We start from the raw sequence: 47,907 nt of genomic DNA on the forward strand, positions 1-47,907 counted from the left end.
TCGGCGTTTTGGGTGAAGGGGTGGGGCGAAGTCTCCCACGGTCTGTACTGGCTAGAGTCAGATGCTGGCTTTTAGTCCCACCACCCCTACAAGTCTAACCATACAAGCGGGCTTGCTCGCGATGCAGGCACCTCGGACCATCAGGTGCACCGGGTTGATACCATCGCGAGCAAGCCCGCTCCCACAGAAAAGCCCAGTCAGGCCTGCCGTTTGGGCAGTTCGACCAACACCTTCAAGCCACCCAGCTCACTCTCCTGCAACTGCAACACCCCACCCCACACCTCGACGATGTCGCGCACGATCCCGAGCCCCAAGCCATGGCCGTCAATCTGTTCATCCAAACGCGTGCCACGGCTGAACACTTGGTCGCGCTGGATGTGCGGAATCCCCGGCCCATCATCTTCGACCACCAACACGTAGCTGTGCGCCGTGTCACGAATGCTCAAGCGTATCTCGGCGTCCGCCCATTTGCAGGCGTTGTCCAGCAGATTACCCAGCAACTCCAGCAGGTCCTCGCGATCCCAAGGCAATTGCAACCCAGGCGTGACGTGGTAACTCAAGTCCAGGTGTTCACCGTGGATCATGCTCAGCGTGGCCAACAAGCCCGGCAGTTCTTTTTCACAGTCAAACAACGCACCCGGCAGCGTTTCACCCGCAAGGCGCGCACGGTTGAGTTCGCGATTCAACCGCTGCTGCACGTGATCAAGCTGTTCACGCAACAACCTGGCCAATTCCGGATGGGCCTTCAACTGTTCGTTGGAGGCCACGCTCAACAGCACGGCCAATGGCGTTTTCAAGGCGTGGCCCAAGTTGCCCAACGCGTTGCGCGAACGCTTGAGGCTGTCTTCGGTGTGGGCCAACAGATGGTTGATCTGCGCCACCAGCGGTTCCAGCTCCAGCGGCACTTGGGTGTCGAGTTGCGAGCGCTGGCCCTGTTGCAGTTGGGCGATCTGCTCGCGCGCGGTTTCGAGTGGGCGCAAGGCGCGGCGCACGGTGACCCGCTGCAAAATCAGCACCAGCAGCAACGCCGCAAGGCCCAGCACCAGACCAATCTGGCGCATCAGGCGAAAGCTTTCCCGCACCGGCGTGTAGTCCTGAGCCACGCTGATGGAAATCAATTGGCCGAAGCGCTTGTAGTCCGAACGAAGGACCAGCAGTTGCTGGCCTTCCGGCCCCAACTGCAAGTTGCCCTTTAGCCCGGCCTCGGGCAAGCGCGGCAGTTCCTGGTCCCATAACGAACGGGAGCGCCAATGCGTGTCGCTAAAGTCGATACGAAAATAGTGCCCCGAAAACGGCCGCTGGTAGGCCGGCGACAAACGATGTTCGTCCAGCTGCACGCCGTTCGGCCCGCGCACCAGCGCCACCAGCAGGTTCTCGCTGTCGTTGCGCAACCCGGCTTCCAGGTAGCGCTGCAAACCGGCCTCGAACAACCACAGACTGGTTTGCGCCAACACCACGCCGACGATCACCATCACGCTGATCAAACCGAGGCTCAAGCGCCGCTGAATGGACCTCATGCAGGGCTGGCGCCAAACCGGTAACCCTGGCCGCGCCGGGTTTCAATCACACTGCGGCCCAACTTGCGGCGCAGGTGGTTGACGTGAACTTCCAGCACATTGGAGTCGCGCTCGGTCTCGCCGTCATACAGATGCTCGGCCAAGTGGCTTTTCGAAAGGATTTGCTCCGGGTGCAACATGAAATAGCGCAGCAGGCGGAATTCGGCGGCGGTCAACTGAATCTCGTCGCCATCGCGCAACACGCACTGGCGCCCTTCATCCAGGTGCAGGCCGGCGGCTTGCAGGGTGGGCTGGTTGGCGTGGCCGTGGGAGCGGCGCAACAGGGCCTGGATGCGCAGGTGCAGTTCTTCGGGGTGGAACGGTTTGCTCAGGTAGTCATCCGCACCGGCCTTGAGCCCTTCGATACGCTCGGCCCACGAGTCGCGCGCCGTGAGTACCAGCACCGGCGTAGCCAGGCCCGCGGCGCGCCATTGCGCCAGCACCTCAAGCCCGGGCAAACCGGGCAGGCCAAGGTCAAGGATGATCAGGTCATAGGGTTCGCTGCGGCCCTGATACACGGCATCACGCCCATCGGCCAGCCAGTCGACGGCATAGCCTTGACGCTGCAGGCCAGCCAGCACTTCATCGGCCAGCGGAACGTTGTCTTCCACCAAGAGCAGGCGCATCAGTCATCTTCCTTATCTTTGAGCAACGCACCGGTGGTTGCATCCAGCTTGATCTCGCGCACCACGCCTGCAGGGGTCACCAGCTCTACTTCATAAGCGTAGTGGCCGTGTTTTTTTTCAAGCTCGGCTTCCAGCAACCGCGAGCCAGGATGCCGCGCCATGGCTTGCTGCAACAATTCCTCCAGCGGCAGGATCAGCCCCTGCTGGCGTAGCGCCAAAGCTTCATCCTGATTAAGGTCGCGGGCGGCCAGGCTTGAGCAAAAAGCCAGGAGCGCCAGCACCATCAAACCGCCGGCGCGTCGAAATACCTTCATTACGTATCCTGATGATTCTTGAGAACGTGCCCGGACAGCGCGTCCAATTCGACGTCCCACTCGATGCCATGCGCGTCTTCGAGTTCGACTTGATAGACGTACTTGCCATAGGCCTCGTCCAAGTCGGTGTCGAGCAGGGTTGAACCTGGATGCAGCGCCAGGGCTGTAGCTTCCAGCTGATCGAAGGCGACAATTGTAACAGTGCCAGGCAATTTCAGTGGTGTGTCGGGGTCCACTGCTTGGGCCAGTGCCGCCGTGGACGCGATGATACAGGCGGCGACCAGCGCTGTGAGGCGCTTCATGGTAAGTCTCCGTTTCAGGATGTTTTTCCTACGCAGGCCACCGTACTCGCTGCAACTTAACTGAAACTGAATTGCCACCATGGCAATTTCATAGAGCCATCTTTACCTATGCGTGTGCGAGTTTTCCTATAATGCCCCGCTCGCTTCAAAAGAGACCGGTATGACAGCCATTCACATCAAGTTTCCCGCCCTGACCCTCAAGGCCGGCAAACGCGCCTTTGCACGTATTCGCGAACAGGGCCTGGCGCCTGCGGATGTCGGTACCTTGCCCGGCGCGGCCGGTGGCCCCAAGGCGCTGGGCATCCAGGGTCTGGACCTCGCGCTGTTCGGCGACTGGCTGCCGCGCGCGCCACGCGAACGCGCGCTGATCGGCGCTTCCATCGGCTCCTGGCGGTTCGCCAGTGCCTGCTTGCCCGACCCGGTGCAAGGCCTGCTCGACCTCGGCCGCCTGTACAACGAACAGCGTTTCGCCAAGGGCGTGAGCATGGCTGAGGTCAGCCGCAGTTGTCAGCGCATGCTCGATGACCTGTTGGCCGGTCGCGATGCGCGGGTGTTGGACAACCCCGACTATCGCTTGAACATCCTGGTGGTCAAAAGCCACGGCCTGCTCGCCGATGACCATCGCGGGCGCCTCGGCTTGGGCTTGTCGTCAGTGATCGCCGATAACCTGCGCGGCCGCGCACGCCTGTCGCGGCACTTTGAACGGCTGATCATCCACGACCCACGCCAAGCGCCGCCGGTGCATCCGCTGACGGATTTCCCGTCGCGCTTTCTGAACCTGGAGCTCGGTAACCTGCGCCAGGCGCTGTTGGCGTCCGGCTCGATCCCGTTGGTGATGCAAGGTGTGCGCGACCTGCCCGGCGCCGGCCAAGGCACCTACCGCGACGGCGGCCTGCTGGACTATCACCTCGACCTGCCCTACCACGGCGACGACATTGTGCTGTACCCGCACTTCACTGACCGGGTTATCCCCGGCTGGTTCGACAAGGGCTTGCCGTGGCGCCGCAGCCATCCACAGGGCTTGCAGGATGTGTTATTGCTCGCACCGTCGAGGGACTACCTCGCGCGCCTGCCGCATGGCAAATTGCCGGACCGCAGCGACTTCAAGCGCTTCCTGGGTGACGATGTGAGCCGCAACAAGTACTGGCAAACCGCGATGAGCGAGAGCCAGCGGCTGGGCGATGAATTCCTGCAACTGGCCGATAACGGCGCGTTGGGCGAGCGCTTGCAAGCGCTTTAACCCAGCGGTATGCGCGGTGACGGATCAAGCTGTTAAACTTGCCGACTGCCAGACACCTGACCGAGCTGAAAACACTGTGGAAATCTTCAAAGAGTTTACCTTCGAATCCGCCCACCGCCTGCCCCACGTGCCGGAAGGCCATAAGTGCGGGCGCCTGCATGGGCATTCGTTCAAGGTGGCGATTCACCTGAGCGGCGACGTGGACCCGCATACCGGCTGGATTCGCGACTTCTCGGAGATCAAGGCGATTTTCAAGCCGCTCTATGAACGCCTCGACCACAACTACCTGAATGACATTCCTGGCCTGGAAAACCCGACCAGCGAAGTGCTGGCCAAGTGGATCTGGAATGAGCTGAAACCGCTGCTGCCGGAACTCAGCGCGATTCGCATCCATGAGACCTGCACCAGCGGCTGCATCTATCGCGGCGAATAGCCCACCTCGCTCCGATAACAACGGGGCTAAACCGGCGCCCTGAAAGCCGACCCACTCTGCCAAACCGAACGCGGTCAAAAATGTGAGAGCGGGCTTGCTCGCGATTCTGATCTGTCAGTTGAAAAATACTTATCTGACTCACCGCAATCGCGAGCAAGCCCGCTCCCACAAAAAGCGCCCTTGATCTGCTTCAACCACTCAGGTCGGCTTTCAGGCCGCCGTGCTGTTGCTTTTGATCTGAGAAGCGCCCCGTTAAGCTCCCGGCCCTTTCAAAAGTGACTCGCTGTAACAGCGAAACCGATACAAGCCATCACCCAAATACCGGATATATACCCAACCTGAAGAACACCCCAAGCCCGTTTGCTGCGCGACAGCGCTACACCAAACATGCAGTGGCGCCTCCCACAGACTGATCCAATGTGTCTCACCGCTGCACCGCTTTCGTGCCCGACCGGGCACACAGCACACCCATCACTGCGAATCTCCCCTGTTTGGCCATCCGTACGCTGCACATTGCGCCGTGCGACTGATGTGGCACGCGCGGTGCAACAGGCCTGCGTCAGTCATTCAGGGAGCAAGGCACATGACGCAGCAAGAACCGGGCAACGATTACCCCCTCAGCGAGGTGCCGATGCATGCGCGCAAGGGCCTGGCGTCCACCGCCATGGTGCTGTTGGGGTTTACGTTTTTCACCGCGACCATGTTTGCCGGCGGCAAGCTGGGGGTGGCCTTCAGTTTCACCGAGATGCTGGGCGTCGTGGCCTTGGGTAACCTGTTGCTGGGCCTGTACGCCGCAGGCTTGGGTTACATCGCCTTCAAAAGCGGCTTGAACTCGGTGTTGATGGGGCGTTTCTGCTTCGGCGAAGTCGGCAGCAAACTCAGCGACCTGATCCTCGGTTTCACCCAAATCGGCTGGTACGCCTGGGGCACCGCCACCGCAGCCGTGGTGCTGGGCAAGTATTTCGAGTTGAGCCAAAGCAGCGTGCTCGGCTTGATGGTGCTGTTCGGCATGGTGTTCTGCGCCACGGCCTACGTCGGCTATCGCGGGCTCGAAATACTCTCTTATATAGCGGTGCCGGCGATGGGTATTCTGCTGTTTCTGTCGATGTGGGTCGCCACGGTAAAATTCGGCGTTCTGGATGGCCTGCTGGCCGTGGTCCCTACCGGCGAGTTGGACTTATCCACCGCTATCACCCTGGTATTCGGCACCTTTGTCAGCGGCGCGACCCAAGCCACCAACTGGACGCGGTTTTCGCGCTCGGCCAAGGTCGCAGTCCTCGCCAGCTTGATCGGTTTTTTTATCGGCAACGGTTTGATGGTAATGATCGGCGCCTATGGCGCCATCGTCTATCAACAGCCGGATGTGGTTGAGGTGTTGCTGCTGCAGGGCTTCGCCATGGCGGCGATGGCCATGCTGCTGCTGAATATCTGGAGCACTCAGGACAACACCATTTACAACTTCGCCGTCGCGGGTTGCAATTTGCTGCGCACCCGGCGCCGCAAAACCGTAACCCTCGCCGGTGCGCTCATCGGCACGGGGTTGGCGCTGCTCGGCATGTACGACATGCTTGTGCCTTACCTGATTCTGCTGGGCACGGTGATCCCGCCGATTGGCGGGGTCATCATGGCGGACTTCTTCTACCGCTATCGCGGCCAATATCCGCGCCTTGCCGATACACGCCTGCCTGCCTTCAATTGGCCCGGGCTGAGTGCCTATGCGGTGGGTACGGTGTTGGCATTCCACTCGCCGTGGGTGGCGCCCCTGGTGGGGATTGTTGCCGCAGCGCTGAGCTACATCGCGCTGACCTCGGTATTGCGCGTGCGCTCACCGCTGGCTGACGCCTCGGCGTGAAGGGTATTGAGCGACGAACCAGGCGAGTTCAAGCCATCGCGCGAACTCGATGCAGAATCTGAAAGGCCGGTTTCACCAGAATGCTAACCTTGTGGCCGCCGCCCAGAGCCTGGCCCTGCACCGCAACAGCCCTGATCATCTGGCGACTGACTGCCTGATTGTTTTTAGCCAAGAGGAACTTGCCCATGCATATCATCAACGCCCGCCTGCGCAACCGTGAAGGCCTGCATGATTTGCACCTGGAACACGGCCGGATAGCCAGCATTACGCCACACACGGCCGCGCGCACGTTGACGCCAGACGACCTGGACGCCGCCGGCAACCTGGTGATACCGCCCTTCGTCGAGCCGCATATTCACCTCGACGCCACGCTGACCGCTGGCGAACCGCGCTGGAACATGAGCGGCACGCTGTTCGAAGGCATCGAGTGCTGGGGCGAGCGCAAAGCCACCATCACCCAGCAAGACACCAAAACGCGAGCCAAAAAAACCATCCAGGCCTTGGCCGCGCATGGCATCCAGCATGTGCGCACCCACGTCGACGTCACCGACCCCGACCTGACGGCATTAAAAGCCATGCTCGAAGTGCGTGAGGAAAGTACGCACCTGATCGATCTGCAAATCGTTGCGTTCCCGCAAGAGGGCATCGAGTCCTACCGCAATGGCCGTGAGTTGATGGAAGAAGCCATTCGCCTGGGCGCCGACGTGGTCGGCGGTATCCCGCACTTTGAATACACGCGCGACCAAGGCGTGAGTTCGGTGAAGTTCCTCATGGACCTGGCCGAGCGCAGCGGTTGCCTGGTGGACGTGCACTGCGACGAAACCGATGACCCGCACTCGCGCTTTCTCGAAGTGCTCGCCGAAGAAGCGCGCAGCCGCGACATGGGCGCACGCGTTACCGCCAGCCACACCACGGCCATGGGCTCTTACGACAATGCCTATTGCGCCAAGCTGTTTCGACTGCTGGGGCACTCGGGCATCAGCTTCGTCTCCTGCCCCACCGAAAGCATCCACTTGCAAGGCCGCTTCGACAACTTCCCGAAACGCCGAGGTGTGACCCGCGTCAACGAACTGCTCGAAGCCGGCATGAACGTGTGCTTCGGCCAGGACTCGATCGTTGACCCGTGGTACCCGTTGGGCAACGGCAACATCCTGCGGGTGCTGGAGGCCGGTTTGCACATCTGCCATATGCTCGGCTACCGCAACCTGCAAAACGCCCTGGACCTGGTCACCGACAACAGCGCCAAGGCCATGGCGCTGGGTGACCGTTACGGCCTGGAGCCCGGTCGCCCCGCCAACCTGTTGATCCTGTCGGCAAACAGCGACTACGAAGTGATCCGCAGCCAGGGCTCGGCGCTGTACTCGATCCGCCATGGCGAGGTGCTGATGAAGCGGCAACCGGCGCAAGTGGAGTTTGTGTAGGCCGTTGGGTTAAACCAGCGAATCGCCGTCCAGCGGTTGCACGCGCATAAAAATAAGGCGTGTGACCTGCGCTGGGCGCATCAACCCTGGGCAACCCCACTCGCTCGGCACGGCCTGATATGCAAGGATGTCGCCCCGGACATCGTTCTTAGAACGCAAAACCAAGGATTTTTCATGACTGCCATCCCCACTCCAGCGCCCGTGGTTCCCGGGCGGCTGGAACAAATGTCGACGCGTATCGCGTTTTTTATCGCAGGCTTCGGCATCGCCGCCTGGGCGCCGCTGGTGCCTTACGCCAAAGCGCGTGCGCAACTCAATGAGGGCACGCTGGGCCTGTTGCTGCTGTGCCTGGGCGTGGGTTCGATCATTGCGATGCCGGTGGCAGGCGCACTGGCATCCCGCTACGGCTGCCGTCGTGTATTGACGGCCGGCACGATCATGATTTGCCTGGCGCTGCCGATGCTCGCCACGGTCAGTTCGATTCCATTGCTGATCGCCGGGCTGTTTCTGTTTGGCGCGGGCTTGGGCACCGTGGATTCAACCGTCAACCTGCAAGCGGTGATTGTGGAGCGCGCCAGTGGCAAAACCATGATGTCGGGCTTCCATGGTTTATTCAGCCTGGGCGGTATTGTCGGCGCGGCCGGGGTTGCCGGGTTGCTGGGGCTGGGCCTGTCGCCGTTGCAGGCGACGCTGGTAGTCATCGTGATCATGGTGGTGGCGCTGCTCAAAGCTGGCCCTCACCTGCTGCCCTACGGCAGTGAAAGCTCAGGCCCCGCGTTTGCCGTTCCGCACGGTGTGGTCCTGTTTATCGGCTGCCTGTGTTTCATTGTATTTTTGGCGGAAGGTGCCGTGCTGGATTGGAGCGCGGTGTTCCTCAGCGCCGAGCGCGGTCTGGACGAGGCTTACGCCGGCCTTGGCTACGCCGCGTTTGCCTTGACCATGACCGCCGGGCGCCTGACCGGTGACACGATTGTCCGCCGCCTTGGCGCCACCCGCGTGATCGTGATCGGCGGCACGCTGGCCACCGCCGGCATGTTGCTCGCAACGCTGGTGCCAGCCTGGGAAACTGCGCTGCTGGGCTACGCCTTGGTGGGCGCGGGTTGCTCAAATATCGTGCCGGTGCTGTACAGCGCCGTCGGCAAGCAAACGGTCATGCCGGAACATATCGCGGTGCCGGCCATCACCACCTTGGGTTATGCCGGTATTCTCGCCGGCCCTGCGGTCATCGGCTTCATCGCGCATGGCAGCAGTTTGAGCATCGCCTTTGTGCTGGTCGCGGTCATGTTGGCCGGTGTGGCCATCAGCGGCAAAATTCTCAAGGTGTAGCACCACTGCCGTACAAGGCCGGGACGTTACCTGGCCTTGTGCGCCGCGTGCTGCTCCAGCCAGCGCGCCAGGCTTCGGTTGCACAGCCACCCGCCGTGCTTGGGGCGACCAAATAAACGCAGGGTGTTGGCACGCTCCAGGGAGCGCAATAAACCCGGGCGCTCGATGATGTTTCTTGCGGTGTAAACGCAGTGTTCGCTGTACTTCTTCCTGGGCAGCCCAGTGGTGGGCTCCAGCACCGGCCCCCCTGAAGAGTCAATGTCATCGGGGTCATTCATCACGGCTTTGAGCAGTGCGATGTCGACGTATTCAAGCGCTTCAAAAAAAACTGTGCGGTCCTTGGGTTTATCCCTCAATTGCTTGAAATAGCCTTGCAGTGCCTGCACCACCTCGGCGTTGCCCTGACCATGAAAAGGATCCTGACTGAAGGCTGCGGGGGAGCTGTTGCCCCGCAAAGCCAAGGCCGCAATATTCAGGCTGTCGCGGGTAATATAGCCGTCGGCGTCGATGATCGCGTCGTTCAGCAACGGGCGACTGAGAATTTCCCTGACCACCAAAATCATACGGTCGCGCACATTATTCCCCCCGCAGCGCTTGCGCTGCGATTTGCCGCAAAGACGATTGCGTCACGCGGCCCTCCTTGATAAACGCGTGTAGCTCGCCAAAGTTTTTCTCCAGCTCGCTCGCCAATTGGCTATCGGTAGAGTTCGGTCCTGGCGGGGTTGTGTTCGCGCGAGCAACCGGCGCGTTCTGTAAGGTCTGGTAGCGCAGCGACGACAAGGTTGCGCGCATTGCAGCGGACGCGCGCGGCGGCACTTCCCGCGGGGCAAATTGCTCAACGCAGGGCGGCTGAAAAACCGGCGGCGCTGAGGCCCGGCGAACCTCTGGCGCGCTTATGATCATTGGCTGCCCACGCGGTATTGCACCCTCAATTTTCATGCGTCATCTCCCACTTTTTCAGATCTGCGTTTGCCTGAAAGCCACCGAGGCACCCCAAATCGTCGGTCGATTCCAGAGCGGCAAGCCACCGATGTGTGGTTAGCGGGACGCAATAGTTCCGGGTAACCGCTGAAGACCAATGACAGCATGTAAAAAAAACCGAGGCGCAGCTTAGAAACAGCCTTTAGCCACGACGCAAGGCGGTCAAGCCACTCATCAGCGCTGCCCACACGCCGTTGGGGTGACGCAACGACGTTGTGTCGACGTTGCCAGCAGGCCTTTGGGCAAGCATGCCGCGGGCAAAATCATCGGCGACCGGTGCCTGGAATCTGCGCTGGCCGGCAAATGCTTTCATTCGTCGGGCTTCAGCAGCATGCGCATCCGACGCAGCCGGGGAATTGTGCAAGGCTGCGTCGCCTCGCGCCGAAGCGTCGGCTTCACGAGCAACGTTGAAACGTTCGGGACCGCCGGGGTTGGATTGAAACGAGGTTGAATTCATTTATTAGCCTCACTCGGAGTCTGAAAGCGACCGGCCTCAGCCAACCGTCGCGTATGACGTAGTGGTTCAATCGGCTTAAACAGTTCCTGACACAAAACAATCAGGTGCCGCGAACCGGCCGCAGCACCTGAGCATCATTCAGCGAGAAAGCCTGTAAAGCGCTTCCAGGCTGATGCGACCGTCATCTTTGCGACTCGCGAGATCGTCCATCTGGTCAAGCAGGTCGCTGCGAGTGAGGACCTCGCGGGACAGATGAGTCAGATGATCCTTGTCGGCGTCACCCGTCAGCGGTTGGGCTGCGAGCCTTTGCAGGCTTTTGAATCTAAGTTCGCGGCCAAACTGCCCTTTTAATGCGTCGAAATGCTCAAGCATTTCGTCGGCCAGTTGCTTGTCACTGGTGTATTTGAAGGCGTTATCGCCCTCAAGAATAATGCTCAGTTTTTGCTTGTCGATCAGGCCATCCAGCGCACCTGTCGTGGGGTCCCGGTCGATGGCATCAACCAGGTCAGGGCGCCGCAACAGCTCTTTCGCCAGGCGAATGTTCTGATTCATCACGGCATCACCGGACGGCCTTTTACTGGCCATCGCGTGAATACTGTCAACGCTGACATAGCGCGGGTTCTTGGGGTCTCTGAAGGCGTTGAAGTTCTGGAGCAACTGCTTCGCCAACTCTTCATTATTCTTCGTCGCGTACTCCAGGTCAGGCCGGCCAGGCAACGCCGAGCCTGGTTTACTGGGGTTGGGCCTTGCCGGCGGGCCACTCGAACCTGGGTGATGCGGTGGCGGGTGCCCGCCGAACCATTGCCCCAACAAGTCCTTGAGTTGCTGTAAAAACCCTTGATGCAACGCCAGGTTCGGCAATGCAGACGGGGGTTTATGCGCGCCATGGTGATGCGCCTGATGCTGGTGGTCGCCGAACACGGGCCTGGAATGAGTATGTGCCGAGTGGAAATTAACGTTCACGGTACTCTGGCTGGTGTAGGACGGCGCGGCATGCGCCGTATGACTGGCCTTGGCGTTGGCTTTGGTGTTTATTGGCGTAGCATCAGGGGTGGGTGGGGCGGATACAGGTGTATCGAGAGCCGATACCGACATAGGTGTCTCCAGTGCAAGGGTACTTGATGGTCAACCTGTCGCTCCAGCATAAAGTCGAAGTCAATCAGGTTTCCCCTTGTGTGGCACAGCCGTCGGAATAGGTTCCTGATCAGGCATCAAACAGGCATGAACGTATGTAGGAAGCCCACAAAAAACCCCGAACCTGGCGCTGCGATTTTTCTTATAAAAGCCCGGTCAGCCCAACATTTTCAGGCATGGCGCCCGCAGCAATCGCTTGGTTCCTGGCGTTATCCGGCGGTTTAAGGGTGAACTTGTGCCCTGCCCCACCAGTCAGCTAACTGAACTTGCAGATAAAAGGTGGGCAGGCAATGCATCTTTCGCTGGAGCAACAAGTAGCCATCGTCACTGGCGCCAGTTCGGGCATCGGCGCAGGTGCCGCCAAGGCACTGGCCGAAGCCGGTGCGGCAGTGGTGCTTAATTACAACTCGCAGGCGGCGCCGGCCGAAGCCCTCGCCGCGCAGATCAATGCCAACGGCGGCCGGGCGATTGCCATCGGTGGCGATGTGTCGAAAGAAGCTGACGTTGAGCGCCTGTTCGCGCAAACCCTCGACGCCTTCGGCCACCTGGACATTCTGGTAGCCAATTCCGGCATGCAGAAAGACGCCAACCTGGTCGACATGAGCCTCGACGACTGGAACACCGTGATCGGCGTCAACCTCACCGGCCAATTCCTGTGTGCTCGCGCCGCCGTGCGTATTTTCAACCGCCAGGGCGTGCGCGATGGCGTGTCACGCGCCGCCGGCAAAATCATCCACATGAGTTCGGTGCATCAACTGATTCCTTGGGCCGGGCATGCGAATTACGCGGCCTCCAAGGGCGGCGTCGAGATGTTGATGCGCACCCTCGCGCAAGAAGTCAGCGAACAGCGCATCCGCATCAACGGGATTGCGCCGGGGGCCATTCGTACGGCGATCAACCGTGCGGCCACCGAAGGCGCGGCCGAACAAGAGCTGCTCAAGTTGATCCCTTACGGCCGCGTCGGCGACGTTGAAGACGTGGCCAACGCGGTGGTCTGGCTGGCCAGCGACGCGTCTGATTACGTGGTGGGCAGCACCCTGTTTATTGATGGCGGCATGAGCCTTTATCCGGAGTTTCGTGGCAATGGTTGATTTCAACAACGAACCGCAAAGCGCCATCGATGCCCACGGCATTATTGGCGATATGCGCAGCGCGGCACTGATCAACGACAAAGGCAGCATCGACTTTTTCTGCTGGCCGGAATTCGACAGCCCGTCGGTATTTTGCTCGCTGCTGGACACACCCGAAGCCGGCGTGTTCCAACTCACGCCCGACCTGCCCAACGCCCGTCGCGAGCAAATTTACCTGCCCGACACCAATGTGCTGCAGACCCGTTGGCTGAGCGATGAAGCCGTGGTCGAAATCACCGACCTGCTGGTGATCAGCGAAGAGGTCGACGACTTACCCTTGCTGATCCGCAGGGTCCGCGTGGTCAGCGGCAAGGCGACCATTCACCTGCGCTGCGCGGTACGCCACGACTATGCGCGCGCGCCAACCCGCGCCGCCGCCGACAAAGCCGATGTGTGTTTTACCGCAGACGGGCAACCCGGCATTCGTTTGGCCGGCAGCCACCCGCTGCAAATCGAAGACAATGCCGCCGTAACCCACTTCACCCTGAACCAGGAAGAAGGCGCCGAATTTGTCCTCGGCGGCCAGGACGACCCGCGTGTCGACGGTGGCTGCACCGACCTGGCGCTGGCGCACACGTTGAAGTTCTGGCGTGGCTGGATCGCCCAATCAAATTACCGCGGGCGCTGGCGCGAAATGGTCAACCGCTCGGCCCTGGCGCTGAAGCTTTTAACCTCGCGCAAACACGGCGCGATCATCGCCGCCGCCACCTTCGGCCTGCCGGAAACACCGGGCGGCGAGCGCAACTGGGACTACCGCTACACGTGGATCCGCGATGCGTCCTTCACCGTCTACGCCTTTATGCGACTGGGCTTCACCGAAGAGGCCAATGCTTACATGCGCTGGCTCAAGGGCCGTGTGAGCGACTGCTGCGGCCAACCGACCAAAATCAACATTCTGTATGGCGTCGACGGCCGCCAGGAACTGCCGGAAACCGAGCTGGATCACTTCAGCGGCCATGGTGGTGCAAAGCCGGTACGCATCGGCAATGAAGCGTTCGACCAGATCCAGTTGGACATCTACGGCGAACTGATGGATGCGGTTTACCTGGTCAATAAATACGGTGAAGCGATCTCCCACGAGGGCTGGCAACACACGGTGGAAGTCACCGACCAAGTGTGCGAGATCTGGAATCAAAAAGATGTCGGCATTTGGGAAATGCGCGGTGAACAGCACCACTTTCTGCATTCTCGGCTGATGTGCTGGGTAGCGCTGGACCGTGCGATCCGTCTGGCTTACAAGCGCTCGCTGCCGGCGCCGTTTGCGCGCTGGGACCAGACGCGGCAGGCGATTTACGCTGACATCTGGAGCAACTTCTGGAACGAAGAACGCGGGCATTTTGTGCAGTATATCGGCAGCACTGCACTGGATGGTTCGATGCTGCTGATGCCACTGGTGCGCTTCGTCGCGGCCACCGATCCGCGCTGGCTGTCGACACTCGAAGCGATCCAGAAAAGCCTGGTGCGCGACGGCATGGTCTATCGCTACCGCAACGACGACAGCCAGATCGACGGCCTGCAAGGCACCGAAGGCGCATTTGCGGCGTGCTCGTTCTGGTACGTCGAATGCCTAGCGCGGGCGGGCCAAGTCGAAAAAGCCCACCTGGAGTTCGAACAACTGCTGCGCTACGCCAACCCGCTGGGGCTGTACGCTGAGGAGTTCGACAGCCAGGCCCGGCATTTGGGCAACACGCCACAGGCGTTGAGCCATTTGGCGCTGATCAGCGCGGCGACCTTTCTGGATCGCAAACTCAGTGGGGAGAAGACCACCTGGCAACCTTGAGATGGTGCGTGCGCACAGCCCAGGACCATAGCCCAGGCGCATAGCTGCCTACATACACTTCCAAGGCAAACAAAAAACCGGTGGCGAGCGGGCTTGCTCGCCACACAAGCCCGCTGATGCTGATGCCACAGGAATCCATCATGACCACCGCTGCCGCCCTGCTTCACGTGCGCACCTCCATGCTCGACATTGCCTGTGAAGCCCATGGCCCTGTCGACGCAGAGCCGGTGATCTTGCTGCATGGGTTCCCCTACGACCCACGCGGCTACGATGAAATTGCGCCGGTGCTGGCTGAACGTGGCTACCGGGTATTGGTGCCGTACCTGCGCGGTTACGGCCCGACGCGGTTTATTGACGGGCAGGTGATGCGCTCCGGTCAACAGGCGGCGTTGGCCAAGGATTTACTCGATTTCATGGACGCGCTGGGCATCGCGCAAGCCACCCTCGCGGGTTATGACTGGGGTGGCCGCGCCGCGTGCATTGTCGCGGCACTATGGCCGCAGCGGGTGCGCGGGTTGGTGACCGCTGATGGCTACAATATCCAGGACATCGCCACATCGCACGAGCCTCTGGCGCCGGAGCAGGAGCATCGGTTGTGGTACCAGTTCTATTTTCACACGCAGCGCGGCGTGGACGGCTTGACCGCCAATCGTCGTGAGCTGTGTGAATTATTGTGGCGGCTGTGGTCGCCGAGCTGGGCCGAGGGGCCGGGCCTGTATGCCCAGACCGCGCCGTCATTTGATAACCCGGATTTTGTCGAGGTGGTGATTCATTCGTATCGCCATCGCTTCATGTACGCGCCTGGCGACCCGCAACTGGAAACCATCGAGCAGGCGCTGGCGCTGCAACCGCCGATTTCAGTGCCGACGATTTCGCTGTGCGGCGCCGATGATGGCGTCGGCCCGGCGCCGGTGGAGGACGATGACATCGAGCACTTCAGCGGTTTTTATCGGCGCGAAGTGTTGCCCGGCGTGGGCCACAATATTCCACAGGAAGCGCCGCAGGCGACGCTTGCGGCGCTGTGCGAATTACTCGATAGAAGGTGAGCGTTACTGAGCCGCCGCAACCCGGAAACTGAAGACGCTGCCCTGCCCTTCCACGCTTTCGGCCCAAAGCGTGCCGCCGTGGGCCTCGATTATGCCGTGGGAAATATACAAGCCCAGGCCGCTGCCGGTCGGGTTGCCTTCACGCGATGTCCAGTAACGCTCGAAGATATACGGCAATTGCGCCGCGCCGATGCCGGAGCCGTTGTCACACACACGAAACAGCACTTCGTCGCCCGCCGCCAGGGCCATCACCTCGATTGCCCCGCCCAAGTGCGTGAATTTCAGCGCATTGCCGAGCAAGTTGGAAAACACCTGGAACAGCCGCTCCGGGTCGGCCTGGATGCTCAGCCCAGGTTGGCTGCTCCACGTCAGGTTGACGCCCTTGGCCGAGGCCAGCGGGTGCCACATCAAGCCGAGCTGTTCCAGGGTCGACGTCACGTCCAGCGTTTGCAAGGCGACGCGATAACGCCCAGCTTCGATGCGCGAAATGTCGATCAAGTCTTCGAGCAAGGTGTTCATGCGCGACGTGGCGGTTTGCATGGTTTCAATCGCGTTGTTCAAACGCAAGGTGGCTTTGGTGTCGTCGGCGGGCACCATCTTGCGCATCATGCCGCACTGCATCAGCAAGATAGTCAGCGGGCTGCGCAGGTCGTGCGAGACCACCGCCACCATCTCATCGCGCGCGCGCACGGCGGCATGTTCGCGCTGTACCTGACGGGCCAGGTCATGTTCAAGCGCGTTTCGGCGCAAACTGGCCACCGCCTGCAGCTCCGAGGCAGACCATTGCAGCGCCTTGCCGTCGACCTGCTGTTTCCATAGCTCAAATGACAGGCGCGGGGTCAAGGCGGTTGCTCCCACCTCACGCTGTTTGACCGGTTCGCCGCTCCACTGCACGGTGGTTTTGACCTCGGGGCGAAACCACATCACTGCATTATTGACCGGCTTGGGCAACCGGAAGGCCAACAGGCCGCTGGCGACGGTTTGATAAGCCTCGGCCGGCGAGAAGTCCGCGGACAATTGGTGGCTGTGCACCACGCCTTTGCCCTGTTGCTGAACCCACGAGTACAGGGCGTGAATGTGCTCGTCGCTCGGGCAAACGCCGAAGGTGTGCAGACGCTCCTCCACCAGAATCGCCAACCCATCGGCGCCAGTCAGGCTCAACAAGGTGTGCGCGTAAGGCAGCAGGCTCTCCATCACATCCAGCGTATCCGCCGCCATGGCGCTGACCAATGCGTCGATCATGGCGGTTTTTTCCTGCTCGTGGCGGCGCGCCTCCTTTTCCTGGAGCAGCGTGATCTGCATCGACAATAATTGACCGACACTGATACACGCCGTGCGTAACTCGTGTGGCACGCGCAAAGGCTCGCGGTGGCCGCAGGTGATCAGGCCCCAGAGTTGGTCGTCCTTAAGCAGCGAAATGCTCATCGACGAGCGTATGCCCATGTTTTTCAGGTAAACGCAGTGCACCGGCGAGACGCTGCGCAGCACTGCAAAACTGAGGTCCAAGGGCGCGCCGGTGTCTGGACGCATGGCCGGCAAGATAGGCACCGGCACGTAGGTTGCGTCGGGGATCACCCGAACCCAATTCAAGCGGTAGAGCTCACGCGCCTGCGGCGGAATATCCGAGGCCGGGAAACACAGGCCCAAGTACGGTTGCATACCCTCGCTCAGCGCTTCGCCGATGACTTTGCCGTGGCCTTCCTGCTCGAACCGGTACAGGGTGACCCGGTCGTAGCCGGTCAATGCACGTATTTCGGTCACGCAGGTCTGGTACAGCGCATCGAGGGTCTTGGCTGCCTGCAGGCGGCGCAGGGTTCGGGCGACCTGCAGCGCAGCGGTATGGCGCGGTATGACCGAGCGTTCCAGCTCCAGGAATAACAGGCCCTGATGGCGGTGCAGCACGGCATCGTAAAGGTTGCCGTTGAGCGTCACCTGATGCAGCTCGTCTTCATCGGCGTCCAGGTCTGCCAGCGCCAAGCGTATTTGGGCCAACGCATCCGCGCCGATCAGGCTGCCCAACGCCTGCCCGGACAACGCCAAAGGCCCCAGCTCAAGCTCGGCATTCAGGTTGGTGCTGGCTTGCAGCACCACCAGCGTCGGTTCGCTCAAGGTCAGCAGCAATCCGTGCGGCTGGATCGTGCCGGGGATGTGAATAGGTTCGCTCGCGCAATCGTCTCGCAGAGGATCGGCGCTGATCGCAGGCAATGGCTTCATGAGAGACGTCACGCCGGGGGCGGAGGGAATAGCGGCGCAGACGGGGGAGATCACTGCGGAAGCCGCCAACATAACACCTTGATCCGAATGTGTACGTTTTCGTTTAACGTGTAAGGCTGAAGCGCTCGCGGTAGGCCTGGGGCGTAACCGCCAGCGCCCGCAGGAAACTGCGTCGCAGGGTTTCTTCACAGCCAAAACCGCATTGCACCGCGATGCGTTTGATCGACGCCGTGCTGTCGGCCAGTTGCCGGCGCGCGGTTTCCACGCGTATCAACTCGACCGCGCGCGCGGGCGTCTGGCCAGTTTCGGCGCGGTAGTGGCGCACGAAGCTGCGCTCGCTCATGCCGGCCTGCGCGGCCAATGTGGCGATGTTCAAATCAAGGGTAAGGTTTTCGGCCATCCAGGCGTGCAGGTCGGCGAAGCGGCTGTCGCCCTTTTGCAGTGACAACGCCACGCTGAACTGTGACTGGCCGCCGGGGCGTTTAAGGAACACTACCAGGTGCCGTGCAACCTCCAGCGCCACCGCGCGGCCGAGGTCTTCTTCCACCAGGGCCAGGCACAAATCGATACCGGCCGTTACGCCCGCAGAGGTCCATACCGCGCCTTGCTGGATGAAAATCGGGTTGGGCTCCACGGTCAACGAAGGAAACTTGCGCGCCAGTTCTTCACAGCGAGTCCAGTGGGTGGCCACGCGGCAGCCGTCGAGTAAACCACTGGCCGCCAGCAGGAAAGCGCCGGTGCACACCGAGGTCATGCGCCGCGTGTGCCGGGCTTTTTCTTTCACCCATGCCACCAACGCTGGGTCTTCGGCGGCGCCGTAAACGCCCCAGCCGCCAGCGATAACCAAGGTGTCACAGGGTTTATCCGCTGCCGGCAGCGGCTCGGCGACCAGCGCCAAACCGGCCGAGGTCATCACCGGCGCTGCCTGCGCAGCGATCACCGACACCGCGTAAGGCGGCGGCAAGCCGCGCTGGCGCGCCAGGTCATTGGTCGAGGCGAACACTTGTAAAGGCCCGGTCACGTCGAGCACCTGGACGTTATCGAACGCGAGTACGTGGATTATTCGGGTCATGATTGGCGTGATAGGTGGGTCCAATGGCGTATTCGCCAAAGCCTAGGCCTCTAGAGTAACGCCGTCCACCCCTTTATCGGAGCATGATTGATGACCTTACAGATCGGCTTTTTGTTGTTCCCCGGCATCCAGCAACTGGACCTTACCGGCCCCTATGACGTACTGGGCTCGCTGCCGGACGTAAAGCTGCACCTGGTGTGGAAAGACCTCGTGCCGGTCACGTCGAGCACCGGCTTGGTCTTCACCCCGACCATGACCTATGACGACTGCCCGCAACTGGATGTGCTGTGCGTACCGGGCGGTTCCGGCGTGGGTGCATTGATCGAAGACCCGCACACGCTGGATTTTCTCAAGGCCCAGGCACAGAACGCGCGCTACGTGACGTCGGTGTGCACCGGTTCGCTGGTGCTCGGCGCAGCGGGTTTGCTGCGCGGCCGCAAAGCCACCACGCACTGGGCGTACCACCACCTGCTCGCCCCGCTGGGTGCAATCGCGGTGCAGGCGCGCGTGGTGCGTGACGGCAATTTATTGACCGGGGGTGGCATCACCGCTGGCATCGACTTTGCCTTGACCCTGGCGGCTGAGTTATACGGCGAGGCGACCGCGCAGTTGGTGCAATTGCAGATCGAATACGCGCCCGCGCCGCCGTTTGATTCGGGCAGCCCGGACACGGCGCCCAAGTCGGTGCTGGAGGAAGCCAACCGGCTTACGGAGCAATCGCGCAAGGCGCGCGGCGAAATCGTCGCACGCGCGGCCGCCCGGTTGGGGTGATGTAGCGCCTGGGGGGGGGGGGGGGGGTTTTTGGGGGGGGGGGGGGGGGGGGGGCGGGGGGGCCCCCCCCCCCCCCCCCCCCCCCCCCCCGGGGGGGGGGGAAAAAATTTAATAACCGGAGTGTGGTAATAAGACCCCCCCGGGGGCGGGCGGCGGCCCCCCCCCCCCCCCCCCCCGGGGGGGGGGGGGGGGGGGGGGGGGGGGGGGGGGTGGGGGGGGGGGGGGGGGGGGGGGGGGCGCCCCCCCCCCCCCCCCACCCCCCCCCCCCCCCCCCCCCCCCAGACCGCTCACCACGACGGGCTCAGTTGCGACTAATCAGTAACAATCCAGCGTCTGTAAAGCAACTTTTTGAGCCTCCCCAGCCAATTTTTTGTTAGTTGTAAAAGTACCTTCTAATTGCACCAAGCCCCCGCATTCAGGGCCGTTAGCCCAGCCTCGCCGCGCCTCTTTGTCCTCCTTTCTTGCCCCTCTCGAAAAAGGTTTTCATATTCCACAGGAAAATTCCTGGATTTGTTCCTACACTCAAAAACAGGGCCTTACACCGACTGTATTGAACACCGCATTGAACACTCTATTGAACAAGGAACGTCAATAAAATGCCGACAAAAAGACCGATTAACGCTTCAAGACTGACACCTCCGCACCATTGTCAATTGATTGACTAAGCAACCCAAACGGAACACTCCTTACGTATTTACCCAGCAAAATCAATTCATTTGAATAGCTTCATGTGAAGGGACAGTTGCGTTTTACCCAGAGTAGTCGTCGCTCGACTTGCCTTACTCAATAAGCAGCTTGCTGCCTTATCGATTAAACAGTCGAACAGGGGCCTGGCGTGCAATGAAGGATGTTTTTATGCGAGAAAAGTCGTCAGTCGACAGCCTGTTTTTAACCCGCGCCGGATTCGTTGAGTTCTTTGTTGTCTTCGTCAAATTTATCCATGGCTTGTCGGCCATTCTGCCGCCACTGGTGTTAGTGCTTTTCATCGAACCGATGGACCCCGAACTGCGCCCTCACTTCCTCGGCTTGCTGCTGTTTTTTGCAGTCCTGACCATTATTCTGTTCCACGCCCTGGGCATCTATTCCGAAGAGCTGTTCAGCAATCGCTTGCGCCTGCGTACCAAGGTGGTGTCGTGGTCTGCGGCATTCTGCATCCTGTTGTTCATGTACCAGATTCTGCAGTTTTTTCCGCAACTGACGCCCCACAACCTGGTGGCCTGGTACTTCGCCAGCCTGGCGTTGTTCTGCATCGAGCGCCTGCTGATGCTGCGCCTGTACCGCAACCTGATGCGCAAGGGCAAATACCTGCAACGCACGGTCATTTTGGGCTTTACCGACACCGCCGTGCACGTCGCCGATCACCTGCAACGCAATGGCGACATCCGATCCGGGCTGATCGGTTTTATCGATGACCGCACCGAACGCATTCCCAAGGAATTGAGCAACCTGCCGTTGCTGGGCAACACCCGTGACCTGGAAAAACTGATCCGCGCAGAAGAAGTCAATCAAGTGATGATCTGCCTGCCGTGGGCCGCCGAGCAGCGTATTCACGGGCTGGTCAATCGGCTGCGCCAGATGTCGGTGAACGTAATGCTGGTGCCCGACATGGCTGCCCTGCGCTACGGCCACAGCCGCATCACCGACGTCGGCGGCATCCTGATGTTCAACACCTCGCAGTTGCCACTGCGCGGCTGGTCGCCGGTGATCAAGCGTTTCGAAGACATGCTGTTGGCGAGCCTGGCGCTGGTAGTGCTGTCACCGCTGATGCTGGCGACGGCGATCGCGATCAAGCTCGACTCAAAAGGCCCGGTACTGTTTCGCCAGAATCGTTATGGCTATAACGATAACGAGATCCGCGTGTTCAAGTTTCGCTCGATGTTCACCGACCAGAGCGACTTCACCGCCGAGCGCCAGACCACGCGTGCCGACCCGCGTATCACGCGCGTCGGCCGCATCATCCGCAAGACCAGCATCGACGAGCTGCCGCAGTTGTTCAACGTGCTGCTGGGCAACATGTCGATGGTCGGCCCGCGCCCGCACGCCACGGCGACCAAGGCTGCGGGTATTCCGTTCGAAGTGGCGGTCAGCGAATACAGCTCGCGGCATCGGGTCAAGCCGGGCATTACCGGCTGGGCGCAGATCAACGGCTACCGTGGCGAGACCGACACCCTGTTCAAGATCCAGAAACGTGTCGAGTACGACCTGGAATACATCTCCAAGTGGTCGGTGTGGTTTGATTTGTACATCGTTTTCATGACGGTCCCGGCCGTCCTTTCCACCAAGGAAGTCTATTGATGAATACCCTCAACGGATTAATTCCCTGCATTATTTCCGGTGGTTCGGGCACACGGCTGTGGCCGGTGTCCCGGCAGAACATGCCCAAGCCTTTCATGCGCATGCGTGACGGCCAGAGCCTGCTGCAGAAAACCTTCCAGCGCGCGGCCAAACTGCCCGGCGTCGAAAGCGTGCTCACGGTGACCAACCGCGACCTGCTGTTCCGCACGCTCGACGACTACCGTGGGGTCAACACCGCGCACCTGCCGCTGGACCTGTTGCTGGAGCCCTTTGGCCGCAATACAGCGGCGGCCATCGCGGTGGCGGCGCTGCACGTGCAGGAACATTTCGGCGACAGCGCGCAGTTGTTGGTAATGCCTGCCGACCATTTGATTCTCAATGAAGTCGCGTTTGCCGACGCCGTGAGCCAGGCCCGCGACCTCGCCGAAGCCGGCTACCTGGTCACGTTCGGCATCCAGCCCGACCACCCCGAAACCGGCTTCGGCTACATCGAACAAGGCGAGCCGCTGAGCACTGGCAACCGGGTTAAACGCTTCGTCGAAAAACCTGACCTGGCCACCGCGCAAGGTTACCTCGATGGCGGTAAACACCTGTGGAACGCCGGCATGTTCTGCTTCAAGGCCAGCACCCTGGTGGAAGAACTCGCCGCCCACGCACCCGACGTATTAACGGCCGCCAAGGCTGCACTCGAACACAGCCAGAGCCTGCAAAATAAAACCTCGCGCCAACGTGAACTGGATTCGGACGCGTTCGGCAGCGCGCCGGATATTTCCATCGACGTGGCCTTGATGGAAAAGTCCACGCAAGTGGCCGTGGTGCCCTGCGACATTGGCTGGAGCGACATCGGTTCCTGGGAAGCGCTGCGCCAGCTCACGCCCAGCGACGCCCACGGCAACCAGGTCAATGGCGAGGCGATTTTGCATGATGTGCACAACTGCTACATCGACTCGCCCAAACGCGTACTCGGCGCCGTTGGCGTGCGCGACCTGATCATCGTCGACACCCCGGATGCGCTGCTGATCGCCGACGCTCATCGCAGCCAGGATGTGCGCTACATCGTTGCCGAACTCAAGCGCCAGAACCATCCGGCGTTCAGCCTGCACCGCACGGTGACACGGCCGTGGGGCACCTACACGGTGCTGGAGGAAAGCAGCCGGTTCAAAATCAAACGCATCGTGGTCAAGCCGCAGGCGTCGTTGTCACTGCAGATGCATCACCACCGCAGCGAGCACTGGGTGGTGGTCAGCGGCGCGGCGCAGATCACCAATGGCGAGCGCGAATTTCTGATCAACGCCAACGAGTCCACCTACATTCCAGCCGGGCACAAACACCGCCTGACCAACCCCGGCATCATCGACCTGGTGATGATCGAAGTGCAGAGCGGCGAGTACCTCGGTGAAGATGACATCGTGCGCTTTGACGACATTTACGGGCGCGCGCCCTTAGACGTGAAAAAGTAACATGCGCACCTCGTTGATCATCCCGACCCGTAACGCCTCCAGCCACCTGGCGCGACTGCTGCCGGCGCTGAAAATGCAGACCGTGCAACCGGACGAAATGCTGGTGGTCGACAGCGCCTCGCGTGATGACACCGTGGCGCGCTTTCAAGCGTATGGCGCGCGGGTCGAAGTGATCGACGCCGGCGACTTCAACCATGGCGGCACGCGGCGCTGGGCCAGTGAACAGGTGGGCGGTGACGCGCTGATCGTGATGACCCAGGACGCGATCCCCGCAAGCCCCGAGACGTTCGCCAACCTGCTCGACGAGTTGCAGCAAGACCCGCTTAACGGCGTGGCGTACGGCCGCCAACTGCCGCACCCCGACGCAGGCGTGCTGGGCGCTCAATCGCGGCACTTCAACTACCCGGCCCAGAGCCGCAGCAAGCGCCTGGCCGATGCACCGGAACTGGGGATTAAAACCTGTTTCAGCTCCGACTCGTTTTGCGTGTACCGGCGCAGCGCGTTGCAAGCGGTTGGCGGTTTCCCCGCCGACGTGATCGGCAGCGAAGACGCCTACGTCGCCGCGCGCTTGCTGCTTGCAGGTTACAACGTGCGCTACGCCGCCACCGCGCGGGTGTACCACTCCCACGATTACCGACTCATGGATGAGTTTCACCGCTACTTCGACATTGGCGTGTTCTACGGCCGTGAGCCGTGGATTCGCCAGGCATTTGGCGATGCCGGCGGTGAAGGTAAACGCTATGTACTGGCTGAGCTCGCGGCTTTACGCGCAGCCGGTGCATTGCACCGCGTACCCGAAGTACTGGTGCGCAGCGCGTTCAAGTTGCTCGGCTATCGGCTGGGCCATCAGGAACGCCGCCTCCCCCTTGCCGTAAAGCGGCGCATCAGCATGTTCCCCGGTTATTGGAGGTGAGCAGCATGACTAACAGGACGTCACCCTTTATGAAAAAAACCGTGCTCATCCTGGCCATGATGGCCCTGGCCGCGTGTAATACGCCGGCGCGCATCGAGCCGCCGGACGACAAAACCGTCGAAGACGGCAAGCGCGCGCTCGACCAACTGGCGCAGTTGCCGCCGGCGGTGGAGCGAATTCGCATCGGCGACCAGTTGCGCATCGTGCGTGATGCCGGGGAGATGCCGACACTGTCGGCGTTCAACGTCAGCACCATCTATGAACTGACGCTGTACACGGTGCAAACCGACGGCAAGATCAACTACCCGTTCCTGGGGCCGATCCAGGTGGCCGGGCGCCAGCCGTCGGACCTGGCGATGGAGTTGACCAACAAGCTCGCGCCGGTTTACCGCGAGCCCCGCGTGACGGTGAACATCAACCAGGCACCGGGCAACGCAGTGATCGTCGGCGGCGCGGTGAATAACCCGACCTCGGTGCAGATCGCCACGGCCAACACCCTGGAGCAAGCGATTATCGGCGCCGGCGGGGTCAACCCGTCGGGTAACGCGAGCATGGTTGCGCTGTTGCGCGAAGACGCTCAAGGCGCCTATCACGCCTACTTCCTGGATTTTAGCCAATACCTCAAAACCGGCCCCAACGGGCGTAAACCCGTGCACCTGCAACGCGGTGATGTGGTGTTCGTGCCCAAGTCCAACGTCGGCGAGCGCATCCAGGGCGTGGACACTTACCTGAACCAACTGATCCCGTTCACCAAGTCGATCGGGGTTGGCTACAACTACACCAGAACCAGTGGCGGCACTAACTAAAGGAGCGACATCCGATGATCGAGATCCGTTCTTTTCGTGATCTTCTGCGCCTGTTTTTCATCTTCCGGCACGAGTTCAAACTGGCGGCCATCGCCGCGCTGGTGATCATTTTGCTGAGCGCATTTTTGCTGCCAGCCAAGTACGAATCCACCGCGCGCCTGTTGGTCAAGCCGGGGCGCGATTCGACCTTGCCGATCGAAATCAGCAACCGCCAGGCGATGGTGATGCCCAGCACCCAGCGCGACCCGATTGTCGACGAGGAGCGCTTGCTCACCGGTCGCCCGATCGTACGCGCAGTGGCCGAGCACTACCTGCAAATCAGCGAGAACGCCACGCCGCCAGAGGGCGTCTGGAAACGCGCCAAGTACTACGTCAGGGAAGGCGTGGGCGCTGTGTTCGATGGCCTGCGGGTGGTGCTGGAAACCGTCGGCATCGTCGAAAAAACCACGCCGGTAGAGCGCATTGCCGCAAGCCTGGAAAAGAGCTTTGAAGTCAGCCACGCCGTCGGTTCCACGGTGATGGACATCAGCTTCAAGTGGGGTGATCCGGAGATCGCCCAAGCGGTGGTCAAAGACTGGATCGAAACCTACATCGCCGAGCGCACTCAGGCCTTGGGCCGCAAGAGCCTGTATGCCTTCTACGAGGCCCAGGTGAGCACCAGTGCTACCGAGATCAAGAGCTATAAAGAGCAGATCCTCGGCCACCTGAACGAGATTGGCGCGGCGAGCATTACCGATCGCCTGGAAGATTTGTCCGAGCGTATCAACGTGCTGCGTGGCGAAGTGTTCAATACCACGCGGTTGATCGCCTCGTCCGACAGCGCGATTGACAGCACCCGCACTCAGCTCAAGTCGCAGCCCAAAGAAGTGACCACGGTTCGCCAGATTGCGCTGAACCCGCAGCAGCAGGATTTGCGCCGTTTGCTCAACCAAAAGCTGCTGGAAAAGGCTGACATGATGCGCACCTACACGGATAACGCGCCGCCGGTGAGAGCCCTGGACGCGTCGATTCGTGCCATGCAGGCGCAAGTCGCGAATGTCAGCAACACCGTGCAAGCCTCGGAAAACCGTGCGCCGAATACCCTCGAAATTCACCTGCAGCGGGTGCTGCTGGACGAGTCGAGCAACAACCAGGCGCTGCGTACACAACTGGTGCAACAGCAAAAACAACTGGTGAACCTCGAGGCCCAACGCAAGCAAGCGCTGGAGATTGAACCGGAGCTGGCGCGCCTCTCGCGCGAACTGAACGCGACCGAGCGCAACTACACGCTGTACGTCGATAACCTGGAAAAATCGCGTATCGACCGTGAGCTGGACAACAGCCAGATCAGCAACATTGCGGTGATCGAAGAGGCCACCCTCAACCCTGGCCGCATCTTCCCGAAAACCCTGGTGATGCTGATGCTGGCGATCCCGTTCGCGATCGTCGTCGGCTTGCTGGTGATCTACCTGTGCTACCTGATGGATCAGCGCATACATGACGGCGGTTTGGTGGAGCGCAAGTTCGGCCTGCCGCTGTGGACCACCCTGCCGGAGCTGGACACCAGCACCGCGCAGAGTACCAACGCGTTCAACGCAAGCATTTACCGGCTGTATGGGTTGTTGCAGTTGGACCGCGTTGCCGAGCAAGGTTTGACCCTGGGCCTGACCTCGGCGCGCCACGGTGAAGGGGTGACCTTTGTGGTGGAGCAACTGCGCCAATTGCTGCAAGAAAACGGCATCAACGTGCGGGTCGGCGGCGTGGCGGCGGCGTTACCGGGCGAAGTGGTGCTGCTGGACGCCTCGGCGCTGTTGGACAACCGCGATGCGTTCGTCAACTTGCTGCGTGCCGACCTGATCGCGCTGGTGGTGGAAGCGCAGAAAAGCACGGTGCCGGTGGTCGAACACGCGCTGTCGATCCTCAACACTGCGTTCGGCAAAGTGGACGGCATCATCATCAACCGACGCAAATTCGAAGTGCCGGCCAAGGTGCTTAAATCCATCGCCAAATACCGGGGAGCGTTCTAATGCGCATCGCCCTGCTCGCGCCCTTGCCGCCGGAAAAAAACGGCATCGCCGACTACGCGAACCATTTCAAGGCGGCATTGGAGCAGTTGGGCGTGACGGTGGCGACACCGTTGAGCGGCGTGGAAGGCAGCAGCGTTGCGATCAAGCAGGCCGTCGCAGGCTTCGACTGGCAGAGCGTGGACCTGGTGCACGCCGAGCTGGGTGGCGGCCGACTGGGCGAGTTCCTGGCCCTGCGCGAGTTGCGCAAGGCCTATCCCAACCTGCCGCTGACGGCCACCGTGCATGACCCGGAGCGTATGGTTTGGCGGCGCGAGCACCTGCCGTTTCCGCTGAACCTGCTGGAACGCTTGCCCAGCCCGCTGCCACAAGCGGCGGTGGTGCTGGCCGACCCGCTGACCTTGCGCGAAGAGCGTCACGTTGCCCAAGGCCTGACGCGGCTGATCACGCTGACCCGCTTGGGTGCCGATTGCTTGAGCCAGCGCATGCAATTGCCGAGCGGCAAAGTGGCAGTGATCAACCACGCCAACCTGGCCATTGAGCCAGCCCCGTTACCGCCGCTTGAGACCCTGCGCCTGCTGTATTTCGGTTTTATCTACCGTGGCAAAGGCATTGAAGACCTGCTGCAAGCATTAGCCGACGTGTTCAAACACGCCCCCGAATTGCGTGACCGTGTGCGCCTGACCCTGGCCGGTGGCACTGCCGCCGAAATGGCGTTTGGCGCGGGCGGCAATTACCTGGAGCAGTTGCACAGCCAGATCGCCGAACTCGGCCTGGCGGGCTCCATCGACTGGCGGCTGAACCTGCCGGCCAGCGAGATTGCGCAGACGATTCAGGCGCACCATGTGATGGTGCTGCCGTATCGCGAATCAAAAAAACTTGGCCTGCTGGGGCGCCAACGTGGCACCAGCGGTGCACTGTCTTGGGCGGCAGCCTGCGGGCGCGGGGCGATTACTTCGGATGCCCGCGCATTTGCCGAAGAAGTCGCCAGCGGCAATGGCGCCATTTATCCGCAAGGTGATGTGGCGGCGCTGAGCGCACAATTGTTGCGCCTGGCGCGTACGCCGTCGCTTGCCAGGGACTGGGCCGAACGTGCGGCAGAAATCGGCCGCGAGCGCTTGTGGCCGTTGACCGCAGAAAAATTCAGACAACGCTTTGAGCAGGCCATTCAAGGAGCACCCTATGGCGCGTAAACGCACCTACTTTGCCACGCTTGCCGTGGTCGCAGCCCTTGGCCTGAGCGTGTTTATGTGGGGCCGCCAGGCCGATGCCGAGAGCCATGTGCTCAAGGGCAACAAAGTGGTGGTGTGGAAAGATTTTTTGGGCGTGAACGCGCAATTTCTGTGGTTCAGCCCTGCGCGTTACCAACTGCAAATTGACCGCCTCAAGGCGCTGGGCTTGCAATGGGTGCGCCTGGATTTGCACTGGGACCAACTGGAACCCACCGTAGGCAAGTATCAGATCGCAACCCTGGACCAACTGGTCGATAAGCTGCAAGACAACCAGCTTAAATCAGTGTTCTACATGGTCGGCTCGGCGCCCTTCGCCACCACGGCGCCGAAGGGTGCGCCGTATCAGGACCAATACCCGCCCAAAGACCCGAACGTGTTTGCCAACCGCATGGGTTTGTTGGCCCAGCGCTACCCCAGCGTCAACGCCTGGCAAGTGTGGAACGAACCGAACTTGCTCGGCTTTTGGCGCCCGGCGGCCAACCCAGCGGGCTACGCCAAGCTGCTGACCGCCACGGCCTCGGCGTTGCGCGCTGTCGATGCGAACAAACCGGTGGTCGCCGCCGGCATGGCGTTCTTCAGCGAAATGCCCAACGGCCAGACCATGTTCGATGCGCTCGGTGCGCTGGGCGTGGCCAGCTTGAAAACGATTATTTCCTACCACCCGTATACCCAACTGCCCGAAGGCAACGACCCGGCCAACCTCGACTTCATCACCAAAACCAACGCGCTTAACCAGTCCCTGCGCAACGGCGGTGTTCAAACCCTGTGGAGTACCGAGTGGGGCTGGTCGACCTACCCAGGGCCAAAAGACGCTCAAGACATCATCACCCTGCAGGGCCAGGCCGATTACGTGGTGCGCCGCGTGGCGCTGATGAGCACCATGGATTTCGACAAGATATTTTTGTTCACCTTGAGCGACCTCGACCAGCGCGCCAGCGTGCGCGACCAGTTCTACGGTTTGCTCGACATTGACGCCAACCCCAAGCCGGTCTACACCGCGTTGAAAAACTTCCTCGACGTGAGCGGGCCACAACTGACCCCCGGCGACCCGCCCACTGCCGACCAGTTGCCCGACGGCTTGTTCAGTATCGGCTGGACCCGCGCCGACGGCCGTAAATTGTGGTTCTTCTGGTCGGCCCAAGGCGGCAACGCGCACTTGCCTGGGCTGGCCAGCGCGACCCTCTACGACCCACTGCGCAGCACGCAAACCCCAGTCAGCGGCACCAATGGGCTGACCGTACCGGTCAAACCGAACCTGCAAATTCTGCTATGGGATTGAAGCCTGCCATGCGCATTTTATGGATACTGCCCTACTCGCCCTGGCCCGCGACCAGCGGCGGCAAGACGCGCCAGTTCCATCTGCTGCGCAGCCTGGCAGCGCGTGGGCATCGGATCACCTTGCTGCTGCATGACAAGCAACCGGTGTCGCCAGCGGATCGCCATGTGCTGGAGGCGTTTTTGGAGCAGGTGATCACCTTGCCACGGCGCCCGCTGCGCAGCCTGAAAACCATCGCGGCCGGGCTGTTTGCGTCCTACCCGCTGCTGGCCAGCGTGAATGGCCTGTCGAGCGCGCTGCAAACTACCTTCAACCAATTGCTCAATGAACAGTGGGACGTGGTGCAGATCGAACACACCTACACTTTTCAGCCGTACGAAGAGGCCCTGATGCGCACTGCCCAGCCCTTCGTGCTGACCGAGCACAACGTTGAATCGGCGCTTGGCGCAGCGACTTACGACCGCTTGCCGCGTTGGGCACTGCCGTTCATTCGCTACGATCAATGGCGCTACACCCGCTGGGAGCACCGCGTAATGCGCCAAGCCGCGCAAGTGGTGGCGGTGACCGACAGCGACGCGCAAGTGCTCGAAAAAATCGCCGGTAAACCGGTGCCGGTGGTGGTGAATGGCGTGGACTGCGACCATTTCGCCGCCGCTCATCCCGACCCCAGCACGCGCCGCGTGTTGTTTTTGGGCAACTATGAATACGCGCCGAACGTGGATGCGATTGAGTGGGCACTCGACGAGATCCTCCCCAAAGTCTGGGAGCGCTGCCCCGACGCGCGCATGAGCGTGTGCGGTTTTGGCATGCCCGGCAGTTGGCGTGAGCGCTGGAAAGACCCGCGCATCGAGTGGCAAGGGTTTGTACCGGACCTGCTGAATTTACAATCCAGTTGTTCGGTGTTTCTGGCGCCGTTGCGCCATGGCGGCGGTTCCAAATTGAAAGTGCTCGAAGCCTTGGCCGCCGGCCTGCCGTTGGCCAGCACCGAACAAGGCGTGTCGGGCCTGGACCTGATCGAAGGCCTCGACTACCTTGGCGGGCAAAGCGCAACCAGCCTGGCGGACGCCGTGGTGCGCCTGTTGCAGTGTCCCGAGGCTGCCGCGCCGATGGGCGAAGCCGGTCGCGCCTATGTGCGTCGGGCGCACGACTGGAGCGTTGCCGCCAGCCAATTGGAGCGGGTATATGCGAGCCTTGCGCCGCTCAATCAAGAGGAGCCCGCATGCGTGTAGGCCTGGATTACCGTACCGTCGGCACCTCACCGCAATCGGGGATCAGCCGCCAGGTGTATGCGCTGGAAAATGCCCTGCGCACCCTGCCGGGTATCGAACTTGAGCGGTTTACCGTGGCGCCCTTGGGCGATGAAACGCGCTTTCAGGCGCATTGCCCGGCGTGGGGTTGCGCGAAAACCGCGATGCATCAGCCGCAGAATCGGTTGCGTTTCGAGGCCGGGTTTTTACCGCGCGCGTTGCGTGAGCAGCACATTGACCTGTATATCAGCACCTTCAATATGGGCCTGCCATTGCCGCCCAAACCGAAAGGTTTGCGCAGCGTGGTGCTGTTGCATGACCTGTTTCAGATTACGCTGAACAACTACCACGCCAACCGTTTGAAAGCGTTGCTCTACAAAACCAGCGATCGTTTGTCGATTGCCTATGCGGTGCACAGCGCCGACCGGGTGTGGACGCCTTCGCAGTACAGCGCCGATGAAACCGCGCGGCTGTTTCCCAAGGCGGCGGGCAAGATTCGGGTATTGCCCAACCAAGTGGACGGGTTTGTCGACCGGGCGGCGGACCTTACGGCGCGCCAGTTGCCCGAGCATTATTGGTTGCTGGTGGGCACCCGTGAATTGCGCAAGAACGTGCCGTTTTTTGTCGACGCCTGGCAGCAGGCGCGGCGCCTGTCACCTGCGGTGCCGGAACTGGTGCTGGTGGGCAGCCTTGAGCACTTACCCGAGGCGCAACGCAGCCTGCCAGGCATTCGCGCCTTGAGTGGCGTGTCGGACGCCGAGTTGCACGCGTTGTACCAGCAGGCCGCGCGTTTGTGGCAGCCGTCGTATGCCGAAGGGTTTGGTTTGCCGGTGATCGAGGCGCTGAGCGTCGGCACGCCGGTGGCGGTGGCCAGTGGCACGTCGCTGGATGAAATCACCCCGCCGTCGTCGCCGCGTTTTTCGCCCACCGATGGCCCGGCGCTGGTGCAACTGATGGTCGAGCTGGTTGATCGCCCCAGCGAAGATTCACCGGAACAACGCAAGCAGTGGGCGCAACGCTTCAATTACCAGGCCTATAGCCGACGCCTGGCCGAACTGATCGAGGAATTAACATGAGAGTTTCACTGGCAAGCCTCGTCGCGATCATGTTCGGCCTGCTGTTTGGCGCACTCGCCCTGATGCTCTCGCCGTCCAAGGCGTTTCTCGCCGTGATCGGCCTGGCCGCCGCGGTGACCATCCTGCGCTTCCCGCTGTGGGGCTTGTTGCTGTTTGCCGGGGTTGCGACCTTTATGCCGTATTCGACGGTCAACCTGGGTATTCGCACCACCGTCAGCGAGGCGATTCTGGCGCTGACGTGGGGCGCGGTGCTGTGGCACAGCTTTCTGTCGCGTGTGCCGGACACTCCGAGCCTGTCACGCCGCCCCACCGATCAGATGCTGCTGTGGCTGATGCTGTTCAGCGTGTTCCCGTTTATCGTCGGCCAAATCAGCATCCAGGCCGACACCAGCGGCACGGCCAACTGGCTGCGCTGGTTGCTGAGCCTGTCGGCGGTGTTCCTCGGCGCCAAATTGCTGGTGGGCTACAAGCAACGCGAATCCCTGGTGATCGCGCTGTTGCTGGGCACGCTGGCAATGCTGGTGCTGTCGATTGCAGTGTTTCTGCGCACCCGCTCGGGCGCAGGCATTGCGCCGATCCTGGCAGTGTTCAATTACGGCAACTTCGACATGCTCAAATTCGGCCTGGAGGCGATGTCGTCGCGCATGGGTTCGCCGTGGATGCACCCGAATGCCATCGGCGGGATCATGGCGCTGCTTCTGCCCCTGGCGTTCTGTTACGGCATGACCGAGCAAGGCTGGAAACGCGCGCTGGGCCTGGGCGTGGCCTGCCTGGGCGCCGCCGCGTTGCTGTTGGCGAGCAGCCGTGGCGCGATGGTCAGCCTGGCGCTGGTGCTGATGTGGATGGCCACGCGGCGCGTGCCCTACACCGGGCGCCTGTTGATGATCGGCGCGGCGCTGACGGTCGCGCTGGTGATGGCTTACCCGCCGTTGCAGGAGCGCCTGGCGACGATTTTCTCGTCGGACAACGCGAGTACTGAAGTGCGTTTCGATGAGTACCGCACGTTCCCGCAGGCAGTGGCGGCTTACCCGTTCGGCATCGGTTTCAAAGTCGACCCGCCGGTGCCGGGTACGCAGTTGCTGGGCATCTCCAACCTCTGGCTGAACTTCATCTACAAGACCGGCATCGTTGGCATGCTGCTGTTTATTGCGGTCACCGTGCGCTGGTGGCGTGAAGCGCGCCCGGAAAAAGGCCCGATCCGCCTGACCAAAGACAACGCGCTGTGGCTGGGCAGCACTGCCGGGATTCTCTCGGCACTGGTCAGCGGTTTGTTTGACCACTACTTCAGCTTTGCGGTGGTGATGGTCGCGCTGTTCTGGCTGATGGTCGGCATTAACGTGTTGGAGGCGCGGCGTTTGTTTCCGGCACGTTTGCCGCAGGTCAAGGCAGTCGTTTATCGCAAGCCGTTGCTTGACGGCGCAAGGTCTTAAGCATGCTCGGTTCCGCCGTCTGGCTGACCGTGGCCACCCTGCTGGGCCTGTGCCTGGGGTTCGCGCGCGAATGGTTGCTGGTGGCGGCGTGGGGTGCAGGCGAGCGCAGCGATGCGTTCTTGATCGCGCTGTTTTTACCCGAGGCCTTGCGCATGTCGTTGGCCGGTGGCGTGTTGAGCGCCGCCGCGCTGCCGCTGTACCTCGAACGCAAAAGCGCTGAGCGGCTGGATTGGCTGGGCGTGCTGTTCCCGGCCTTGCTGTTGATCGCCTTGGTCACCAGCCTGTTGCTGACGCTGTTGGCGCCGTGGCTGGTGCAAATACTCGGCCCGGGGTTGGCGGACAGCGCCACCGCCCTTGCCGGCAGCAACCTGCAAATTGTCGCCTGGTGTGTGCCGGGCTTGATGCTGCATGCGCTGTTCAGCATTCCGTTGCAGGCCAGCGAACGCTTTGTATTGGCGGGTTTGGGTTCGCTGCTGTTCAACCTGCCGCCGGTGACGTACCTGGCGCTGGCAGGCACTGCCACTCAGGCGCATTTTCTGGCGCTGGCGTGCCTTGCCGGCAGCCTGTTGATGCCGTTGGCCTTGTTGCCGTCGGTCTGGCGCCAAGGCTGGCGGCCGTGGCGCTGGCAACTGAGCGTTGCGCCGCTGCGCGAACTCGGCCAGCGCATCGGGCCATTGTTGTTAAGCAATGGCGCCAGCCAAGGGTTGGCGTTGATTGAGCGGCTGGTGGCGTCGCTGCTGGGTGAAGGCGCCGTCACGTGGGTCAACCTTGCCCGCAAGCTGATGAACCTGCCGCTGATTGCGCTGATGAGCCTGAATCAGGTGCTGCTGGGCATGATGAGCCGACGCCAGGGCGACGAGCGCCTGGCGTTGCTCAAGCGCGGCCTGGAAACCGCCAGCGTGCTGACCCTGCCTGCCGGGGTCGGCCTGGTGGCAGCGGCGCCGAGCCTGGTGGCGTTGCTGCTGCCCAAGCAGTCGGCGGATTCGCCGTTGCCGCTGTTGCTGGCCTGGTTTGCCGTGCCGTTGGTGTTTGGCGCGTGGAACGCCTTGCTCGCGCGTTATGCCTACGCCGCCGGCGATACGCGCCAGCCGCTGCGCTGTGAGTTGCTTGGGAGCCTGGTCAACGTGCTGTTGCTCGGCGCCCTGCCCGTTGTGTTTGGCCTGGCCGGTATTCCGCTGGCCGCGCTGGCGGGGGTGATCTGTACCGCGCTGTTACTGATGCAACGCCAGCGTTTGCTCGGCGACCTGCCGTGGGCGCGGCACTGGCTGCTCGGCGCAATCGTCATGGGGTTGGCGGCGCTGGTGCTGTTCCCCATTGACGGCGTATGGCTGCAACTGGGGCTCAGCACCCTGGCCGGCGCCGTGGTGTTGCTGGGCATGGGGCTGTGGCTGAAGCCGTGGCGCAAGGCCTGAATGACCAAGCCTGCTGCAGGCGGTGAATTTATCGAAGGGAGTAGTCAGGTGAAACATCGTTGGATTCAAATGGACATCGCCAGAGGCATTGGCATTCTGGTAATCGTGTATGCCCACAGCTGGTTTGTCGCGTCCTCGCCGGAGCTGCTCTACCCGATCCTCGCCTCGTTTGTATTGCCGTTGTTTTTCTTTCTGTCCGGGGTGTTCTTCAAGCCTGAGCAGCCGTTTGGGGAGATGGCAATACGCAAGGCCGACGCCCTGCTCAAGCCATTTTTCTTCACCATGCTGGCGTATGTGATCGTGCGCGACATCCTGCGGGGTCAGCCGTTGCTGCCGGATATAGGCGGCGTGCTGTACGCCTCGGTGGACACCATTCCGTGGCAGGCGCTGTGGTTTCTGCCGCACTTCTGGGTAGCGATACTGTTCAGTTGGGTGGTGCTGCGGCTGATCTCGCGCTGGCAGCTGTCGCTGCCGGTGAGCTGCGTGTTGATGGTGGTGCAATTGCTGGTCGGCATCTGGATGCTGCCGTGGTTCTGGCAATTGCCGGTCACCTTCGCCGGGCGAAGCTGGGTGCTGCCGGGCTTGCCGTTCGGCCTTGATATTACGTTGATCAGCAGTGCCTGTTTCGTCTACGGCTACTTGCTGCGCGACTGGTTACGTACCCATTCGGGCTCACTGTGGACCTTGCTGATGTCGGTGGCGCTGTTCGCGGCGGTGTTCATCTTCAGCCGCGACACCATGGACATCGCGCAACGTCGCTATGACCACTGGTTGTGGAGCAGCTTGCTGGCGCTGATTGGCGTGTACTTGTGTTGGGCGCTGGCGCGGGTGCTGATGGTGTCGGCGCTGATCACCCGAGCGATGACCTACATCGGCCAGTCCACGCTGATTCTGTTGATCTTCCACGGCGAAATCCAGCACAAGACGGTGGACTTGATGGAACGCGTGGGCCTGCATCCGTTTGTGGCGGCGAGTGTGGGTTTGGTGACGGCGATCGTGGCGCCGCTGCTGATCGGCGAAGTGATCAAGCGCGTGGCGTTTTTGCGCTTTTTTTACTTTCCGTTTCCAGTGCGTAAAGCCGCTAAAAACCCGTAGGAGCGAGCGGGCTCGCCCCTGCAGGCAGGCGCGTCAGTCATCCAACGATTGCGCCGCAGGCTTGGCGGGTTTGCCGGCTTTCGCGCCCTTGGCAGGCGCTGCGGCGGCAGGCTCGGGTTCGGCTGGGGCGGCAAGTTCTTTCTCGGCCATCGGCATCTGGTCGATGGCGCTGAAGAACTCTTTCAGGTCGAGGGTATCCGGTGGCACGGTCTTCTCGAGTTTTTTCTCGCCGTCCTTGCCCACCAGAATCACTTTGGTGCCGCTGCCGGCGCCCAATTTGAGCGCACGGATCAACGCATTGGTTTCAGGCGGCGTGAGCTTTTTGTTGTCCTTCGGGTCTTTGGCGAACTTCTCCCCTTCGGCACCGATGCTGCCGAACTTCACGGTGTAGAACACCATGCTGCGCTCTTCAAAGGACTGCTTGGTGGCAGGCTCTTCCAGCTGTTTGTGCAAGGTGGCCAATGTTTGGTTGCCGGAATCCAGCTCCACAACCACCAACGGGCGTGACTTGCCCATGTCCTGCTTGAGCGGGTTAATATCATCCGCGGCCAACAGCGGCCCCGTAAAAGCCATCAAGGTAGCCAGGGTCAGCGACCGGATGAGCATGCGCACCTCCTTTGAATTTCATGCAGTGTTCTTGAGTTTCATGTCTGCGACAGTCAATTTCAAGGATGATTCCTACACTACGTTAAGAAGCGTAGGTCAGGACGCCCGCCACGCAAGGGATGGTATGCCCTCAAGCATCATTGTTTCTTCTGATTGCACGCCCATTACGCGACGCCCCACTGCGGCCAATGCCGGGCAAACACGGGCGCCACAAGCGGGTCGGCATCCACCTGCGCCAACGTCTGGGCAAACCCTGGCGCCAGGCTGCTGAGCATCTCGCGGGCTTCGTCCCAGCGCGACACCGCAGCGGCCATAATGCCGAGCGCATTCGGCCGCGCATCCGGCGCAAACAACTGCTCGGCAAATTGGTCGGCGAACACCACCCAGGCTTGATGCAGGTAGCGACGCGTGCCAGTGACCAATTGCGCCTGCGCCGCCTCATCCGCAGTGCCCAGCCAGCGTTGCGGGTAGTCGATGATGCCGATGGCCGAATAGCAATTGGCGGCGATGTACACCAGGCCTCGCAGGATCTGCGCGCGGTCACCGCCCAATAAATCGGAAGCCGGAAACTCCAGGCCCAAGTGGATCAGAATCGCGGCGCTTTCGGTCAGCACCTGGCCATCGGGCGTGACCAACGTAGGAATCTGTTTAAGCGGGTTGATACGCGCAAGAGCGTCGCTGCCCTCGCCGTCGTCCCAGGAACTGGCGTTAACCCGATGCCACGGCACCGCGCAACGCTGTAGGGCGATTTCGATCATGCAGGAGCCGGATTCGTCGGTGCCGTAGAGCGTGTACATGGGCGTTTCCTCGCTGTCGCAGCCGTTCGGCGTTCACGTTGGCCGTTTAGAACAGGCCCATTTGCCCGCCGACCAAGGTGCCGAAATCATCATTCACAAACGGCAGAATAGCATCGGCCACCGGCTGCAGTTGCCGAGTGACGTAGTGATCATAATCAATCGGCGCCTGCCGCACTTCCAACGGTTCCGGCCCGTTGACGGTCATCACATAGCTGATCCAGCCGCCACGCTGGTACTGGCGCGGTCGCCCGAGGCGGTCGTTGTATTCATCCGCCAGGCGCGCAGCGCGTACATGCGGCGGGACGTTGCGTTCGTAATCGCCCAATTGGCGGCGCAGGCGTTTGCGGTAAATCAGCAGGTCGTCGAGTTCGCCACTCAAGGTACGGCGCACATAGTCGCGCACATAATCCTGATGGGGCTGGCGATGGAAGATGCGCTGGTAAAGCGCTTGCTGGAATTGCCGGGCCAGCGGCGACCAGTCGCTGCGCACGGTTTCAAGGCCCTTGTAGACCATTTGTTCGCTGCCATCGGCGCGCACAACCAACCCGGCGTAGCGCTTTTTGCTGCCCTCCTCCGCGCCCCGAATGGTCGGCATGAGGAAGCGACTGAAGTGGGTTTCGTATTGCAGTTCCAGAGCGCTTTGCAGGCCGAATTCGCTGTGCAAATGCGCGCGCCACCACTCATTCACGTGTTGCACCAGCGCCTCGCCGATACGGCTGGCGTCTGCCTGGGAATGCGCACTGCCGAGCCAGACGAAGGTGGAATCGGTGTCGCCGTAGATCACCTCATAGCCTTTGGCCTCCACCAGTTCGCGGGTCTGGCGCATGATCTGGTGCCCGCGCATCGTGATCGACGACGCCAGGCGCGTGTCGAAAAACCGGCAACCGCTGGAACCCAGTACGCCGTAAAAAGCGTTCATGATGATTTTCAGCGCCTGCGACAACGGCGCGTTGTGCTCACGCTTGGCCAGCTCGCGGCCCTCGGACACGCGCGTGACGATGGACGGCAGGCAGTGCCGGGTACGAGAGAACCGCGCACCGCGAAAGCCTTCCACCGACGCGCTGTCGTCAGGGTGCTTGAGGCCTTCGATCAGGCCCACCGGGTCAATCAGGAAACTGCGGATGATCGACGGGTACAGGCTTTTGTAATCCAGCACCAGCACCGATTCGTAAAGGCCGGGGCGCGAGTCCATGACAAAACCGCCGGGGCTGGCTTGCGGTGGTTTATCGCCCAGGTTCGGCGCAACAAACCCTTGGCGGTGCATCAGTGGCAGGTACAAATGGGTGAAGGCCGCAACTGAACCGCCATTGCGGTCCGCCGGCAGCCCGGTGACGCTGGCCCGCTCCAGCAGGAATTTGAGCAGCTCGGTCTTCTCGAAAATCCGCGTGACCAGCTCGCAGTCTTTGAGGTTGTAGCGCGCCAGGGCGGGTTTGTCCTCGGCGAACATGCGGTTGATTTCGTCCATGCGCTGATACGGCGTGGAGATGTCTTTGCCTTCGCCAAGCAGGGTTTGCGCGACGTTTTCCAGGCTGAAGGATTCGAAGCTCCATGTGGCCGAACGCAGCGCTTCAATGCCATCAATAATCAGCCGCCCCGCTGCCGCAGCGAAGTAGTGGTTGCGGCTGCCGTGCTCGCGCCAGGCCATGGCTTCACCGCCGCGCCCGAGCAGCAGCGGCACATTCAGGCGCTGGGCATGTTCGTGCAGCACGCGCAGGTCGAACTGCACCACGTTCCAGCCGATGATCGCATCCGGGTCGTGGGTCGCAAGCCATTGGTTAAGGCGTTCGAGCAGTTGCGCGCGGGTGTCGCAGTAGTCGAGCTTGAAGTCGACCGCGCAGGCCTTGTTCGGCGGGCCGAGCATGTACACCTGGCGCTCGCCGCAGCCTTCAAGGGCGATGGAATAGAGGTCGCCTTTGGCCGTGGTCTCGATGTCCAGAGACACCAGTTTCAGCGGCGGGCGGTAGTCGGGCGCAGGTTTCATTTGCGCATCGAGCAGCGTGCCGTCGGCGTCAGGCGTTCCGCCAAACCAGACCGGCGCGGTGATGAAACGCTCCATCATGTAGCGCTCGGGCGGGCGTATGTCACCCTCGTAGACGTCAACGCCGGCGGCGCGCAGGCGTTTTTCCAGGTCCATCGCCTGGCGGTGCTGCCGGGTGTAAAGGCCCAGCACCTGTCGGTGGTGGAAATCGCACAGTTGCAGCGGGCGCAATTCAACCTCGCGCTCGCCCTTGAGCAGCCAATCCAGCGGCTTGCGGTGCACCTCGGGAATGAACATCACCGACGTTTGCACGGGTAGGCGAATACACCGGGGGCCGTGGTCGGTGGCCAGCCAGAAACTGACCTCCGTGCCCGCCGGGGTGTCGCGCCAATGCCGGGTCAGGACAAAACCCTGCTGTAAATCCACCGTACCGCACCTCAGCCATAACGTTCAGGGCGTGATTCTACTCGGCATCCGCCTGGACGCGGCCGGTTAACGCGCGCGCAGACCACAATAATACAAACTTGTTGCAAAATATTAATCACAATCACTATCATTCGCGCCGGAGTCGTATCCGCGCAGCGAGGACGCGCAACGTTTTTGCCCTTTTCCTCACTGTGACGGTTCGCCGTCTGGATCGACCATGCCCGCCCGTGCCCGACTTTCCATCCCGTTTTGCCCTACCCTGCTCGCCCTTTGCTGCTCAGTGAGTTTTGCCGCTCACGCCGCAACCGCGCTGACTCCACTGACCCCGCAGGAAGCGAACAGCAGCCAGGGCGGCACTGCACTTCAATTGGACGCCACGCGCATCAGCGCCGACGCACCCGCCCCGAATGCCCTGCCGCCGGTATACGCCGGCGGCCAGGTGGCGCGTGGCGGTCAGTTGGGCGTGCTGGGCAACCAGGACATCATGGACGTGCCGTTCAGCATGGCCGCCTACACCGAGAAACTGATACGTGACCAGCAGGCGGAAACCGTCGGCGACGTGCTGCTCAATGACGCGTCCGTGCGCCAGGCGTCGGGGTATGGCAACCAGTCACAAGCCTTTGTGATTCGCGGCCTGCCGCTGAATGGCGATGATATTTCCTACAACGGTTTGTACGGCATTTTGCCGCGCCAGATCATGTCCACCGATGCGCTGGAACGGGTTGAAGTGTTCAAGGGGCCGAATGCCTTTATCAACGGTGTAACGCCCGGCGGTTCAGGCATCGGCGGTGGCGTAAACCTGCAACCCAAGCGCGCGGAGGACGTGCCATTACGCCGTTTCAGTACCGACATCAGCAGTGATGGCCGGGTGGGCGAACATTTGGATGTGGGCCAGCGTTTCGGCGAAGACAACCGCTTTGGCGCACGCGTGAACATTTCCCAGCGCGAAGGCGATACCGGCATCGACGACGAAAACCAGCGCTCCAAGCTGTTTGCCGCAGGCCTGGATTATCGCGGTGATGCGCTGCGTTTATCCGCTGACTTTGCCTACCAACGCCAGCACATCAATGGTGGCCGCAACTCGGTGTTCCTTGGCACGGCGGTCACGCATATTCCCGACGCGCCGTCAGCGGACACCAACTACGCCCCCAAGTGGGCCTCCACCGACCTTGAAGACACGTTCGGCATGCTGCGCGCCGACTATGACGTGAGCGACAACTGGAGCGTTTACCTCGCAGGCGGCGCCAAGCACACCAACGAAGAAGGCCGTTATTCCTCGGTGACGCTGACGGACAATCTGGGCAATGCCAACGTGACCGGTTCGCGCATTCATCACCAGGAAGACAACACCAGTTTGATGACCGGCTTGAACGGTAAATTCCAGACCGGCGACGTCAGCCATAAACTCAACCTTGGGCTGACCGGAATCTGGACTCAGGCGCGCAACGCTTACGACTTTGACCTCAGCGGCCATGCGAGCAATATCTACGAGCCATCGAGCGTCGCCGAGCCGGTTAAAGGCGGCTTCGCGGGTGGCGACATGAACGATCCGGGTATCACCGCCAAAACCTTTGCACGCAGTGCGGCGATCTCGGACACCGTCGGGTTTATGGACGACCGCCTGCTGCTCACCGCCGGCCTGCGCCGCCAGCAACTGGTGGTTCAGGGTTTTGCCTACGGCACGGGCACGCGCACTGCCGCGTATGACAAGTCGATCACCACACCGGTGTACGGCATCGTGTTCAAGCCGTGGGACCACGTTTCGCTCTACGCCAACCACATTGAAGGGTTGGCCCAAGGCCCGACGGCACCGGTTGCGTCAGGCGGTTTAACCGTGACTAACGGCGCCGAGGCGTACGCGCCCGCGCGCACCAAGCAAACCGAAGCCGGCGTCAAACTTGATATGGGCAGCTACGGCGCAACGCTGGGCGTGTACCGCATCGAGCAACCGAGTGACGGCTACTCGACGCAAACCAGCGCGACCACCGCGCTGTATGTGCGTGAGGGCCAGCAGGTCAACCAGGGCGTGGAGCTGAACGTGTTCGGTGAACCGATCAGTGGCCTGCGTTTGCTTGGCGGCGTCACCGTGATGAAGACCGAACTCAAAGACACCCTCAACGGCGCCAACGACGGCAACCGTGCGATTGGCGTGCCGTCATTCCAGCTTAACGCCGGCGTAGACTGGGACGTGCCCGGCCTGCAGGGCGTGAGCGTGAACGGGCGGATGTTGCGCACCGGCGGCCAGTACGCCGATGCGGCCAACAACCTGAGCTTGCCGGCATGGAACCGCTTCGACGTAGGCGCGCGCTACACCTTCAAGGTCGACCAGCGTGATGTATCGCTGGGCGCTACGGTGGAGAACGTTGCCAATACAAAGTACTGGGAATCGGCGCTGGGCGGTTATCTGACCCAAGGCGATCCGCGTGTGGCCAAGCTGTCGGCGACGATAGACTTCTAAAACGGTACACGCCGCCCTTATCGGGCGGCGTGTAACGGTAATGTCTACAGCTCAACCATCGAGGCTGTCAGTCTCGACGGGCTCCGCCAAGATAGGTTTCGATGTTGTTCATTTGCTCATCCCACCCACGCGAGTTCATTTTGAAGGCTTTTTGCCGCCGGGCTGCGGGCACGCCGTTAAAGCCGGACTCGACCACCCGCAGCAAAATGCCCGGCGCGTGATCTTCCAGGGTGAACTCCACCAGGGTCGGTGTTTCAGCGTCGTAGTCGACATCCTTCTCGACCGCGTAAGGGTGCCACCAGAACGAGAACAGCGTCTGCGGCAGGATGCGTTCGATCTTGGCCTTCCACACCACGTGCTCGTAGCCTGCGTAGGTAATCGGCGCTTCGAGGGTGTCCCCGGCCGCAAAGGTTTTGCCCTTGAGGGCGACGCCGAACCAATTGCCGAACTGCTCGGCATCGGTGAGTGCTTCCCACACCTGTTTACGTGGCGCGCTGAGCAGGACTTTTCGTTCGATGCGATCTAATACGTGCATAAGTCACCTCCTCCATTGACATTAGGCGACATCGACCAATGCGCAACCTTGGGTTGTGCGCGATGATGATGCCCCATCCTTGAACCGACCTAACGTTATGACTGAGCCGTTAAATGGAAGTTGCTTGTGCAAGGCTGTGCGCTACGAGGTGGACAGCCTGGACATGCCGATCAGCCACTGCCACTGCAACAGCTGCCGCAAGGTGCATGCCGCAGCGTTTGTGGCCACGGCCGGGGTGATGCGCGAGCACTTTCGCTGGGCGCAGGGTGCAGAGTTGCTGTCGTCGTTTGAATCCTCACCGGGCAAACTCAGGCATTTCTGCTCAAGGTGCGGCTCACATCTGGTGGCGGAGCGTAGGCATCAGCCCCATGTGATTGTGCGGGTGGCGACGCTGGATGATGATCCTGGCGTTCGGCCCACCTCGCACATCTGGACCGATCATGATGTGCCCTGGCTCGCCTATGCAGGCATAGAGCGCTGGGATGAGTGGCAAGTAGACTAGACGTGCGGGTCACCTGGCGCTTTGGCCGGCGTTGCATATTGCGGCTTGAGGTGGCCTTCCTGGTCCAGCAGCCAGGCGTCCATGATCTGCCGCACCACCGGGCCTGCCACGCGGCCACCGGCCTCGCCGTTTTCGATCATCACCGAAATCACGATTTTCGGGTGTTCGGCTGGCGCGAAGCCAACGAACAAGGCGTTATCGCGATGGCGCTCCAGGGTCTTGTTACGGTTGTAACGCTCACCTTGCTTGATCGCCACCACCTGCGCTGTACCACTCTTGCCGGCGATCCGGTATTGCGCGCCAAGTGCGGCGGCCCGCGCGATGCCGCGCGGGTCATGCATCACCAATTGCATGCCATGGTTAACCTGCTCCCAATCACGCGGATCTTTGAGCACCACGTTGGGCATCGGGTTTTCATCCACCGGCGCCACGCCGTTGATGGTTTTGGCCAAGTGCGGTCGGTTCCACACGCCTTTGTTGGCGATCAGCGCGGTGGCTTGCGCCAGTTGCAGCGGCGTGACCTGCATATAGCCCTGGCCAATGCCAAGGATCACGGTTTCACCCGGGAACCAGGGTTGGCGCCGCGTCGCACGCTTCCATGCCTGGGAAGGCATCAAGCCAGCCGACTCTTCGAACATGTCGAGCGAGACCTTCTGGCCAAGGCCGAATTCGGCCAGGTAGTCGTGCAGGCGGTCGATGCCCAGCTTGTGGGCCAGGTCGTAAAAATACGTGTCGTTGGAGCGCATGATGGCCGCGTCCATGTCCACCCAGCCGTCGCCGCTGTGGTTCCAGTTGCGGTATTTGTGGTCAAAATCAGGCAATTGGTAATAACCGGGGTCGAACACCCGGGTTTGCGCGGTGACCACACCGCTGTCGAGGCCGGCGATGGCCACTTCCGGCTTGATGGTTGAACCGGGCGCATAGAGCCCGCGCAGTACGCGGTTGAACAGCGGACGGTCGATGGAATCATGCAGCGCGGCGTATTCCTTGAAGCTGATGCCGGTGACAAACAGGTTCGGGTCAAAGCTCGGCTTGCTGACCATTGCCAGTACTTCACCGGTTTGCGGGTCGAGCGCAACCACCGAACCACGGCGATCGCCCAAGGCTTCTTCCGCCGCTTCCTGCAGCTTGACGTCGAGGCTCAGCACGATGTTTTTGCCGGGGATCGGGTCAGTGTGCTTGAGCACGCGCAGTACGCGGCCCTGAGCATTGGTTTCAACCTCTTCATAACCTACGTGGCCATGCAGCTCGGACTCGTAAAAGCGCTCGATACCGGTCTTGCCGATGGATTGCGTACCGCGGTATTCCACCGAATCGAGGGCCTTGGATTCTTTTTCGTTGATGCGGCCGACGTAGCCAATCGAGTGGGCGAAGTGCGCGCCCAGCGGATAGTGGCGAACGAATTGAGGCTCGACGTCCACGCCCGGCAAACGAAATTCGTTAACAGCCAGCACGGCGATCTGTTCTTCGGTTAACTCGTAGAACAACGTCACCGGCACAAAAGGATGGCGCGCCTGCTTCAGCGCCTTGTCGAACACGGCGCGGTCTTCAGCGGGCAGGTGCAGCAGATTGACGATGGCGTCCAGCTCACCCTTGAGGTCGGTGGTGCGCTCGCGGGTGATGGTCAGGTTATAACTGGGACGATTATCGGCCAGTACCACGCCGTTGCGGTCATAGATCAACCCGCGCGTCGGCGTAATCGGCAATACGTGGACACGATTGTTTTCAGAAATCGTTGAGTGATAGTCGTACTGCACCACTTGCAGGAAGTACATGCGACCCACCAGGGCGCAGGTGATGCCAATCACCAACAGCGCACACGCGAGTAAACGCTTGTTGACCAGGCGGTTTTCTTTTTCGTGATCCTTGATCGGTATCGCTTCGGGCATTTCTACAGCATCTCGTTGAAGAAGATCGACGCCGCGTCCTGCGGATGAAAGATCAATCCTTGTGAAAATGTGCTGCACCATACCAAAAATGCAGAAACACTTTGCATCGATTTCCCCAACGGCATGCTGTTTTGTCACAACAAGCCAGGTCCAGGTCAAGCACTGGCTGTTTTAGCCGGCCTTATATAACGAATTTGCTGACCAAACCCTGCAGGTGCACACCCAACTTAGCCAACTCGACGCTGGAAGAGGCTGTTTCTTCACTGGCGGAGGCGGTTTGCTCCGAAATATCGCGGACGTTCAGAACGCTGCGGTTGATTTCTTCGGCGACGGCGCTCTGCTCTTCTGCAGAAGCGGCGATCTGCAGGTTCATTGATTCGATGGTCGAGATCGAACGGCTGATGTTACTGATCGAGGTCCCTGCATCACGGGTCAGCTCGACGCTATTGTCGGTGAGTACGCGGCTGTTTTCGAGGAGGGTCGCAACCTGTGCAGTTCGACGGTGTAAACCATCGATCAAGGATGCAATTTCCTCGGTTGAGGTCTGGGTGCGCTGTGCAAGGCTCCTGACTTCATCGGCGACCACCGCAAAACCTCTGCCGGCTTCACCCGCGCGTGCAGCCTCGATGGCGGCGTTGAGGGCCAGCAAGTTGGTTTGCTGAGCGACGGCCTGAATCACATCAAGCACTCCGCCAATCTTGTTGCTCTCTTGCTTCAACTCATCCATCGCGGTCTTGGAGTGACCGACTTCGGTCGAGAGCTGTTCGATCTGAAGCACGGCACGTCCCACGACCGCATCACCCTCGCGGGCTTCTTTTGAGGCAGTAACTGCCGCGTGCGAGGCCTGTTCAGCGTTGCGCGCGACTTCCTGAACCGTGGCTGCCATTTCATTCATGGCCGTTGCTACCTGATCGGTTTCGCTGCGCTGGCTATTCACGCCTGCACTGGTTTGCTCCGTGACTGCCGACAACTGTTCGGCAGCGCTGGCTATCTGAGTGACACCATCACGCAAACCACCGATCAACTGGCGCAGGTTTTGAGTCATGCGATGCATGCTGCTTTGCAACATGCCCAGCTCGTCGCGCCGCGTGGTGACAGCGTTGTGCGTCAGATCCCCATTGGCTACCCGGTCAGCCAACTGCAGCGTTTCAAGCAGCGGGCCGACGATAACGCGGGTGATGAGCCATGCAGCGAGTGCGCTGACAATAAGCGCTACCACCAGCCACATAACCAACATTTTGCTGGCTTGGTTTACGTCTTCAATCCGCAAATCCACTTGGTTTTGTGCTAGTTGATTGGCGGACGTGAGCAGGATTTCGATGTTTTTCGATATACCGGCCTGGGCGTTGTTAATAGCAACCTGAGCGCTCGAAAACTGTGTAAAAGCAGCCTCATGCTCATTCAGCGAGGCTTCAAGCGTTTTGATGGCGTCGGGTTGGATGCCGGAACCTTCGAGCGTTTTGACATAGGCAGACGTCGCAGAAATTGAGGTGATTGCGAGCTGCTGCGCTTCGGGTTTCAGCGTCAGCGTGTACGCCACCACATCGGCGCGCATTTTCTGAAACAGTGTGAACGCTTGCGCCATTAGCTCGCGTTGTGCAGAGGTGCTGTCTGGCGAATTAGCCAGCACGTTGAGCTGTTGTAACTTGGCAGCCGCGTCATCACCACGGCTGCCGACGAGTGTGCGACTGGCCTCACGCGTGTGAGTGGCATTGATCAAACTAGTGTAGAAACCTATGTACTCTTTCATCGCCGCTGTTGCAGTGTTTACATGCGGAACGTTGAGTTTGGAGTCCAGCACTTTGCTTAAATAACCCAGGTGGCTATCCAGGTTTTCATACGCTTTAAGCCAGCCCGCCGCGTTCGCGTCGTCGGCATTCAAGCTGTAAACCAAGCGAGCTATTCGCATGTCTCGCGTCAGCGTACTGAGCTTGGCAATATCGGCGACGCGCTCACTGCGTTCACTGAGCGATGATATGCCCGACCAGCCCGTCAGCGCGATAAGAATGGTGAGCACTATGACGAGCGTGAAACCGAGTATCAGTTTAGATCTGACGCTCATGTTAACCAATGTGTTCTTAAGCATGTTGCCCTCTCGGAATGACAATTATTAATGTACGAGACGGCTGCTCCGTGCCATTCCTACAGCATAAGAATTCGGCGACCTGCGAAAAAACTTTAATTAAAAAACCAACTTTCTAAATATCCATCAATATATTGATGCTGCGCTTAACAGCTTTATAACTATCAAAGAAAGTTCAATTTTTTTATACACTCGATAGTCGTTATCTTAAGTCGAGTTACTGTAAGTCCGCCATGCACTGTAAAAAGCACGATAAGTTGATGGGTAAAAAGTTCGCGGGTACGTACAGCAACAGTGCAGCAAGCACTAATGCCAAACTTCGGTCAACGACGTTGTGCCGGTGAGCGTACAACTCATAACCACAGCGTGGGCATTGGGCCTTTTCACCGCGGACAAGCGCTGGCTTGCGCATCAGCAAGTCACACTCGTGGCATGCCACCAGTTCGTCGAGCGGCAAGTCCGACACCTCGAAGGTATCAACCGGATCGGGCATAAATAGGGCTCAAGCTCTAAAAAAGGTTAGGCGCCTATTCTAGTGGTGTGGTTCATAAATAACTGTGCAAATTTTGTGTCAGGCATATCCATCGCCCCAGCAGGTTTCCAGGGTTTTCGACCGCCCAAAACAAAACCCCTGTTTGCGTTAGCAAACAGGGGTTCTGGAATTTAATCTTGACGATGACCTACTCTCACATGGGGAAACCCCACACTACCATCGGCGATGCATCGTTTCACT

Annotated in this window: 39 protein-coding genes and 2 pseudogenes; 23 read left to right on the forward strand and 18 right to left on the reverse strand. The window is 60.9% G+C overall.

Features of this window, described 5'->3' with window-relative positions; genetic code table 11:
• Window positions 1–197: 197 nt before the first annotated feature.
• Genes ACOZK9_RS25080 through ACOZK9_RS25095 form a run of 4 tightly spaced genes read right to left on the reverse strand, consistent with a single transcriptional unit; the run spans window position 198 to window position 2,798 of the window.
• Window positions 198–1,517 carry a sensor histidine kinase gene (locus ACOZK9_RS25080; protein ID WP_152751712.1) on the reverse strand — a complete coding sequence of 440 codons (1,320 nt, stop codon included), beginning with the start codon at window positions 1,515–1,517 and terminating at the stop codon, window positions 198–200.
• Entirely contained in the window at window positions 1,514–2,182 is a 669-nt protein-coding gene (locus ACOZK9_RS25085; RefSeq protein ID WP_058414983.1) for a response regulator transcription factor, read from the reverse strand. Before ACOZK9_RS25085 ends, ACOZK9_RS25080 begins: the two co-directional genes overlap by 4 nt.
• A complete protein-coding gene (locus ACOZK9_RS25090) occupies window positions 2,182–2,496 on the reverse strand; it encodes a PepSY domain-containing protein (RefSeq protein WP_058414984.1) in 315 nt (104 codons plus the stop codon). Before ACOZK9_RS25090 ends, ACOZK9_RS25085 begins: the two co-directional genes overlap by 1 nt.
• Window positions 2,496–2,798 carry a PepSY domain-containing protein gene (locus ACOZK9_RS25095; RefSeq protein ID WP_058414988.1) on the reverse strand — a complete coding sequence of 101 codons (303 nt, stop codon included), beginning with the start codon at window positions 2,796–2,798 and terminating at the stop codon, window positions 2,496–2,498. Before ACOZK9_RS25095 ends, ACOZK9_RS25090 begins: the two co-directional genes overlap by 1 nt.
• A 160-nt stretch (window positions 2,799–2,958) precedes the next feature.
• Here ACOZK9_RS25095 and ACOZK9_RS25100 point away from each other — a divergent pair, with 160 nt between their 5' ends.
• The 3 genes from ACOZK9_RS25100 (at window position 2,959) to codB (ending at window position 6,323) form a co-directional block, all read left to right on the forward strand.
• Window positions 2,959–4,038 carry a hypothetical protein gene (locus ACOZK9_RS25100; RefSeq protein WP_058414985.1) on the forward strand — a complete coding sequence of 360 codons (1,080 nt, stop codon included), beginning with the start codon at window positions 2,959–2,961 and terminating at the stop codon, window positions 4,036–4,038.
• 76 nt (window positions 4,039–4,114) lie between these two features.
• Window positions 4,115–4,471 carry a 6-carboxytetrahydropterin synthase QueD gene (gene queD / locus ACOZK9_RS25105; RefSeq protein ID WP_058414152.1) on the forward strand — a complete coding sequence of 119 codons (357 nt, stop codon included), beginning with the start codon at window positions 4,115–4,117 and terminating at the stop codon, window positions 4,469–4,471.
• Between the two features lie 583 nt (window positions 4,472–5,054).
• Window positions 5,055–6,323 (forward strand): cytosine permease, encoded by a 1,269-nt coding sequence (codB, locus tag ACOZK9_RS25110; protein ID WP_421556821.1) that lies wholly within the window; start codon window positions 5,055–5,057, stop codon window positions 6,321–6,323.
• Window positions 6,324–6,351: 28 nt separating this feature from the next.
• Here codB and ACOZK9_RS25115 read toward each other — a convergent pair whose 3' ends face one another.
• On the reverse strand, window positions 6,352–6,510 hold the full coding sequence (locus tag ACOZK9_RS25115; protein WP_161936712.1) for a hypothetical protein: 159 nt from the start codon (window positions 6,508–6,510) through the stop codon (window positions 6,352–6,354).
• On the opposite strand from ACOZK9_RS25115, the gene codA reads away from it, so the two are divergent.
• Both codA and ACOZK9_RS25125 read left to right on the forward strand, forming a co-directional pair.
• Entirely contained in the window at window positions 6,509–7,744 is a 1,236-nt protein-coding gene (gene codA, locus ACOZK9_RS25120) for a cytosine deaminase (protein ID WP_058414150.1), read from the forward strand. The two genes, ACOZK9_RS25115 and codA, sit on opposite strands and share 2 nt — an antisense overlap.
• A gap of 174 nt (window positions 7,745–7,918) precedes the next feature.
• The gene (locus tag ACOZK9_RS25125) at window positions 7,919–9,070 is read left to right on the forward strand and encodes an MFS transporter (RefSeq protein ID WP_152751013.1); all 1,152 of its coding nucleotides are present in this window, start codon (window positions 7,919–7,921) and stop codon (window positions 9,068–9,070) included.
• A 26-nt stretch (window positions 9,071–9,096) separates the two neighbouring features.
• On the opposite strand, the gene ACOZK9_RS25130 is transcribed toward ACOZK9_RS25125, so the two are convergent.
• The 3 genes from ACOZK9_RS25130 to ACOZK9_RS25140 form a co-directional block, all read right to left on the reverse strand.
• A complete protein-coding gene (locus ACOZK9_RS25130) occupies window positions 9,097–9,645 on the reverse strand; it encodes a type III secretion effector protein (RefSeq protein ID WP_122251346.1) in 549 nt (182 codons plus the stop codon).
• A gap of 548 nt (window positions 9,646–10,193) precedes the next feature.
• Complete coding sequence (locus ACOZK9_RS25135; RefSeq protein WP_241678235.1) at window positions 10,194–10,508, reverse strand: type III secretion protein; 315 nt, start codon at window positions 10,506–10,508, stop codon at window positions 10,194–10,196.
• 138 nt (window positions 10,509–10,646) lie between these two features.
• The gene (locus ACOZK9_RS25140) at window positions 10,647–11,603 is read right to left on the reverse strand and encodes a type III secretion effector protein (protein WP_172979531.1); all 957 of its coding nucleotides are present in this window, start codon (window positions 11,601–11,603) and stop codon (window positions 10,647–10,649) included.
• Between the two features lie 329 nt (window positions 11,604–11,932).
• Between ACOZK9_RS25140 and ACOZK9_RS25145 the strand changes: the two genes are divergently transcribed.
• From ACOZK9_RS25145 to ACOZK9_RS25155, 3 genes are all read left to right on the forward strand, one after another.
• Complete coding sequence (locus tag ACOZK9_RS25145; protein ID WP_058414145.1) at window positions 11,933–12,733, forward strand: glucose 1-dehydrogenase; 801 nt, start codon at window positions 11,933–11,935, stop codon at window positions 12,731–12,733.
• A complete protein-coding gene (locus ACOZK9_RS25150) occupies window positions 12,726–14,552 on the forward strand; it encodes a glycoside hydrolase family 15 protein (protein ID WP_152751011.1) in 1,827 nt (608 codons plus the stop codon). The genes ACOZK9_RS25145 and ACOZK9_RS25150 overlap by 8 nt, the downstream gene beginning before the upstream one ends.
• A gap of 140 nt (window positions 14,553–14,692) precedes the next feature.
• Window positions 14,693–15,598, forward strand: a complete 906-nt coding sequence (locus tag ACOZK9_RS25155; RefSeq protein ID WP_421556822.1) for an alpha/beta fold hydrolase — start codon at window positions 14,693–14,695, stop codon at window positions 15,596–15,598.
• A gap of 3 nt (window positions 15,599–15,601) precedes the next feature.
• On the opposite strand, the gene ACOZK9_RS25160 is transcribed toward ACOZK9_RS25155, so the two are convergent.
• Entirely contained in the window at window positions 15,602–17,812 is a 2,211-nt protein-coding gene (locus tag ACOZK9_RS25160; RefSeq protein WP_152751007.1) for an ATP-binding protein, read from the reverse strand.
• 103 nt (window positions 17,813–17,915) lie between these two features.
• Window positions 17,916–18,884: a GlxA family transcriptional regulator gene (locus tag ACOZK9_RS25165; protein ID WP_058414141.1), complete on the reverse strand. Its 969-nt coding sequence runs from the start codon at window positions 18,882–18,884 to the stop codon at window positions 17,916–17,918.
• Window positions 18,885–18,974: 90 nt separating this feature from the next.
• Here ACOZK9_RS25165 and inhA point away from each other — a divergent pair, with 90 nt between their 5' ends.
• From inhA to ACOZK9_RS25230, 13 genes are all read left to right on the forward strand, one after another.
• Window positions 18,975–19,655 carry an isonitrile hydratase gene (gene inhA / locus ACOZK9_RS25170; protein WP_152751005.1) on the forward strand — a complete coding sequence of 227 codons (681 nt, stop codon included), beginning with the start codon at window positions 18,975–18,977 and terminating at the stop codon, window positions 19,653–19,655.
• 855 nt (window positions 19,656–20,510) lie between these two features.
• Entirely contained in the window at window positions 20,511–21,950 is a 1,440-nt protein-coding gene (locus ACOZK9_RS25175; RefSeq protein WP_058414139.1) for an undecaprenyl-phosphate glucose phosphotransferase, read from the forward strand.
• Complete coding sequence (locus tag ACOZK9_RS25180) at window positions 21,950–23,410, forward strand: mannose-1-phosphate guanylyltransferase/mannose-6-phosphate isomerase (RefSeq protein ID WP_058414138.1); 1,461 nt, start codon at window positions 21,950–21,952, stop codon at window positions 23,408–23,410. Before ACOZK9_RS25175 ends, ACOZK9_RS25180 begins: the two co-directional genes overlap by 1 nt.
• A gap of 1 nt (window position 23,411) precedes the next feature.
• A complete protein-coding gene (locus tag ACOZK9_RS25185) occupies window positions 23,412–24,323 on the forward strand; it encodes a glycosyltransferase family 2 protein (RefSeq protein ID WP_058414137.1) in 912 nt (303 codons plus the stop codon).
• Between the two features lie 29 nt (window positions 24,324–24,352).
• The gene (locus ACOZK9_RS25190) at window positions 24,353–25,129 is read left to right on the forward strand and encodes a polysaccharide biosynthesis/export family protein (protein WP_058414136.1); all 777 of its coding nucleotides are present in this window, start codon (window positions 24,353–24,355) and stop codon (window positions 25,127–25,129) included.
• A 14-nt stretch (window positions 25,130–25,143) separates the two neighbouring features.
• The gene (locus tag ACOZK9_RS25195) at window positions 25,144–27,135 is read left to right on the forward strand and encodes a GumC family protein (protein WP_421556823.1); all 1,992 of its coding nucleotides are present in this window, start codon (window positions 25,144–25,146) and stop codon (window positions 27,133–27,135) included.
• Window positions 27,135–28,325, forward strand: a complete 1,191-nt coding sequence (locus tag ACOZK9_RS25200; RefSeq protein WP_421556824.1) for a glycosyltransferase — start codon at window positions 27,135–27,137, stop codon at window positions 28,323–28,325. The genes ACOZK9_RS25195 and ACOZK9_RS25200 overlap by 1 nt, the downstream gene beginning before the upstream one ends.
• A complete protein-coding gene (locus ACOZK9_RS25205; RefSeq protein WP_058414133.1) occupies window positions 28,315–29,643 on the forward strand; it encodes a GH39 family glycosyl hydrolase in 1,329 nt (442 codons plus the stop codon). The genes ACOZK9_RS25200 and ACOZK9_RS25205 overlap by 11 nt, the downstream gene beginning before the upstream one ends.
• Before the next feature lie 8 nt (window positions 29,644–29,651).
• Window positions 29,652–30,869 carry a glycosyltransferase family 4 protein gene (locus ACOZK9_RS25210; RefSeq protein ID WP_421556825.1) on the forward strand — a complete coding sequence of 406 codons (1,218 nt, stop codon included), beginning with the start codon at window positions 29,652–29,654 and terminating at the stop codon, window positions 30,867–30,869.
• Window positions 30,860–31,963, forward strand: a complete 1,104-nt coding sequence (locus tag ACOZK9_RS25215) for a glycosyltransferase family 4 protein (RefSeq protein ID WP_421556826.1) — start codon at window positions 30,860–30,862, stop codon at window positions 31,961–31,963. Before ACOZK9_RS25210 ends, ACOZK9_RS25215 begins: the two co-directional genes overlap by 10 nt.
• Window positions 31,960–33,393 carry an O-antigen ligase family protein gene (locus tag ACOZK9_RS25220; RefSeq protein ID WP_421556827.1) on the forward strand — a complete coding sequence of 478 codons (1,434 nt, stop codon included), beginning with the start codon at window positions 31,960–31,962 and terminating at the stop codon, window positions 33,391–33,393. The genes ACOZK9_RS25215 and ACOZK9_RS25220 overlap by 4 nt, the downstream gene beginning before the upstream one ends.
• A gap of 2 nt (window positions 33,394–33,395) precedes the next feature.
• Window positions 33,396–34,805 carry a lipid II flippase MurJ gene (locus ACOZK9_RS25225; protein ID WP_058414129.1) on the forward strand — a complete coding sequence of 470 codons (1,410 nt, stop codon included), beginning with the start codon at window positions 33,396–33,398 and terminating at the stop codon, window positions 34,803–34,805.
• A gap of 48 nt (window positions 34,806–34,853) precedes the next feature.
• Window positions 34,854–35,900, forward strand: a complete 1,047-nt coding sequence (locus tag ACOZK9_RS25230) for an acyltransferase family protein (protein ID WP_058414157.1) — start codon at window positions 34,854–34,856, stop codon at window positions 35,898–35,900.
• A gap of 33 nt (window positions 35,901–35,933) precedes the next feature.
• Here ACOZK9_RS25230 and ACOZK9_RS25235 read toward each other — a convergent pair whose 3' ends face one another.
• The 3 genes from ACOZK9_RS25235 to ACOZK9_RS25245 all read right to left on the reverse strand — a co-directional run bounded on the left by ACOZK9_RS25235 (window position 35,934) and on the right by ACOZK9_RS25245 (window position 39,707).
• Entirely contained in the window at window positions 35,934–36,506 is a 573-nt protein-coding gene (locus ACOZK9_RS25235) for a DUF4174 domain-containing protein (RefSeq protein WP_058414128.1), read from the reverse strand.
• Window positions 36,507–36,670: 164 nt separating this feature from the next.
• Window positions 36,671–37,303: a glutathione S-transferase family protein gene (locus ACOZK9_RS25240; RefSeq protein ID WP_421556828.1), complete on the reverse strand. Its 633-nt coding sequence runs from the start codon at window positions 37,301–37,303 to the stop codon at window positions 36,671–36,673.
• Window positions 37,304–37,349: 46 nt separating this feature from the next.
• Window positions 37,350–39,707: a DNA polymerase II gene (locus tag ACOZK9_RS25245; RefSeq protein ID WP_172979486.1), complete on the reverse strand. Its 2,358-nt coding sequence runs from the start codon at window positions 39,705–39,707 to the stop codon at window positions 37,350–37,352.
• Window positions 39,708–39,924: 217 nt separating this feature from the next.
• On the opposite strand from ACOZK9_RS25245, the gene ACOZK9_RS25250 reads away from it, so the two are divergent.
• On the forward strand, window positions 39,925–42,165 hold the full coding sequence (locus ACOZK9_RS25250; protein WP_421556829.1) for a TonB-dependent receptor: 2,241 nt from the start codon (window positions 39,925–39,927) through the stop codon (window positions 42,163–42,165).
• A gap of 67 nt (window positions 42,166–42,232) precedes the next feature.
• Here the strand turns inward: ACOZK9_RS25250 and ACOZK9_RS25255 are convergent, their stop codons facing one another.
• Complete coding sequence (locus tag ACOZK9_RS25255; protein ID WP_152747379.1) at window positions 42,233–42,700, reverse strand: SRPBCC family protein; 468 nt, start codon at window positions 42,698–42,700, stop codon at window positions 42,233–42,235.
• A 97-nt stretch (window positions 42,701–42,797) separates the two neighbouring features.
• On the opposite strand from ACOZK9_RS25255, the gene ACOZK9_RS25260 reads away from it, so the two are divergent.
• Window positions 42,798–43,202, forward strand: a complete 405-nt coding sequence (locus ACOZK9_RS25260) for a GFA family protein (protein ID WP_152748444.1) — start codon at window positions 42,798–42,800, stop codon at window positions 43,200–43,202.
• Here the strand turns inward: ACOZK9_RS25260 and mrdA are convergent.
• From mrdA to ACOZK9_RS25280, 4 genes and pseudogenes are all read right to left on the reverse strand, one after another.
• Window positions 43,199–45,091 carry a penicillin-binding protein 2 gene (gene mrdA, locus ACOZK9_RS25265; protein ID WP_058414122.1) on the reverse strand — a complete coding sequence of 631 codons (1,893 nt, stop codon included), beginning with the start codon at window positions 45,089–45,091 and terminating at the stop codon, window positions 43,199–43,201. The genes ACOZK9_RS25260 and mrdA overlap by 4 nt on opposite strands.
• 181 nt (window positions 45,092–45,272) lie before the next feature.
• Window positions 45,273–46,145, reverse strand: a complete 873-nt coding sequence (locus ACOZK9_RS25270; RefSeq protein WP_421556830.1) for a methyl-accepting chemotaxis protein — start codon at window positions 46,143–46,145, stop codon at window positions 45,273–45,275.
• Window positions 46,128–47,177, reverse strand: a pseudogene (locus tag ACOZK9_RS25275) (methyl-accepting chemotaxis protein); the annotation flags it as partial. The pseudogene ACOZK9_RS25275 and the gene ACOZK9_RS25270, both read right to left, overlap by 18 nt.
• Before the next feature lie 256 nt (window positions 47,178–47,433).
• A pseudogene (locus tag ACOZK9_RS25280) lies at window positions 47,434–47,667 on the reverse strand (paraquat-inducible protein A); the annotation flags it as partial.
• Between the last annotated feature and the right edge of the window lie 240 nt (window positions 47,668–47,907).

This window comes from Pseudomonas kitaguniensis (genome assembly GCF_049199985.1).
Taxonomy (GTDB): Bacteria; Pseudomonadota; Gammaproteobacteria; order Pseudomonadales; family Pseudomonadaceae; genus Aquipseudomonas; species Aquipseudomonas kitaguniensis.

Coding starts and splice junctions, on each gene's coding strand:
- ACOZK9_RS25080 (WP_152751712.1), bottom strand. CDS start 1,517: ATGAGGTCCATTCAGCGGCGCTTGAGCCTCGGTTTGATCAGCGTGATG.
- ACOZK9_RS25085 (WP_058414983.1), bottom strand. CDS start 2,182: ATGCGCCTGCTCTTGGTGGAAGACAACGTTCCGCTGGCCGATGAAGTG.
- ACOZK9_RS25090 (WP_058414984.1), bottom strand. CDS start 2,496: ATGAAGGTATTTCGACGCGCCGGCGGTTTGATGGTGCTGGCGCTCCTG.
- ACOZK9_RS25095 (WP_058414988.1), bottom strand. CDS start 2,798: ATGAAGCGCCTCACAGCGCTGGTCGCCGCCTGTATCATCGCGTCCACG.
- ACOZK9_RS25100 (WP_058414985.1), top strand. CDS start 2,959: ATGACAGCCATTCACATCAAGTTTCCCGCCCTGACCCTCAAGGCCGGC.
- codB (WP_421556821.1), top strand. CDS start 5,055: ATGACGCAGCAAGAACCGGGCAACGATTACCCCCTCAGCGAGGTGCCG.
- codA (WP_058414150.1), top strand. CDS start 6,509: ATGCATATCATCAACGCCCGCCTGCGCAACCGTGAAGGCCTGCATGAT.
- ACOZK9_RS25115 (WP_161936712.1), bottom strand. CDS start 6,510: ATGGGCAAGTTCCTCTTGGCTAAAAACAATCAGGCAGTCAGTCGCCAG.
- ACOZK9_RS25125 (WP_152751013.1), top strand. CDS start 7,919: ATGACTGCCATCCCCACTCCAGCGCCCGTGGTTCCCGGGCGGCTGGAA.
- ACOZK9_RS25135 (WP_241678235.1), bottom strand. CDS start 10,508: ATGAATTCAACCTCGTTTCAATCCAACCCCGGCGGTCCCGAACGTTTC.
- ACOZK9_RS25140 (WP_172979531.1), bottom strand. CDS start 11,603: ATGTCGGTATCGGCTCTCGATACACCTGTATCCGCCCCACCCACCCCT.
- ACOZK9_RS25145 (WP_058414145.1), top strand. CDS start 11,933: ATGCATCTTTCGCTGGAGCAACAAGTAGCCATCGTCACTGGCGCCAGT.
- ACOZK9_RS25150 (WP_152751011.1), top strand. CDS start 12,726: ATGGTTGATTTCAACAACGAACCGCAAAGCGCCATCGATGCCCACGGC.
- ACOZK9_RS25155 (WP_421556822.1), top strand. CDS start 14,693: ATGACCACCGCTGCCGCCCTGCTTCACGTGCGCACCTCCATGCTCGAC.
- ACOZK9_RS25160 (WP_152751007.1), bottom strand. CDS start 17,812: ATGAAGCCATTGCCTGCGATCAGCGCCGATCCTCTGCGAGACGATTGC.
- ACOZK9_RS25165 (WP_058414141.1), bottom strand. CDS start 18,884: ATGACCCGAATAATCCACGTACTCGCGTTCGATAACGTCCAGGTGCTC.
- inhA (WP_152751005.1), top strand. CDS start 18,975: ATGACCTTACAGATCGGCTTTTTGTTGTTCCCCGGCATCCAGCAACTG.
- ACOZK9_RS25175 (WP_058414139.1), top strand. CDS start 20,511: ATGCGAGAAAAGTCGTCAGTCGACAGCCTGTTTTTAACCCGCGCCGGA.
- ACOZK9_RS25180 (WP_058414138.1), top strand. CDS start 21,950: ATGAATACCCTCAACGGATTAATTCCCTGCATTATTTCCGGTGGTTCG.
- ACOZK9_RS25185 (WP_058414137.1), top strand. CDS start 23,412: ATGCGCACCTCGTTGATCATCCCGACCCGTAACGCCTCCAGCCACCTG.
- ACOZK9_RS25190 (WP_058414136.1), top strand. CDS start 24,353: ATGAAAAAAACCGTGCTCATCCTGGCCATGATGGCCCTGGCCGCGTGT.
- ACOZK9_RS25195 (WP_421556823.1), top strand. CDS start 25,144: ATGATCGAGATCCGTTCTTTTCGTGATCTTCTGCGCCTGTTTTTCATC.
- ACOZK9_RS25200 (WP_421556824.1), top strand. CDS start 27,135: ATGCGCATCGCCCTGCTCGCGCCCTTGCCGCCGGAAAAAAACGGCATC.
- ACOZK9_RS25205 (WP_058414133.1), top strand. CDS start 28,315: ATGGCGCGTAAACGCACCTACTTTGCCACGCTTGCCGTGGTCGCAGCC.
- ACOZK9_RS25210 (WP_421556825.1), top strand. CDS start 29,652: ATGCGCATTTTATGGATACTGCCCTACTCGCCCTGGCCCGCGACCAGC.
- ACOZK9_RS25215 (WP_421556826.1), top strand. CDS start 30,860: ATGCGTGTAGGCCTGGATTACCGTACCGTCGGCACCTCACCGCAATCG.
- ACOZK9_RS25220 (WP_421556827.1), top strand. CDS start 31,960: ATGAGAGTTTCACTGGCAAGCCTCGTCGCGATCATGTTCGGCCTGCTG.
- ACOZK9_RS25225 (WP_058414129.1), top strand. CDS start 33,396: ATGCTCGGTTCCGCCGTCTGGCTGACCGTGGCCACCCTGCTGGGCCTG.
- ACOZK9_RS25235 (WP_058414128.1), bottom strand. CDS start 36,506: ATGCTCATCCGGTCGCTGACCCTGGCTACCTTGATGGCTTTTACGGGG.
- ACOZK9_RS25240 (WP_421556828.1), bottom strand. CDS start 37,303: ATGTACACGCTCTACGGCACCGACGAATCCGGCTCCTGCATGATCGAA.
- ACOZK9_RS25250 (WP_421556829.1), top strand. CDS start 39,925: ATGCCCGCCCGTGCCCGACTTTCCATCCCGTTTTGCCCTACCCTGCTC.
- ACOZK9_RS25255 (WP_152747379.1), bottom strand. CDS start 42,700: ATGCACGTATTAGATCGCATCGAACGAAAAGTCCTGCTCAGCGCGCCA.
- ACOZK9_RS25260 (WP_152748444.1), top strand. CDS start 42,798: ATGACTGAGCCGTTAAATGGAAGTTGCTTGTGCAAGGCTGTGCGCTAC.
- mrdA (WP_058414122.1), bottom strand. CDS start 45,091: ATGCCCGAAGCGATACCGATCAAGGATCACGAAAAAGAAAACCGCCTG.
- ACOZK9_RS25270 (WP_421556830.1), bottom strand. CDS start 46,145: ATGCATCGCATGACTCAAAACCTGCGCCAGTTGATCGGTGGTTTGCGT.